General features: G+C 37.9%; 60 protein-coding genes, 1 tRNA gene and 1 riboswitch (1 of these 62 running past the window's edge). Of the genes, 53 read left to right on the top strand and 8 right to left on the bottom strand.

Translation table 11 applies throughout. The features are described 5' to 3' along the window. The 7 genes from JOD28_RS07910 to JOD28_RS07880 all read left to right on the top strand — a co-directional run. Window positions 1-265: the 3' portion of a metal ABC transporter permease gene (locus JOD28_RS07910; protein WP_204770289.1), read on the top strand. The gene continues 581 nt to the left of window position 1, outside the view; only the last 265 of its 846 coding nucleotides appear in the window; its start codon lies beyond the left edge, outside the window; the stop codon is at window positions 263-265. A gap of 41 nt (window positions 266-306) precedes the next feature. Beyond that, on the top strand, window positions 307-1,245 hold the full coding sequence (locus JOD28_RS07905) for a metal ABC transporter solute-binding protein, Zn/Mn family (protein WP_204770309.1): 939 nt from the start codon (window positions 307-309) through the stop codon (window positions 1,243-1,245). A 114-nt stretch (window positions 1,246-1,359) separates the two neighbouring features. After that, window positions 1,360-2,259, top strand: coding sequence for a cation diffusion facilitator family transporter (locus JOD28_RS07900; protein WP_204770288.1), 900 nt, complete (start codon window positions 1,360-1,362; stop codon window positions 2,257-2,259). 362 nt (window positions 2,260-2,621) lie between these two features. Next, window positions 2,622-4,010, top strand: a complete 1,389-nt coding sequence (locus JOD28_RS07895; RefSeq protein ID WP_204770287.1) for an Nramp family divalent metal transporter — start codon at window positions 2,622-2,624, stop codon at window positions 4,008-4,010. Between the two features lie 24 nt (window positions 4,011-4,034). Then, window positions 4,035-4,502 (top strand): universal stress protein, encoded by a 468-nt coding sequence (locus JOD28_RS07890; protein ID WP_204770286.1) that lies wholly within the window; start codon window positions 4,035-4,037, stop codon window positions 4,500-4,502. A 371-nt stretch (window positions 4,503-4,873) separates the two neighbouring features. Next, window positions 4,874-5,170, top strand: a complete 297-nt coding sequence (locus tag JOD28_RS07885) for an ArsR/SmtB family transcription factor (RefSeq protein WP_204770285.1) — start codon at window positions 4,874-4,876, stop codon at window positions 5,168-5,170. A gap of 71 nt (window positions 5,171-5,241) precedes the next feature. After that, window positions 5,242-5,325: transfer RNA gene (locus JOD28_RS07880), tRNA-Leu, on the top strand. A gap of 171 nt (window positions 5,326-5,496) precedes the next feature. Here the strand turns inward: JOD28_RS07880 and JOD28_RS07875 are convergent. Further along, complete coding sequence (locus JOD28_RS07875) at window positions 5,497-5,709, bottom strand: hypothetical protein (RefSeq protein WP_204770284.1); 213 nt, start codon at window positions 5,707-5,709, stop codon at window positions 5,497-5,499. A gap of 821 nt (window positions 5,710-6,530) precedes the next feature. Here JOD28_RS07875 and rsmG point away from each other — a divergent pair. The 21 genes from rsmG (at window position 6,531) to JOD28_RS07770 (ending at window position 23,953) form a co-directional block, all read left to right on the top strand. After that, window positions 6,531-7,250, top strand: a complete 720-nt coding sequence (rsmG, locus tag JOD28_RS07870; RefSeq protein ID WP_204770283.1) for a 16S rRNA (guanine(527)-N(7))-methyltransferase RsmG — start codon at window positions 6,531-6,533, stop codon at window positions 7,248-7,250. Window positions 7,251-7,330: 80 nt separating this feature from the next. After that, entirely contained in the window at window positions 7,331-8,092 is a 762-nt protein-coding gene (locus JOD28_RS07865; RefSeq protein WP_204770282.1) for a ParA family protein, read from the top strand. Then, window positions 8,082-8,981: a ParB/RepB/Spo0J family partition protein gene (locus JOD28_RS07860; protein ID WP_204770281.1), complete on the top strand. Its 900-nt coding sequence runs from the start codon at window positions 8,082-8,084 to the stop codon at window positions 8,979-8,981. The genes JOD28_RS07865 and JOD28_RS07860 overlap by 11 nt, the downstream gene beginning before the upstream one ends. 2 nt (window positions 8,982-8,983) lie before the next feature. Beyond that, a complete protein-coding gene (locus JOD28_RS07855; protein WP_204770280.1) occupies window positions 8,984-9,187 on the top strand; it encodes a DUF951 domain-containing protein in 204 nt (67 codons plus the stop codon). A gap of 123 nt (window positions 9,188-9,310) precedes the next feature. Further along, window positions 9,311-10,411, top strand: coding sequence for a redox-regulated ATPase YchF (gene ychF / locus JOD28_RS07850; RefSeq protein WP_204770279.1), 1,101 nt, complete (start codon window positions 9,311-9,313; stop codon window positions 10,409-10,411). A gap of 61 nt (window positions 10,412-10,472) precedes the next feature. Next, window positions 10,473-11,177, top strand: coding sequence for a DUF1129 domain-containing protein (locus JOD28_RS07845; protein WP_204770278.1), 705 nt, complete (start codon window positions 10,473-10,475; stop codon window positions 11,175-11,177). Between the two features lie 12 nt (window positions 11,178-11,189). Then, entirely contained in the window at window positions 11,190-11,879 is a 690-nt protein-coding gene (locus tag JOD28_RS07840; protein WP_204770277.1) for a response regulator transcription factor, read from the top strand. Beyond that, on the top strand, window positions 11,879-12,964 hold the full coding sequence (locus JOD28_RS07835) for a sensor histidine kinase (RefSeq protein WP_204770276.1): 1,086 nt from the start codon (window positions 11,879-11,881) through the stop codon (window positions 12,962-12,964). The genes JOD28_RS07840 and JOD28_RS07835 overlap by 1 nt, the downstream gene beginning before the upstream one ends. Window positions 12,965-12,978: 14 nt before the next feature. Then, the gene (locus JOD28_RS07830) at window positions 12,979-14,247 is read left to right on the top strand and encodes a D-alanyl-D-alanine carboxypeptidase family protein (RefSeq protein WP_204770275.1); all 1,269 of its coding nucleotides are present in this window, start codon (window positions 12,979-12,981) and stop codon (window positions 14,245-14,247) included. A gap of 112 nt (window positions 14,248-14,359) precedes the next feature. Continuing rightward, complete coding sequence (locus JOD28_RS07825) at window positions 14,360-15,061, top strand: glucosamine-6-phosphate deaminase (RefSeq protein WP_204770274.1); 702 nt, start codon at window positions 14,360-14,362, stop codon at window positions 15,059-15,061. Between the two features lie 87 nt (window positions 15,062-15,148). Further along, window positions 15,149-16,501, top strand: coding sequence for a glucose-6-phosphate isomerase (locus tag JOD28_RS07820; RefSeq protein ID WP_204770273.1), 1,353 nt, complete (start codon window positions 15,149-15,151; stop codon window positions 16,499-16,501). Window positions 16,502-16,610: 109 nt separating this feature from the next. After that, window positions 16,611-17,567: a competence type IV pilus ATPase ComGA gene (gene comGA / locus JOD28_RS07815; protein WP_204770272.1), complete on the top strand. Its 957-nt coding sequence runs from the start codon at window positions 16,611-16,613 to the stop codon at window positions 17,565-17,567. Beyond that, window positions 17,509-18,555 carry a type II secretion system F family protein gene (locus tag JOD28_RS07810; protein WP_204770271.1) on the top strand — a complete coding sequence of 349 codons (1,047 nt, stop codon included), beginning with the start codon at window positions 17,509-17,511 and terminating at the stop codon, window positions 18,553-18,555. The genes comGA and JOD28_RS07810 overlap by 59 nt, the downstream gene beginning before the upstream one ends. Next, window positions 18,552-18,863, top strand: a complete 312-nt coding sequence (comGC, locus tag JOD28_RS07805; protein WP_204770270.1) for a competence type IV pilus major pilin ComGC — start codon at window positions 18,552-18,554, stop codon at window positions 18,861-18,863. The genes JOD28_RS07810 and comGC overlap by 4 nt, the downstream gene beginning before the upstream one ends. Next, complete coding sequence (locus tag JOD28_RS07800) at window positions 18,847-19,239, top strand: type II secretion protein (protein WP_204770269.1); 393 nt, start codon at window positions 18,847-18,849, stop codon at window positions 19,237-19,239. The genes comGC and JOD28_RS07800 overlap by 17 nt, the downstream gene beginning before the upstream one ends. Further along, on the top strand, window positions 19,226-19,423 hold the full coding sequence (locus tag JOD28_RS07795; RefSeq protein ID WP_239531158.1) for a hypothetical protein: 198 nt from the start codon (window positions 19,226-19,228) through the stop codon (window positions 19,421-19,423). The genes JOD28_RS07800 and JOD28_RS07795 overlap by 14 nt, the downstream gene beginning before the upstream one ends. Beyond that, window positions 19,404-19,835, top strand: a complete 432-nt coding sequence (locus tag JOD28_RS07790; protein ID WP_204770267.1) for a competence type IV pilus minor pilin ComGF — start codon at window positions 19,404-19,406, stop codon at window positions 19,833-19,835. The genes JOD28_RS07795 and JOD28_RS07790 overlap by 20 nt, the downstream gene beginning before the upstream one ends. Further along, window positions 19,828-20,124 carry a hypothetical protein gene (locus JOD28_RS07785; RefSeq protein ID WP_204770266.1) on the top strand — a complete coding sequence of 99 codons (297 nt, stop codon included), beginning with the start codon at window positions 19,828-19,830 and terminating at the stop codon, window positions 20,122-20,124. The genes JOD28_RS07790 and JOD28_RS07785 overlap by 8 nt, the downstream gene beginning before the upstream one ends. A gap of 31 nt (window positions 20,125-20,155) precedes the next feature. Further along, on the top strand, window positions 20,156-21,166 hold the full coding sequence (locus JOD28_RS07780; RefSeq protein WP_204770265.1) for a class I SAM-dependent methyltransferase: 1,011 nt from the start codon (window positions 20,156-20,158) through the stop codon (window positions 21,164-21,166). A gap of 119 nt (window positions 21,167-21,285) precedes the next feature. Further along, on the top strand, window positions 21,286-22,545 hold the full coding sequence (locus JOD28_RS07775; protein ID WP_204770264.1) for an acetate/propionate family kinase: 1,260 nt from the start codon (window positions 21,286-21,288) through the stop codon (window positions 22,543-22,545). Between the two features lie 103 nt (window positions 22,546-22,648). Continuing rightward, complete coding sequence (locus JOD28_RS07770; protein WP_204770263.1) at window positions 22,649-23,953, top strand: endolytic transglycosylase MltG; 1,305 nt, start codon at window positions 22,649-22,651, stop codon at window positions 23,951-23,953. A gap of 172 nt (window positions 23,954-24,125) precedes the next feature. Here the strand turns inward: JOD28_RS07770 and JOD28_RS07765 are convergent, their stop codons facing one another. Next, on the bottom strand, window positions 24,126-24,611 hold the full coding sequence (locus JOD28_RS07765) for a MarR family winged helix-turn-helix transcriptional regulator (protein ID WP_204770262.1): 486 nt from the start codon (window positions 24,609-24,611) through the stop codon (window positions 24,126-24,128). Window positions 24,612-24,711: 100 nt separating this feature from the next. On the opposite strand from JOD28_RS07765, the gene JOD28_RS07760 reads away from it, so the two are divergent. Both JOD28_RS07760 and JOD28_RS07755 read left to right on the top strand, forming a co-directional pair. Beyond that, entirely contained in the window at window positions 24,712-25,659 is a 948-nt protein-coding gene (locus JOD28_RS07760; RefSeq protein WP_204770261.1) for a quinone oxidoreductase family protein, read from the top strand. Window positions 25,660-25,888: 229 nt separating this feature from the next. Next, complete coding sequence (locus JOD28_RS07755) at window positions 25,889-26,851, top strand: GRP family sugar transporter (protein WP_204770260.1); 963 nt, start codon at window positions 25,889-25,891, stop codon at window positions 26,849-26,851. Window positions 26,852-26,966: 115 nt separating this feature from the next. Here JOD28_RS07755 and greA read toward each other — a convergent pair whose 3' ends face one another. Together greA and JOD28_RS07745 are read right to left on the bottom strand one after the other, a co-directional pair. Beyond that, on the bottom strand, window positions 26,967-27,449 hold the full coding sequence (gene greA, locus JOD28_RS07750; protein WP_204770259.1) for a transcription elongation factor GreA: 483 nt from the start codon (window positions 27,447-27,449) through the stop codon (window positions 26,967-26,969). 59 nt (window positions 27,450-27,508) lie between these two features. Next, window positions 27,509-30,121, bottom strand: coding sequence for a YfhO family protein (locus tag JOD28_RS07745; RefSeq protein ID WP_204770258.1), 2,613 nt, complete (start codon window positions 30,119-30,121; stop codon window positions 27,509-27,511). Window positions 30,122-30,216: 95 nt separating this feature from the next. Here JOD28_RS07745 and JOD28_RS07740 point away from each other — a divergent pair, with 95 nt between their 5' ends. Both JOD28_RS07740 and JOD28_RS07735 read left to right on the top strand, forming a co-directional pair. Further along, window positions 30,217-32,271, top strand: a complete 2,055-nt coding sequence (locus tag JOD28_RS07740) for a penicillin-binding transpeptidase domain-containing protein (RefSeq protein ID WP_204770257.1) — start codon at window positions 30,217-30,219, stop codon at window positions 32,269-32,271. A gap of 203 nt (window positions 32,272-32,474) precedes the next feature. Beyond that, window positions 32,475-33,434, top strand: coding sequence for a Dyp-type peroxidase (locus JOD28_RS07735; protein WP_204770256.1), 960 nt, complete (start codon window positions 32,475-32,477; stop codon window positions 33,432-33,434). A gap of 49 nt (window positions 33,435-33,483) precedes the next feature. Here the strand turns inward: JOD28_RS07735 and JOD28_RS07730 are convergent, their stop codons facing one another. Continuing rightward, a complete protein-coding gene (locus JOD28_RS07730; RefSeq protein ID WP_204770255.1) occupies window positions 33,484-34,101 on the bottom strand; it encodes an NAD(P)H-binding protein in 618 nt (205 codons plus the stop codon). 65 nt (window positions 34,102-34,166) lie between these two features. Between JOD28_RS07730 and JOD28_RS07725 the strand changes: the two genes are divergently transcribed. The 13 genes from JOD28_RS07725 to JOD28_RS07665 all read left to right on the top strand — a co-directional run bounded on the left by JOD28_RS07725 (window position 34,167) and on the right by JOD28_RS07665 (window position 43,789). Beyond that, on the top strand, window positions 34,167-35,330 hold the full coding sequence (locus JOD28_RS07725) for an AAA family ATPase (RefSeq protein WP_204770254.1): 1,164 nt from the start codon (window positions 34,167-34,169) through the stop codon (window positions 35,328-35,330). Then, on the top strand, window positions 35,327-36,487 hold the full coding sequence (locus JOD28_RS07720) for a vWA domain-containing protein (protein ID WP_204770253.1): 1,161 nt from the start codon (window positions 35,327-35,329) through the stop codon (window positions 36,485-36,487). Before JOD28_RS07725 ends, JOD28_RS07720 begins: the two co-directional genes overlap by 4 nt. Before the next feature lie 38 nt (window positions 36,488-36,525). Further along, a complete protein-coding gene (locus JOD28_RS07715) occupies window positions 36,526-36,822 on the top strand; it encodes a hypothetical protein (protein ID WP_204770252.1) in 297 nt (98 codons plus the stop codon). Next, window positions 36,819-37,328: a hypothetical protein gene (locus JOD28_RS07710; protein ID WP_204770251.1), complete on the top strand. Its 510-nt coding sequence runs from the start codon at window positions 36,819-36,821 to the stop codon at window positions 37,326-37,328. Before JOD28_RS07715 ends, JOD28_RS07710 begins: the two co-directional genes overlap by 4 nt. Before the next feature lie 51 nt (window positions 37,329-37,379). Further along, window positions 37,380-37,467: riboswitch (TPP riboswitch) on the top strand. 122 nt (window positions 37,468-37,589) lie between these two features. After that, window positions 37,590-38,099 (top strand): energy coupling factor transporter S component ThiW, encoded by a 510-nt coding sequence (gene thiW, locus JOD28_RS07705; RefSeq protein WP_204770250.1) that lies wholly within the window; start codon window positions 37,590-37,592, stop codon window positions 38,097-38,099. Window positions 38,100-38,143: 44 nt separating this feature from the next. Then, window positions 38,144-38,920 carry a hydroxyethylthiazole kinase gene (gene thiM, locus JOD28_RS07700; protein ID WP_204770249.1) on the top strand — a complete coding sequence of 259 codons (777 nt, stop codon included), beginning with the start codon at window positions 38,144-38,146 and terminating at the stop codon, window positions 38,918-38,920. Further along, window positions 38,913-39,746: a bifunctional hydroxymethylpyrimidine kinase/phosphomethylpyrimidine kinase gene (gene thiD, locus JOD28_RS07695; protein ID WP_204770248.1), complete on the top strand. Its 834-nt coding sequence runs from the start codon at window positions 38,913-38,915 to the stop codon at window positions 39,744-39,746. Before thiM ends, thiD begins: the two co-directional genes overlap by 8 nt. Beyond that, window positions 39,736-40,374 carry a thiamine phosphate synthase gene (gene thiE / locus JOD28_RS07690; RefSeq protein WP_204770247.1) on the top strand — a complete coding sequence of 213 codons (639 nt, stop codon included), beginning with the start codon at window positions 39,736-39,738 and terminating at the stop codon, window positions 40,372-40,374. The genes thiD and thiE overlap by 11 nt, the downstream gene beginning before the upstream one ends. An 83-nt stretch (window positions 40,375-40,457) precedes the next feature. Beyond that, window positions 40,458-40,769 carry a PadR family transcriptional regulator gene (locus JOD28_RS07685; RefSeq protein WP_204770246.1) on the top strand — a complete coding sequence of 104 codons (312 nt, stop codon included), beginning with the start codon at window positions 40,458-40,460 and terminating at the stop codon, window positions 40,767-40,769. Further along, window positions 40,766-41,356, top strand: coding sequence for a DUF1700 domain-containing protein (locus JOD28_RS07680; RefSeq protein ID WP_204770245.1), 591 nt, complete (start codon window positions 40,766-40,768; stop codon window positions 41,354-41,356). Before JOD28_RS07685 ends, JOD28_RS07680 begins: the two co-directional genes overlap by 4 nt. Next, on the top strand, window positions 41,346-42,230 hold the full coding sequence (locus tag JOD28_RS07675; RefSeq protein ID WP_204770244.1) for a DUF4097 family beta strand repeat-containing protein: 885 nt from the start codon (window positions 41,346-41,348) through the stop codon (window positions 42,228-42,230). Before JOD28_RS07680 ends, JOD28_RS07675 begins: the two co-directional genes overlap by 11 nt. Before the next feature lie 17 nt (window positions 42,231-42,247). Further along, window positions 42,248-42,946, top strand: coding sequence for a TVP38/TMEM64 family protein (locus tag JOD28_RS07670; protein WP_259650391.1), 699 nt, complete (start codon window positions 42,248-42,250; stop codon window positions 42,944-42,946). Window positions 42,947-42,952: 6 nt separating this feature from the next. Next, window positions 42,953-43,789 carry a DUF368 domain-containing protein gene (locus JOD28_RS07665; protein WP_204770243.1) on the top strand — a complete coding sequence of 279 codons (837 nt, stop codon included), beginning with the start codon at window positions 42,953-42,955 and terminating at the stop codon, window positions 43,787-43,789. Window positions 43,790-43,849: 60 nt separating this feature from the next. On the opposite strand, the gene JOD28_RS07660 is transcribed toward JOD28_RS07665, so the two are convergent. Continuing rightward, window positions 43,850-45,649 carry a M3 family oligoendopeptidase gene (locus JOD28_RS07660; RefSeq protein WP_204770242.1) on the bottom strand — a complete coding sequence of 600 codons (1,800 nt, stop codon included), beginning with the start codon at window positions 45,647-45,649 and terminating at the stop codon, window positions 43,850-43,852. 171 nt (window positions 45,650-45,820) lie between these two features. Between JOD28_RS07660 and JOD28_RS07655 the strand changes: the two genes are divergently transcribed. The 4 genes from JOD28_RS07655 (at window position 45,821) to JOD28_RS07640 (ending at window position 49,692) form a co-directional block, all read left to right on the top strand. Next, window positions 45,821-46,750 (top strand): alpha/beta hydrolase, encoded by a 930-nt coding sequence (locus JOD28_RS07655; RefSeq protein WP_204770241.1) that lies wholly within the window; start codon window positions 45,821-45,823, stop codon window positions 46,748-46,750. Between the two features lie 124 nt (window positions 46,751-46,874). After that, window positions 46,875-47,690: a glutamate 5-kinase gene (gene proB / locus JOD28_RS07650; RefSeq protein WP_204770240.1), complete on the top strand. Its 816-nt coding sequence runs from the start codon at window positions 46,875-46,877 to the stop codon at window positions 47,688-47,690. 1 nt (window position 47,691) lies between these two features. Further along, a complete protein-coding gene (locus JOD28_RS07645) occupies window positions 47,692-48,939 on the top strand; it encodes a glutamate-5-semialdehyde dehydrogenase (protein WP_204770239.1) in 1,248 nt (415 codons plus the stop codon). A 96-nt stretch (window positions 48,940-49,035) separates the two neighbouring features. Next, a complete protein-coding gene (locus tag JOD28_RS07640; protein ID WP_204770238.1) occupies window positions 49,036-49,692 on the top strand; it encodes a histidine phosphatase family protein in 657 nt (218 codons plus the stop codon). Between the two features lie 64 nt (window positions 49,693-49,756). Here the strand turns inward: JOD28_RS07640 and JOD28_RS07635 are convergent, their stop codons facing one another. Then, the gene (locus tag JOD28_RS07635; RefSeq protein WP_204770237.1) at window positions 49,757-50,716 is read right to left on the bottom strand and encodes a nucleoside hydrolase; all 960 of its coding nucleotides are present in this window, start codon (window positions 50,714-50,716) and stop codon (window positions 49,757-49,759) included. Window positions 50,717-50,866: 150 nt separating this feature from the next. On the opposite strand from JOD28_RS07635, the gene JOD28_RS07630 reads away from it, so the two are divergent. From JOD28_RS07630 to JOD28_RS07615, 4 genes are all read left to right on the top strand, one after another. Beyond that, window positions 50,867-51,880, top strand: coding sequence for an NAD(P)/FAD-dependent oxidoreductase (locus JOD28_RS07630; RefSeq protein WP_204770236.1), 1,014 nt, complete (start codon window positions 50,867-50,869; stop codon window positions 51,878-51,880). 345 nt (window positions 51,881-52,225) lie between these two features. Then, window positions 52,226-53,845: a peptide ABC transporter substrate-binding protein gene (locus JOD28_RS07625; RefSeq protein ID WP_204770235.1), complete on the top strand. Its 1,620-nt coding sequence runs from the start codon at window positions 52,226-52,228 to the stop codon at window positions 53,843-53,845. A 28-nt stretch (window positions 53,846-53,873) separates the two neighbouring features. Next, complete coding sequence (locus JOD28_RS07620; RefSeq protein ID WP_204770234.1) at window positions 53,874-55,136, top strand: metal-dependent hydrolase family protein; 1,263 nt, start codon at window positions 53,874-53,876, stop codon at window positions 55,134-55,136. A 54-nt stretch (window positions 55,137-55,190) separates the two neighbouring features. Beyond that, window positions 55,191-56,573 carry a glutamate--cysteine ligase gene (locus JOD28_RS07615; RefSeq protein WP_204770233.1) on the top strand — a complete coding sequence of 461 codons (1,383 nt, stop codon included), beginning with the start codon at window positions 55,191-55,193 and terminating at the stop codon, window positions 56,571-56,573. Between the two features lie 30 nt (window positions 56,574-56,603). On the opposite strand, the gene JOD28_RS07610 is transcribed toward JOD28_RS07615, so the two are convergent. Then, entirely contained in the window at window positions 56,604-57,500 is an 897-nt protein-coding gene (locus tag JOD28_RS07610) for a hypothetical protein (protein ID WP_259650390.1), read from the bottom strand. Window positions 57,501-57,671 lie beyond the last annotated feature (171 nt).

Below are 57,671 nucleotides of genomic sequence, written 5' to 3'. Positions count from 1 at the left end.
ACTACAAACCGTTGGTATCATTTTGATTGTGGCGATGCTTATTACACCTGCCGCGACAGCTTATTTGCTAACAAATCGTCTGTCACACATGATGATTGTGGCGGCAATATTTTCAGTTGTTTCATCCGTTATTGGGTTATACATGAGTTACACATTCAATTGGGCTTCAGGCCCAGCGATTGTTTTGACAGCAGCAGTGTTCTTTAGTTTGGCATTTCTGTTCTCACCAAAACAAGGTATTATTTTTAAGAAAAAAATAAATTAATTCGAGTTTCAAAGTTAAGATAAGGCGGAGAAAAAATTATGATTAAGCGTTTAAGTATTATTATTGCGACAGTAGTTGTTGTTTTGGGTGGTGTATTATGGTTTGTGAATAGTACTCATGGTGGACAAACTAAAAAACATAATAAGCTACATGTGGTTGCGACCAACTCAATTATTGGTAACATGGTTGAGGAAGTTGCAGGAGATAAGGTAGATTTGTATACGATAGTGCCTCGTGGAACAGATCCACATGAATACGAACCACGTCCGCAAGATGTTTCAACAACCCAAGAGGCAGATGTTTTATTCCACAATGGCCTTAACTTAGAAACTGGTGGTTCAGGTTGGTTTAAAAAAATGTACCAAAATGCGGGGAAGAAAAACAATAAAGAAGTTTACTCTGTTTCAACAGGTGTTGTAGCTAAGCATTTGACGGATGCTGGTAAAGAAGATGAGTTAGATCCGCATGCCTGGTTAGATATCCAAAATGGCATCAAGTATGTTAAAAACATCGAAAAGGTATTGATTGATAAGGATCCTGATAATGGCGATACTTATAAGAAAAACGCACAAGCTTACATTGAAAAACTGACTGATTTAGATAAAAGTGCTAAAACAAAGTTCAATGATATACCAGAAAACAAAAAAGTATTAGTGACTTCAGAAGGTGCATTTAAATACTTCTCAGCAGCATATGGTGTTAAACCAGCATTTATCTGGGAAATCAACACGGAATCACAAGGTACACCAGAACAAATGAAACAAGTATTAGCTAAAATTCGTGCGAGCGAAGTGAAATCACTATTTTTAGAAAGCTCAGTATCACCCAAGGCAATGGAAAAGGTTTCAAAGGAAACGGGATTGTCGATATATTCTAAAATTTATACGGATTCACTTGCCAAAAAAGGAACCGATGGTGACACTTATTACAGCATGATGAAATGGAATTTGGATAAAATCGCTGAAGGTATGGCGAAATAAATGTCAAAAGTCATCAATTAATTAATTGATGACTTTTTATTATGTTTATATATGAAACAAAATTCATTTAAAAGTGGTATATTTAGTATATAAAAAACATTGTGAGGGAAAAACATGGCACAAATGAAACAAAAACCCTATATTATTGGGATTACGTTGAATTTAATATTTGTTCTAACGGAAATCGTATTTTCTCAATTAGCGCATTCAACTGCCTTATTTGCCGATGCATTTCATAATTTAAGTGATGTACTAGCACTTGTTATTGCTTGGCTGGCTGTTGTTGTCTTTGGTTTAAAAGCAACCAAACGGCATACGTACGGATGGCATAATTTATCAATATTAGCTAGCATCTTTAATACGTTATTATTGATATTTGCGGTTGTTATTATTTTCTATGAGGGTATCTCAGACATTATTAATCCACCATCAGTATCGACAAGTGGTGGCACAGTGATGATTGTTGCTGCAGTGGGTATTGGTATTAACTTCTTTACTGCGATGTTATTTAAAGCCAGTGGTGCCCCAGATGAGCACGGACATCATCATGAACAGGATTTAAATTCAAAAACTGCCTACATTCATTTATTAGCTGATGCTGGTGTTTCTGTTGGTGTGATTGTTGGTGGTTTGTTAATACAATTAACAGGTTGGAATATTATTGATGCAATCATATCAATGATAATAGGTATAATTATTATTGTTACGTCATGGCCAGTGATGGCTTCCACTTTTAATTTGGCAATTAACGGCGTGCCGGATAGCGTCGATGAGGAAGCAATTTTTAATTATTTAAACACGCATCAAAGTGTATCCAATTTACATGATTTACACATCTGGCCATTATCTACCACAGAAACGGCATTAACAGTCCATTTATCCGCTACGAAAAATGCAGATTCTCAAAAATTATTAGAAGATATTGCCGTGACATTACGTCGAGATTATCATGTAAATCATGTTACAATTCAAATTGAAAAAGCAAAAGTCACAGAACCATGTAATTTAATTTAATAAGTCATACAAATGTAACATTCTCATGAAAGGGGTTACAAAAACTGATAAGATTGATTTTTTTCACATTTAAATAGAATGAGTGTTGAAAATCAAAATAAAAATTAAATTTTGTCGATATTTTGTGTTGACGAATAAATAAAAAAGTGTAATATGTATTATGTATTAGGGCAGAAATAGTCGAGTTAGATACCTTTCATAAGCTTTCAACAACCCAGTTGAATGAAATCCTTTATGAAAATTATTTAGCACTACAATGCGTGTTTATCAACGCTAAGCGTTTGAAAAGTGAATACTAAATACGTATTTTAGTGAAAATTCGTTTATTTTTGTCTTGAGGAGAAATCTAAAGGAGAATTAGAATGGATAATTCTAAAAAAACAGATCATCACATCGTTCAAGATGCGACTGATAGTTTAAGTTTGAGCGATGTCAACGGCTCAATCGAAGCACCAAAAGATGGGTCTTTCTGGCGAAAACTGTTGGCCTTTTCAGGACCCGGCGCATTAGTTGCCGTTGGCTATATGGACCCAGGTAACTGGGTAACATCAGTTGGTGGTGGTGCACAGTATCACTATATCATGTTGTCAATTGTTTTAATATCAAGCTTAATTGCAATGATGTTACAATACATGGCGGGTAAACTAGGTATTGTGAAGCAAGAAGATTTAGCCCAGGCAACACGTGACCGGACAAATAAGCCGGGTGGGATTACATTGTGGATTATGACCGAGTTAGCCTTGATGGCAACAGATATAGCTGAAGTTATTGGTGGCGCTATTGCCTTGCATTTGCTGTTTGGTTGGTCAATGATAGCCTCAGTTTTGACAACCGCATTTGATGTTGTGTTGTTACTTCTTTTAATGAAGTTCGGTTTCCGTAAAATTGAAGCAATTGTTATGACATTAATCATTACAATTCTAGTGATTTTTGGTTATTTAGTCGTCCTATCAAACCCTAATTTAGTTGATCTTTTCGGTGGTTATCTACCTCAACTTCAGGCAGTGTCACCACATGGTCCCAAAGGCGTTGATTCACCATTGTTGATGTCATTAGGTATCATTGGTGCAACAGTTATGCCTCATAACTTATACTTACATTCGTCAATTTCACAAACGCGTAAAGTTGATCGTAATGATAAGAGTGCTATTAAAGAGGCAGTACGTTTTATGACATGGGATTCTAATATCCAATTGTCATTGGCTTTTGTTATTAATTCATTCTTGTTAATTTTGGGTGCATCTTTATTCTTCGGTCAAGCAGATTCTGTTGGTACTTTTGGAGATATGTATAATGCGCTGGGAGATAATAGTATTGCTGGGGCCATTGCTTCTCCAGTACTATCAACATTATTTGCTGTTGCATTGTTAGCTTCTGGTCAAAACTCAACGATAACTGGTACACTAACAGGTGAAATTATTATGGAGGGATTCCTTCATATGCGTATTCCAATGTGGCTACGTCGAGTTGTTACACGTGGTTTGGCTTTAATTCCAGTTATTGGATTTACGTTGTATTATGGTGGTCAAGAAGGTGAACTAGATAAGTTATTACTTAATTCACAAGTATTTCTATCTATCGCCTTGCCGTTTGCGATGGCACCGTTAATTATGTTTACATCTTCAAAAAAAATTATGGGCGAATTTGTTAATCCGAAGTGGATGGTTATTTTAGGATGGTTATCGTTTATTGTTTTGACAGGATTAAATATTAAATTGATTTTTGATATGGTAACAGGTTGGATTGGATAACTACTAAAGTTAAGGAGATCAATCATGAGTGAATTAAATTTAAACATTGAACCATTACAATTTAAGAATGTCGTTGTTGGTGTCGATGAGTCTGAGCAAGGATATTTTGCTTTGGTCAACGCGATCCATCAATCAAAGGAAGATGATGCAAATTTAATTATTGCTTCTGTGCTAGAGATGGGCGACTTATCAACAATTGATGCTTTGCATTTAGGTGCTATAAAGGAAAAACGGGCTGAAATTGAAGCGCATTTAGCTAAGTACAAGGCCTATGCTGAGTCACAAGGTGTTACGCATGTGACAACAATATTTGCTGATGGTGCCAAGGCAGGCGAAGCATTGTTGCAAGATGTTGTGCCAAAAGTTCATGCTGATTTGATCATTGTTGGTGCACATTCACGTGATGGTTTCTGGGAGTCACTAGGATCACAAGCTGCATACATTGCACGGCATGCTAAAATTTCATCAATGGTTGCTCGTAGAGCTAATTGATATAGTATCTTTAAAAATTGTTTTGAAATTATTTTTAATCTTAAAACACAAAATCCCGATGATCAGTTGGATCGTCGGGGTTTTTTATACGTTTATTTGGAAGGAGAGAAGTTAGGGTATATTAAACTGTTAGAACTAATCGGGATTTTGTGTGCTGATGTGACGCACCAACAATGCTACCGGCCATAACCAATGCCTACCTTTCTAAAACTTGTCGTTGTTTGAGATGACTTGTTTTGTTATTATGACTAATATAACGTTAACAGATTAAATCAGTATAAAAATAGACAACAAATGTTTGGCTTGAGTTATTGATTTAATGGTTGCAGTTTGAACAGTTCAACACTTGCCAAGCCTGTTATAATATAATTATGGAAAAAGAAATTATTGAATTGGAACAAATTTTTAAGATATTGGGTAATAAGCAACGCTTGACGATTCTTGAATTATTACGTGAAAGATCGTACTCTGTATCCGAAATTATCACACTGCTAAATATGGAACAATCAGCAGTGTCACACCAGCTAAAAATCCTTCGCGAAGCAGAGTTAGTGAAAACGCAACGTCACGGACGAGAAATAGTTTATTGTTTGAGCGATTCGCATATTCTAATTTTATTAGATAATGCCTTGAAACACGTTACCCATGTATTTAGTCCTAACAATTAGTCCGAAGGGTTGACGATAGTTTATATATTTGGTATTCTTATATAGTTGCGAAAGTGGCATACAGTATATTTGCCGTTGTGGCGGAATTGGCAGACGCGCTGGACTCAAAATCCAGTGGTGGCAACACCGTGTGGGTTCGACTCCCACCGACGGCATCAATAGAAAAGTGCTCCCAACTTATTAATATTAAAAGTTGGGAGCACTTTTTGCGTATAATTAAATCGGTAGGGTTAACATTTTAAAAGCATAAAGTGATTAACGTCTATCAAAAATGAGCATAAAAAATCAAATTAGCAATATAATTGATTTTTTGGAAATTATAAGGGTTATTTAGCTGACCAGCCATTTGACTGGAAATTAGTTAAAATTCGGTCGAACTCTAATATTTTCGTGTCATTTGGTAATTGTTGGGCTAAATAAAAATCATCCCATAGTTGTTGAACGCGTGTAGGTACATGTTCAAATGATGTATCACCAGTAGTTAGGGCATAAGGTTCTCTACCCCATTCTGTGATGATGTTGTATGCTAATCCATTCATTATGCTGTTTACCTTCAATGATAAAATTTTAGTTAGATATCTAATATAACACATAATCCAAGTTACGACTATATATTGATCTCATCACGATAATAATGTCTTTTCATAATGTAACTGTATTGTGAATATTCTTATTTTTGTTTAAATTCAGCTACGATGTCAACGATATATTATAAAAATAATTGTAATAAAATAACATACTTTTGTTATTAATAAATGAGAATAAAAAAATATTTAATCTAATTAAACAAGGAGAAGTGAGATGAAAACATGAAAAAAATTGCGATAGGAGTATTTTTATTGGATTTTTGAGTGCAGGGACATACATGCAGGGCGCGCTTTATTGGACCGTAAGTCGGCTGCACGAAGGCGAATAATCACTGTTATTAATAACAACGCTAACTGTACTTAGAATGTACAGTTCTTTAGTGATAACAAATAAAAAACCATCACGCGAGTCCACCTAGATGAGTCGCCATGATAGCCCTTCTGCAATCATTTCGACCGCTTTTCCGTTAAGCGGCCAAAACAATTGAGATATGTCGATTTGAATGACTCAAAAGTTATGACCCCCTTTCCTAGATTACCTAAATCATACAACGCAAACCATTAAAAATCAAGAAAATATTGGTAACAAATTTGATATAATGAAGATAGTTTAGTGTGGTGTTTTACTAAGAACGATTACCACGCGATACCTATGAATTGTGTCGGGGATAATTAACGTTAGAAAGCTTGAAAATTAGGGTTTTTTCAGGTATTCTAATATTAGTTGTAATTAGCGCTTTTTGTGCTGCACAAACTTGAAACGGAGCAAAAAATTGACAGTTGAAGCGTTCATTTTAGCATTAAAAGAAGCCGGTATTACTTTAACAGAACAACAAACGACACAGTTTGAACAATATTTTAATCTATTAGTGGCTAGAAATGAGCAAGTTAACTTGACTGCCATTACTGAACAAAATGATGTGTATCTCAAGCACTTTTATGATTCGTTAACTGTGTTGTTCTACGAAAAAGACTTAAACATACCTGGAAAAACATTAATTGATATAGGAACAGGTGCAGGTTTTCCATCACTACCCTTAAAAATTATTTTGCCTGAGTTAAAAATAACCATGGTTGACTCTTTACAGAAACGGGTCAATTTTTTGCAAGACGTTGTAACAGATTTAGGCTTATCTCATGTTGAAATCGTACACGGCCGAGCTGAGGATATTGGGCAAAATTCCAAATATCGTGAACAATTTGATTATGCCACGGCTCGTGCTGTAGCGCGAACAAGCGTATTAGCCGAATATACGCTACCATTTGTTAAAATTGGCGGACAATTTTTGGTAATGAAAGGGTCTGCTGCGCAACAAGAACTAGCAGATGGGCAAAAGGCACTAGCTACTTTAGGTGGTACTTTACGAGATGCCTTTGACTTCTCGTTACCAAACGGCGATACGCGCTCTATTCAAATTGTTGACAAGATAAAAAAAACACCAAAGCAATATCCAAGACAGGCTGGTACACCTAGTAGAAAACCGATTGGATAGTCAGCTAATTACTTAATTGTTAAAAAACATTTTGATAAAAGCATCGCCAGATATATTGACAGAAAGGACGTCAAAACGACATGGCACAAATCATTGCATTAGCCAACCAAAAAGGTGGCGTCGGAAAAACAACCACCAGTGTCAACTTAGGAGCAGCGCTTGCTCAAGCTGGCAAACGTGTTTTACTTGTAGATATTGATGCACAGGGCAACGCAACAAGCGGTTCTGGTGTGGATAAGTCTGAATTAGAACGTGATAGCTATGATGTTATAGTAGATCTTGTACCCATACGTGACGTGATTGTCCCAACGGATAACTATGACCTTGTACCTGCTACAATTCAGTTGTCCGGTGCAGAAATTGAATTAGCTGGCCAGGAAAAACGCGAGTATCGATTAAAAAAGGCATTAGCAGCAGTTGATGATAATTATGATTTTATTTTAATCGATAATCCACCTGCATTAGGATTGTTAACGGTAAATGCATTTACTGCAGCTAATGCTATCTTAATTCCTGTTCAAACTGAATTTTATGCCTTAGAAGGACTGGGCCAATTGTTGAATACAATTGAACTTGTGAGGAAGCAATTCAATCCCGAGTTAGATATTTCTGGTATTTTATTGACCATGTACGATGGCCGAACTAACTTAGCTAAACAAGTCTCAGAAGAAGTACGTAATTACTTCGGCAGCAAGGTTTATGCAACAGTTATTCCCCGTTCTGTGAGATTGAGTGAGGCACCTTCTTACGGGCAGGCAATTATTGACTTTGATCCACGCTCAGTAGGCGCGCAAGTTTATAACGAGCTAGCGCAGGAGGTATTGAAACAATATGGCAATTAAAAAAGGTGGCCTTGGTAAAGGTTTAGGCGGGTTATTTAACGCCAATAACGTGACTGAAGAGGCATTAGAACATACAAAGGCAGTTACCAAACAAGCGACTGCGACTGAACAAATTGTGCGTATTGATTTGGTTGACGTTGAAGCCAATCCTTTTCAACCACGCCATCGTTTTAATAGTGAAAGATTAGAAGAATTATCGCGCTCTATTAAAGAAAATGGTGTTTTAACCCCAATTATTGTACGTAAGCATGAGCACGGTTATCAAATTATTGCTGGGGAACGTCGTGTACGGGCGTCTAAATTAGCTAAAATACCTCATATTAGTGCGATTGTTCGCGATGTTGATGATGACACGATGGCAGCAATTGCTTTAATTGAAAATTTGCAACGTGATGATTTAGATGCAATTGAAGAAGCACAAGCTTATGATGCTTTAATGCAACAATTGCATTTAACACAAGCTCAAGTTGCCGAAAAGGTCGGTAAGGAACGCACAACTGTTGCTAACGCGTTGCGCCTACTCAAATTGCCACAATCAGTGCAAAAATTAGTAGAAACAGGTGACTTGTCTATGGGACATGCGCGTGCATTACTTGGTTTAAAATCAAAAACCAAGTTAGAAGAGGTGGCACAGTTAATTATGACACGTCATTTGAATGTGCGCCAAGTGGAGTCTTTGGTTAAACAAATTAATAGTGGTGCGGCTGAAAAAAATGAAAAAGTAGTGTCACCCTACATAACGTCATTGGCAACGCAACTTGAAGAAAAGTTCGGAACAAAGGTTAACGTTAATGTTGGCACCAAGGGCAATGGTAAAATTGAGATTAATTACTTATCCAATGATGATCTGAGTCGGATTTTGAATTTATTAGATATTGAGGTTGATTAAATATGGCCGAGACAGTTGATTATAAGTTACAGGATATCGTAGAAATGAAAAAACCACATGCGTGTGGCACCAACGCTTGGAGAATAACTCGCGTTGGCGCTGATATTAAGCTAACATGTACAAATTGTGGCCGTGGTATTATGATGTCTCGCTTTGATTTTAATAAGCGGTTAAAGAAAGTTTTAGTATCTGCTGAAACAAATTAGCAATTTTGATTAGGAAAGGAAACGTGCGCCAAGTAGCAAACAATTATTGTTCTCATTTTTTCAGATGAAAAGATTATTTTCAGGTGAGTGTACGCAATAGGTTACTTGTCACGTATTAAAATTATGGCACTTACAGCAGGCATTGTTGGTCTTCCAAACGTCGGTAAATCAACGTTATTTAATGCAATTACACAAGCAGGCGCAGAAATGGCTAATTATCCATTTGCGACAATTGAACCAAATGTGGGGATGGTTGAAGTTCCAGACGAGCGATTGGCTCGTATTCAAGAGATTGAACCTGCTGATAAAATCATCCCGACAACTTTTGAATTTACCGACATTGCCGGTATTGTAAAAGGTGCCTCACAGGGCGAAGGACTTGGAAACAAATTTTTAGAAAACATTAGGCAAGTTAATGCCATTATTCACGTTGTTCGTGCCTTTGATGGTGATGATATTATTCATGTGAATGGGGTTATTAATCCACTAGATGATATTGATACAATTAACACCGAACTTATTCTCGCTGATCTTGAGACAATCGATAAACGATATAATAAAGTTGCGCGCGCTGCCAAAGGTGCGGATAAGGCTGCAAAATCAGAATTTACCGTATTGGAAAAAATCAAACCGGCATTAGAGGCTGGGAAATCTGTTCGAACACTTGACTTTACGGATGAAGAACAAAAAATTGTTAAGGGCTTGTTTTTGTTAACAACAAAACCAGTGTTGTATGTTGCTAATTTAGCAGAAGATGACATGGCTGAGCCAGAATCGTCTAAATATTTTAATGATATTAAATCATTTGCTGCAAACGAGGGCGCGGATGTCATCGGTTTGTCTGCTAGTGCTGAAGAAGAGATTGCACAGTTGGCTGATGAAGATAAGGCTGAATTTTTAGAAATGGCTGGTGTTACGGAACCGGGATTGAATAAATTGATTCGTGCAGCATACCACTTATTGGATTTGCGTACGTTTTTCACTGCTGGTGGGAAAGAAACACGTGCTTGGACATTTAAGTCTGGTATGAAAGCACCACAGACTGCTGGTGTCATTCATTCAGATTTTGAGCGTGGCTTTATTCGCGCAGAAACGATAGCTTTTGATGACTTAGATCGTTTAGGATCGGTTAAAGCCGTTAAAGAAGCAGGTAAATTACGTTCAGAAGGTAAAGAATATATCGTTAATGATGGGGACATTATTGAATTTAGATTTAATGTCTAAATATAATTTGCAACCAGAGTGACTTTACCTAAATGTAATCAATATTCTTGGAGGAAGCAAAATGTCAGAAGAAAAACAGCATTTGACAAATAAAAACGAAGATTTTATCTTTCGTTTCAAAAGGTTACTTGCCAAAAATGGACAATTATCTGGTGAAAAAATAGACGAAATTATCACTGATGTTGAGCAACAATTATTAGATGCTCAAGGAACTGGACAGACTGCAGCACAATTATTTGGTACACCAACACAAGCAGTGCAACAGTACTTGGATCCACGTAAGACAGCTAAAAAACTACATGATTATAAGTTTTGGAATTTAGCGTTAGATACATCGCTTGCTATATTAATGCTGTTTTTGGCCGTTTTTGGTATTTCATTGTTTTTTTCAAAAAATGCCAATAATCAAGGCGCTGGCATTGTGTCGTTAATTTTGATTTCAGCACTTGGTGGCTCGATTTATACGGCAGTTGTTGTGAGATTAACCCCCAATCCAAAGGGAAAGCAACAAGCTAATGCCAAAAGCAATCGTTGGTTATACTTAATTGGCGCTGTCTTAGCTTGGCTAGTTGGTTTCTTAGTACTTGGTATGTTACCACAAGTGATTAATCCAACATTACCACCGCTAGCTTATATTATTTTATTGGGAGTAGCCTATCTCCTTTTCCGTTGGAATCGTCAACAGTCAGGGCTAAAAGGCGGTTTCTTAGCCATTAGTCAGCTATCACAGCAAGCACGTTTGGAAGCTTCACAAGCCAAAAAGTAAGAGGATCTGAAAATGAAAATTTTAGTTGTCGACGATGATATTGAAATTGCTGAATTACTTGAGATTTACCTTAAAAATGAAGGTTATGAACCTGTTATGGCAGTTGATGGCAAAGAAGCTTTGTCTAAACTCAATACAAATCCAGACATCGCATTAATGATTTTAGATGTTATGATGCCAAATATGAATGGGTTGGAGGTTGTCAAAGTCGTTCGTAAAGATAGTCGCATCCCAATCTTAATGTTGTCAGCAAAATCTGGTGATATGGATAAGATTCAAGGGTTGATCACTGGTGCAGATGATTATGTTACTAAACCATTTAATCCATTAGAAGTTATGGCACGTGTCCGTTCTTTGTTGCGCCGAGCAGAAAATTCAGTGCAAGATAAAACACCAGATGTATTGGATATTGGCTCATTATTTATCAACAAAGATAGCCATGAAGTGAAGACAGCAGATGGCGATTTAGTTAATTTGACAGCCTTGGAATTCGGAATTTTGTATTTGTTGGCATCACACCCTAATCGTGTCTTTTCAGCTGATGACATTTTCGAACGTGTGTGGCAACAAGAATCAGTTGTTTCTGCTAAAACAGTGATGGTGCATGTCTCGCATTTACGAGATAAAATAGAAGAGGCAACGAGTGGCGATCAGGTTATTCAAACTGTATGGGGCGTTGGCTATAAGATTGAAGTAAACTAATGAAAAATTTTGCGTTGCTTTTAAAGCACAATCGCACAAAAATTTATTATGCGGTGGTGACAATCTTGTTACTGCTGCTTTTTAGTTGGGCAATAGTAACTATTGTGCCCATATTAACCCAAAGTTGGCATGTCACTGATGTCATTAGTCAGTGGTTAATGGTGACATTACTTGCTATTGGTAACGCCAGTATTTTGATTTGGCAATATGTCAGATGGCGACAAGCAGAAAGTATTTTGAGATTAATTCGTGATTTGTATCGTATTGCAGATGAAGATTCTGATAGAATAATTGACTGGCGGGCGGACTACGCACCGAAAACTCAAGCGCTAATTAACGTTTCTAATCAAATTGCTAAAAGTACACGGCAAATTAGAGAAGAAGAACGGCAAAGTGAACGTTCGAAAGATGAAATGATCACTAATATTTCACATGATCTACGGACGCCACTAACTGCTATTATTGGTTATTTAGGCCTAGTTGAAATGAATGCTGACGTGTTGAGCGCAACAGAACGGGCGAAATACATTCATACAGCCTACGATAAATCTAATCAAATGAAGGTGTTAGTAGAAGACTTATTTGCTTTCTCGCAAACGCAAGCACACGATGCAGTTCTTAATATTTCAACATTAAGTCTTGGCGATTTATTCGCCCAGTTATTAGCTAGTTATGAAATTGAGGCACAAGAAAAGAAAATAGAATTAACTCAAATTACGAATCCAGAAATTATTATGCTAGAAGCTGACTCGGACAAATTAGCACGCGTTTTAATGAACCTAATAACCAATGCGATGAAGTATGGTGAAGGTGCAACATTTGTTAAATTAACTGCACAAGTGAAGGATAAAGCTGTTGAAATACGTGTCATCAATGATGGGGCTAAAATTCCAAGTAAGGATATCGTGGACATTTTTGGCCGGTTTTATCGGGTAGAGAGTTCACGTAACAGTAAAACAGGGGGAACTGGCTTAGGGTTGGCAATTGTCAAAGGGATTATTGAGCAACATCAGGGGTCAGTATTTGCTACATCGGATGATGAATTGACATCGTTTATTGTAACAATACCGTTAAAGCAACATTAGGGAGAAGAGAGATAATGCAACACACTAAAGTTATTGGGGCAATTTTTGCTATGTTTTTTTTGATGACAACTACGGTTTCGGCAAATGCCGTTGCCAAGCCATTAGAAATCAAGCAGGATGTGAGTTCAGCGATTGTTATTGATGCTAGCACTGGGCAAATATTAGGAGAAAAGAATTCCGACAAATTGGGACCGATTGCGTCACAGTCCAAGTTATTAACAGCTTATGCTGTTCTTAAGGCCATTGATTCAGGAAAAATAAAGTGGTCAGATAACGTTAGGATATCTAAAAAAGCTGATTTGTCGCAACAAGATAGTCATATGTTTTCTCATTTAGCGGTGAAGGCAGGAGATCGGTTAACCGTACGTGAATTGTACAATACCATGATCACATTGTCAGCCAACGATTCTGCATTTGCACTTGCTGAATATCTAACGCCGAAAAAAATGACTACCGCACAGGCTTTACAGTCTTGGGCTGAAGAACTACAGCTAACGAAGTCAAAATGGTATAATTCAGCTGGTCAAGTTAACCAAGATGCATTTGACAATAAAGTGACAAGCGCACCAGATGATGCCGTTAATTTAGCGAGTCCAAAACATGTTGCAATAATCGCACGAGAAATATTAAGATTAGATCCAGATATTCGTGAATTAGCAACAAGCACACATGTTTCATATCGTTTAACAAAAAATTACGTTGTTAACGAGCCAACAGAGATGACAAAAAATTGGCCATATTTAATTAATCCTAATCATCTCACTATTGAAGGATTGAAGACAGGTTCCACACCAGAATCAGGCGCGGCGTTTACCGGTATCATTAAAGATACAAGTGGACACGAATTTATAACTGTTGTTAATGGTGCTGCAGGCTATATGGATGAGGTACAACGTTACCAAAAAACATTAAATATTGTTAACGAGGTTTTAGCTGACCAACAAGCAACGACTTTTACCAAGGGAACCGTTTTGCCACAAGCTAAACAGGTAGAGTTACCTCGTATGAAACAGCCCCATATGCCAGTAACGGTTGCACAAACAAAGACGATTTGGGTCCATAAAGACTCAAAATTGTCGTCAAAAATGGTAGCGTTTAACATCAAAGGTAAATCGGTGCAAAAAGGTCAGAAAATTGCGACGCTCACATTTAATTTAAGTGGCGCAAAGTATTTACCAAATGGTCATGATTTTGATAATGCTGTCGCGTTGGTTGCAACACAAAAAACAGTGAAAGCTAATTTTATTGTACGTACGTGGCGAGCAATTGTACATTCATATTGATTTTGTAACGACTTGAAAAAGTTGTTTTTTTTTAACTTCTCAAATGGATTATAATGTGTTATTATATTGGTATAGACCAATGCGGTATAGACCAGTTAACAAGGAGAAAATAATGAAAATTATTAAAGTTAAAAATCCAATAGAGGGTGCTCAAAAAGCCTTTGATATTTATCAAGCAGCGCTAAGTAACGGTACAAAGGTGCTAGGGTTAGCAACAGGATCGACACCAATTGCTTTATATGACAAGTTAACGGAAAGTACTTTAGATTTTTCAAATGTCACGTCAATTAATTTAGATGAGTACTTAGGCTTAGCTGGCGACGATGAACAAAGTTATCGCTATTTTATGAACCAACATCTCTTTAATCAGAGGCCCTTTAAAAAATCATATGTACCAAATGGTATTAGTGACGACCATCAAGCTGCGGCTGCGCAATATGATAAAATCATTTCGGAAAATCCCATTGACCTACAGTTACTCGGTATTGGACGTAATGGACATATTGGTTTTAATGAACCAGGTACATCATTTGAGTCAACAACACATATTGTTGATTTAACACAATCAACAATTGACGCAAATGCACGATTTTTCGATAACCCATCTGACGTGCCAACTCAAGCAATCTCTATGGGAATTGCCTCGGTCATGTCTGCAAAAGAGATTTTATTAATGGCCTACGGGGTTGATAAAGCTGATGTCATTGCTGCAACTGTTAATGGGCCGGTAACAGAAAAGGTGCCAGCTTCGGTACTTCAAAAACATGATAACGTGACAATTATTATTGATGAAGCAGCGGCAACAAAATTGTGATAGAATAAGATTGTAAGCGCTTAACATATATTAAGGAGGAAAGCAGTCATCTGGGTATTTTAAACAGGTGAAATTGCGGGTAATACTATGGCACACATCACATTTGATACAAAGAACATCGAAAATTTCGTGGCTGATCATGAATTTTCTGAAATGCAACCGTTGATTACAATAGCTGATCAACAGTTACGGAATCGTACGGGAGCTGGTGCGGAATATTCTGATTGGGTAACATTGCCAACTGATTATGATCAAGAAGAGTTTGCACGTATACAAGCGGCAGCAAAAAAGATACAGTCTAATTCAAAAATTTTGGTTGTTATTGGTATTGGCGGCTCATATCTTGGGGCTAAAATGGCGGTAGATTTCCTTAACCCAGTCTTTAATAACGAGTTAGCAGATGAGCAGCGTCAAGGCGTTAAAATTTACTTTGCAGGTAATTCGACATCTGCTTCATATTTGAACGATTTAGTTCGTGTCATTGGTGATCAAGATTTCTCAGTCAATGTGATTTCAAAGTCAGGTACAACAACAGAACCGTCAATTGCTTTCCGTGTTTTCAAACAATTACTTGAAAAAAAGTATGGGGCAGATGTTGCTAAAAAGCGCATCTATGCTACAACAGATGCCAAGCGTGGGGCATTGCATGATGAGGCTCAAGACCAAGGTTACGAGACATTCACGATTCCTGATGGTGTTGGTGGTCGTTTCTCTGTATTGACTGCTGTTGGTTTGTTGCCAATTGCCGCTTCTGGTGCAGATATTCAAAAGTTAATGTCTGGTGCTAAGGATGCACAAGACGAGTATTCAGATTCTAATATTGAAAAGAATGAAGCCTATAAGTATGCCGCTGCTCGTCGTATTTTGTACGATAAGGGGTACACAACTGAGTTGCTAATTAACTGGGAACCATCTATGCAGTACTTGTCAGAATGGTGGAAACAGTTAATGGGTGAATCAGAAGGTAAAAATCAAAAGGGTATTTATCCATCATCTGCTAACTTCTCTACAGATTTACATTCACTTGGACAATATATTCAAGAAGGTCGTCGTGATTTGTTCGAGACAGTTGTTAAACTTGATAATCCTGTATCAAACTTGAATTTGCCACATGAAGATGGTAACAATGATGGTTTGCAGTATTTGGAAGGCATTACCATTGACGAAGTTAATACAAAAGCCTCACAAGGTGTGACCTTAGCTCATATTGATGGTGGTGTACCTAACTTGGCTGTTCATTTGCCAGCACAAGATGCCTATTCACTAGGTTACTTGATTTACTTCTTTGAAATGGCAGTGGGCGCATCAGGATATACATTTGGTATTAACCCATTTAACCAACCAGGCGTTGAGGCTTATAAAACAGCTATGTTTGCGCTACTGGGCAAACCTGGATACGAAGAAGCCACTAAGGCGTTTCGTGCGCGTTTAGGCGATTAATTTATTAGTGATCATATTGATTTTAAAACACTCAAAGTCTTTGGGTGTTTTTTTGTGAGCAAATAAAAAGTTAAACGTATTATGTCAATGATCCTGAAAGGCATAGGCTATGAACAAAATAATAGATGAAGCAATTAAGCAACAAGCAAACGATATTTACATACTACCGATTTCTGATAATTGTTATGTCATTAAATTTCACGTTGACGGCAACGCTTTTGAGTTTAAAAACGTCAGTGAAACAGAGGCGCAACTGATGATTTCAGCAATTAAATACCGTGCTAAAATGAATATTTCTGAACGACGTCGACCGCAACTAGGACGTTTTCAGCATGATAACATTTGGCTACGTGTATCCACTGTGGGTGATTTTTTAAATCGAGAAACAGTTGTACTTAGAATCATTTATCAACAACAAAACAACCAACAGTGGTTAGAACCTAAACAATTCGAAGAACTACAGCAATCTTTGCCCAGTTCTGGCTTGTTTTTGATTTCTGGACCCACTGGTTCAGGAAAAACAACAACGCTATATCGTTTGTTAGAACAAGCATCAAATGAAAAATTAGTTTTAACCATAGAGGACCCTGTAGAGATTCAACAACCAAAATTTGTACAGTTACAAGTTAATGAGGATGCAGGTATACATTATGATGATCTCATTAAAGTTGCGTTACGCCATCGTCCAGAAATCTTATTGGTTGGTGAAATTCGAGATGGAACGACAGCAAAAGCAGCCATACAGGCAGCTTTGAGTGGTCACCTTGTTTTGAGTACTGTTCACGCAATGTCTGCTCGAGACGTCATTCTACGTCTACAGGATTTGGGTGTCGATAAACAGCAATTAATGACAGCGTTGTCTGGTGTTGTCTACCAACGGTTAGTGCCAACAACTAATAACCAACAGGCAGCAATGATAGATATGCTAGCTGGAATGGTTATTAATCGTGTATTGCAAGGCGAACAAATCCCTAAATTTACAAAAAAATGGCAGGAGGTCTTAAAACATGCTGTATCAACTCAAAAAATATCATCAGAAACGGCTAACACGTTCCAAACGCTTTAAAATTCGAGATCAGATTTCATTTTTTCAAGAACTAGGCGAGTTATTGCAGTCAGGTTATAGCATATCACAAAGTCTGGATATTCTAGCGAGTGCACATAGTAAGTGGTATCAATGGCTAACAGAGGTGAGAAGCGATTTGAATCGGGGATTAGCGTTACATATTATTCTGAAAAAAGACGTTAGTAGTCAAATTTTACTCCAACTGAAGCTAGCTGATCAACATGGTAATTTATCGGAAACACTCGTCGCTATTGGAGAAAACTTGGCTAAGTTACAACAACAACAGAATAAAGTGATGCAAGTTATGCGCTACCCTTTGATTTTGCTAAGTATCCTTGGTGCAATGTTGGTAGGGTTGAAATATTTATTATATCCAATTTTAAATCAGTGGCAAGATAGATCAACAATATCTGCCACGTCAAATCATGCTTATAATTATTTTTTTGGTGGTATTGCTTGTCTTTTATTATTGGGATTAGGCATCGTATGGCAGCGTAAAACAGCACGCCAAAGATTAATCATTTTAGTCAAAATACCTGTTATTCGTACCATCGCTAAAACCATAGTGACTTATCAGGTCACGCAACAACTGGCAACTTTACTAGCAAGTGGGTTAACTGTACCAGAGATTTTGGAGGAAATGGTTCAGTCAAATCCCAAAAACTTAAAATCAACAGTATTTGCAATTGTGAATCATGCACATAACAGTTTAAAACAGGGGCAAACGATTGAAAACTATGTTTTAGCACAACCTTATTTTAATCGATCATTAGCAGGCTATTTTTCACGTGGTCACAAACCTAAAGAACTTGCAAAGTATTTGTCTTACTATGCAAAAACACAATTTCAGTTGCTTATGCAACAAACTGATCGTTTAATTAACACATTACAACCATTATTTTTTGGCATTATTGGTATAGCCATTGTTGGCTTGTACATGTCAATGTTATTACCAATGTATCAATCTATCGGAGGATTATATCAATGAAATTTTTTAAGAAAACGAAGAAAGCCTTTACATTAATCGAGGCAGCGATTGTGTTATTCATCATTAGCTTACTGATGTTGCTTATTTTGCCCAATTTAAACATGCAACGTCAAAAGGCTGTTGAAACGCACACGACCGCTATGGTATCCACAGTACAGACGCAAATCGACCTTTACGCCAATGAACATCCTGAAAACCAGTCAATAACGATGAATGATCTGGTATCTGGCGGTTACTTAACGGCTAAGCAATCACAAAAAGTGAAAGATTTGAATATTACAATTACACACAATGAAGCACACAAATAAAGCATTTACATTATTAGAATCGCTCATTGTATTAGGTGTTTTGTCAAGTATGTTATGGGTGGGTTGTACAAAGATACCACAAACAGAGCATATCAATCAATGGGAAGCAACTTTTAAATCACAGTGGCAGCACGCTCGATTAACTGCGCAACAGGAGCAAAAAACACAGGTGGTTCACTTTGAGGCACAGACCATATCTTTTGGCCGTGAGATTATTAAATACCCAAGCGGTTATCAAAATGCTTCACCTAAAAGTATACGCATTTTAAAAACAGGCTATGTTGCGCCGATCACAATAACATTAACCAGTAATCAAAAAACATTGAAACTTATTTTTAATTTAGGGGGTGGTGACTATCGTATTGAAAAAACGTAAAGCAGGATTTGTACTCGCCGAGGCCTTGGTCACATTAATATTAGTCAGTACAGCGCTTTGTTTTGAATATGAACAATTAAAAGATTTTAACCATCATGACATACGATTAAAAAAACAGTATCAAGAAGCAACACAAGAACGGATTAATGCTTTGGAAGCGTGGTATGATTATGCCAAAAAATAGGCATACTGCATTTACATTAATTGAATCCCTAATCGCATTGATTATCACCTCGCTCATTTTATTGACAATACAATTTAGCCTACCCTTACTAAAAACACAAGTTAGTCTACCTTTAGATGTATCATTTCAAACTGCTATAAGACAGGTTGAAACGCAGAAATACACGATGATAACAACTGATTCACATAGTGTCCGCTTAAATAATAGTGAAGGGAAAAAAATGAATTTGACAGTCTATAAAAACAAATTACAATTATCAGCAGACGGTGCAGGGCAAATTATTTTATTACGTGATATCAAAGCGTTGAACGTTGTGGATTTCCAGAGCTATTTAAAACTGGAAATTGTATCTGAAAATGATCAAAAGGTAGTGGGTATCATGCACCTCAAAAGAGAAAAGCCGCATGAATAAACCTCGCTCAGGCGCTATTTTCGTTTCAGCAATTATCATGTTGGGTATGCTTGGCGGACTTTTCGTGTTGCAAACTGCAGCGTTTAATGCGCAATTAGGTGCACGTGCTAAAATGATTACGTTAGCAAAGATAGAGACAATACAATTGAAAGCTAGTTTGACCTATCATGAAAATAAGCAAACTGATTTAAAAATAGAAAACGCTCAGATAATCATTGTTGAAAAAGATATTCTCATCAAGATGGGAAATAAAACATATGTTAGGGAACTACTTGTGAAAACGCCTTGAAAACCTTGTGAAAAAACGCTAAAATAAGGCTATGACACAAGAAAAAATAGCACAAGGTTTTGATGCCTTAACAACAAGTATGCAGGCATTAGCACAGGATATGGACGTGAGTATCACTGATGCCTTGATTGAAATAATAGAAGATGTCCAAGCTGGTAGTATACACCATGAACTTGGTAAACCTACAGCTGAAGTAACCCAAGAGATTAGCCAAGCAATAAATACAGTTGATTGGTCACATATTGCGCGAGGTGATTTACGCAAAATATTGCAGTTGGCTATTTTAAAAGCCAATCGTGACGATAAGTTACAAGCAAATCATCAATTAACACCCGATGGTTTGGGTTATTTGCTGGCTGATTTTTTGTTGCAAACAGCTGATTTATCAAATGGCGATACAATCCTAGACTTAACAGTGGGGTCTGGTAATCTACTCAACACGATTAATGATGTATTATTAATGCATGATATAACTGTCAATCGGGTAGGCATTGATAATGATGACACGCAATTAGCTTTAGCCACCGCTGTTGATCAGTTATTAAACCAAGGCACGACTGAATTCTATCAAGAAGATGTCATTGCAATAGATGAGACACCAAAAGCTAAAGCAGTTATTGCAGATTTACCGATAGGGTACTATCCATTAGTGCCATCAAGTAGTTATGAAACGCGTGCTACCGATGGTCGTTCACTAACGCATCATCTTTTAATTGAAAAGAGCTTGGATTTTGTAACTGAAGATGGCTGGGTATATTTGATTGTACCAGCAAACGTTTTGTCAGGCGCTCATGCAAAAAAAATATTACAATTTGTTACTCAAAAAGCGCAGTTAAAAGCATTTTTGCAATTACCTAATGATTTTTTTAAAGATCAACGGGCAGCAAAAGCAATTTTAGTTCTTCGTAAGAAGGGTGTCGGACCCAAGAGTGAAGTGCTTATGGGACAGTATCCTAATTTAAAAGACATCGATGCATTGAAAAGTTTTTTGCAAGAAATTGCAGCTTGGGTTAAACTTAATAAAGAACAAGACAGAGCGTAATGCTACCACATGGCATTGAGATGTAAGGCGCCTGGACAGAAATATCCTCAAAGTACCCTATATTTTTTAACATGTAGTTAATACAAACGCGTTTAAGAAAGACAGGTAAAAATAGAATCATGGCTAAGACAATGGCTGTTAATGCAGGTAGTTCATCATTAAAATTTCAATTATTAGAAATGCCAGCTGAACAAGTAATCGCACAAGGTGTCATCGAAAGAATAGGTATGGACGACGCTATTGTGACAATCAAGTACGGTGCAGACGTTCAAGGAGAAAGGCTGATTGGTCATCTAGAAGAAGATGATGAGCATGTCACCTTATCCAAGAATGGTAAAGGCAAAAAGTATGAAAATGTACTTGCAATTAAGGACCATCAACAAGCGATTAACTTCATGCTACAAAAATTGACAGATCTTGGCATTATACAAGACTTCAATGAAATCACCGGTGTGGGGCACCGAGTGGTTGCAGGTGGTGAATGGTTCAATCATTCAGTTGTTGTCACTGATTCAGTCTTAGAAAAAATAGATCGTTTAGCTGATTATGCACCATTACATAATCCAGCCAATGCAATGGGCATACGTGCTTTTCAAAAGCTATTACCTGACGCATTATCTGTTGCGGTATTTGACACGTCGTTCCACCAGTCTATGCCCGAAGAGAATTACCTGTATTCATTACCATATGAGTATTACACGCGCTATGGTGCGCGTAAATATGGTGCCCATGGTACTTCTCACCGATATGTTGCTGCTCGTGCAGCTGACATGATGGGTAAGGATTTATCAAGTTTGAAGTTAATCACCTTGCACTTAGGTGCTGGGGCCTCAATTACTGCTGTTAAAGATGGTAAGTCATTAGATACATCAATGGGATTTTCACCACTTGCTGGCGTGACAATGGCAACACGTTCTGGTGATGTTGATGCATCGTTAGTTTATTATATTCAAGAGCGCGAAGGATTAACTAACGACGAGATGCTGACTATTCTAAATAAGAAGTCTGGTTTACTCGGATTATCAACAATCTCTTCAGATATGCGCGACTTGTTAGATGTACAAGACACAAATGATCATGCTAAATTAGCTGTGAAAATATTTGTTAATCGTATTATCAAATATGTGGGGCAGTATATTGCGGAAATGGGTGGTGTTGATGCGCTTGTATTCACTGCCGGTATTGGTGAAAATTCGGCACCCATTCGACAAATGATTATTGACCGATTAAGTTACTTTGGTATTGAACTAGACACCGATGCGAACCAGACTCGTGGTCAAGAAATTGAAATTTCAACCAGCAGCTCACGTGTTAAGGCATTACTTATTCCAACAAATGAAGAACTAATGATTGCACGTGATGTTGAGGCGTTGAAGTAACATCTTTTAGTCTTTCGGATAAAAAATATGATAGAATATAAGGACGGCTAGTGTTTAATATACTAGTCGCTTTAATATATAATGACAATTTTAGAGGTCAATCATGGAATCCAGAAAAGCACGACATCAACACGAAATTAAAGCTGCAGAATCATTAGATGCAGCACAGCGTACATTAAATAATCAAAAGCCAGGCAATAAGCGTAAAAAAGGGCGTGGTAGAAGAAATCGACTAATTGCATTTATTTTATTAATTCTTGTGTTAATTGGTCTTATATTTGGTGCAAAAAATCTGTTAACGGATAAGAACGCAGCATTGGATCCTAAGGATACAACGTTTAAAACAGTTCAAATTACTGCAGGTGCAACACCATCGCAGATGGGACAGATACTTGAAGATAAGAAGATAATTAAAAGCAGTAAGTACTTTTATAAGTACGCTATGTCTCAAGGTGCAGAAAAGTTACAGGCAGGTACGTACCAACTATCGCCTTCTCAAACAATCCCATTAATTTTTGAGCAAATGGCGAGTGGACCAGCAGCGGCACCAAAACTGGCAAAGGGTTATGTTTTTGTGGCAGTTGGACAATCAGCGGATCAAGTAGCAAGAAACATAGCGACACAGGTTAAGGGTGTTTCTGAACAAGATATTACTTCTGCCTTCGACAATAAGGCGTTAATTGCTGAAATGTCTAAAAAATATCCTGATTTATTATTGGGTGTCCAAAAATCTAATACAAAATCAGGTAAATTACTTGATTATGTCTATCCGCAGGCATTTGACGTCCATAATGCTAAAACAGCCAAAGAAGTTGTTTCAATATTATTAGAAACATCTAACAATACAATGAAACCATATTATAACACGTTGAAATCTAACGGATTACCAACGCCAAATGTTATGGCATTACTCGCAACATCTGGTAAATCTGAATTTGAACGCCGATTAGCTTTTGTTAAAAAAATTGCCCCTTATGCACAAGAATTGTCAAAGAAATATGGTCTTTTAGCATCTGTTTCGATTGCACAGGCAGCGCATGAGTCTAACTGGGACAATTCAAAATTGTCCTCAAAGTACAATAACTTTTATGGTGTTAAAACACAAGATGAGACACCAGGAAAATCTGTTGTACTGGATACAACAGAGTATGTAGATGGTAAACCAGAGACGCAGAAGGCTCGTTTTGCGGTCTATGATAGTTGGAAAGACAGTATGCGTGAGCATGCTGAAACAATTGTTAATGGTAACACCTGGAACCCAGACCAATTTAAAGATGTTATAGCAGCTAAAAATTATAAACAAGCTGCAGAAGCACTTTATGATAACCATTATGCAACAGACGTAAATTATACAAAACTGCTAATTAATGTTATTGAAACTTGGAACATGCAACGTTATGATAAATAAGTCATTTTAAAAGTCACTCACATTTTAATTGTGTGAACTGAACAGAATAAAAATCTGTTCAGAAATGATGTGTACCCCGAAAGAGAAAGTAGCTTTCGGGGTTTTTTATGTCTAAATATTCAAATAAATTAAAAATAGAGGTCGTCAAGAAGCGGATATTGGGAACTTTGTGTTAAAAATCTTTATGTGCATTGAGTAGGGCTGTAACGATTTCGACCATATTATTAATATCAGCGTTACTGTAGTCAGCTAAAATGCGTGTTTCTTTTTCTTTGATTTTTTGGTGTAATTCGGTGTGCAATGTGCCAATTTCGTAACCTAACGATGTGGGTTTCAGAAAAATTTCTTTTTTATTATGTGCTGGGTGATATTTTTCAATTAAAAGTTGACGTGATAGGCGATTGATGTAGCGTGACAGCATGCCTTGAGATAAAGTTGAGTCAGTTTGTAATATTTTGAAAGGCGTCGCGTTATCGTAGTCACTCAAATGACTTAAAATTTGTAATTCTGAGTGTGTTAAATGTCTATGATTTTGAATGAATTGTCGTGTATCCTGGGAGTGTGCATGTGACATAAACCATTGTTGTTCGGAATCGCCAGAATCATGAGTCGCATGAATGATTTTTTTTAACTGTTCGAGTTGTTCATATTTTTCCATTTTTTTATTACCTGTAATAAATATTGATTTTGTGGTTTAGATGATATATACTTATTTTACATTACCGGTAAATAAAAAACAATTAAAAAGGAGATCAGTCATGAAAGCGGCAGTAGTTGAAAATTTTAATTTTGGGCCTCAATATAAAGAAAATTATGCTAATCCAATACTGGAAAAAAATCAAGTCGTAGTGAACGTTACAGCATCAGCTTTGTCTAATCGCGCACGTAGTGGTGCTGATGGATCGCATTATGCAGAAAAAAGTGTGCTACCAATGATACCTGGGGTTGATGGGGTAGGGCATTTGTCTAATGGGCAAAAGGTATTTTTTGTCGGTAACGGCACCTTTGCAGAACAAGTTGCGATTGCAAGAGGGCATTGGGTGACAGTGGATGATGCATTAGATGATGTAAAAATTGCTGGGATGATGAATCCAGCATTGTCGTCTTGGATGGCTCTAAAGTATCGTGCAGATTTTAAAAGAGGTCAAAAAGTGATGATCCTGTTCGCAACAGGGAATGCTGGCGCTTTAGCTGTCCAGATTGCTAAAAGGTTAGGTGCCTCTGAAATCATAGCTGTGGGGCGTAACGCCACTAAATTGGCTGCGTTAAAACAACTAGGTGCTACACAAACGATTTCAATAGCAGATGATGTTCATGCATATCAGGAAAAATTAGCCGTAGCTGGAAAAGATATTGATATCATTTTGGATTATTTGTGGGGGAATGTCGCGGCTAATGTGATGACTGCTATTATTCCGCATCGTATGCACGATGGGCAAGAATTGAAATGGGTTGAAATTGGTAGTTCTTCTGGACAAATATCTCCTATCCCAGGGGCTGCATTCCGTGCCGTACGATTACAATTAATAGGATCTGGTCAAGGTTCTGTGGGTGCTCGTGCAGTTATTCAGTCATTGGAAGAAATTCTAATATCAGAGCAAGCGCAGCCATTTGAATTCAAAGCGCAAGCAGTTTATTTATCACAAGTAGCGACATTATGGGATAACCCTGGAACTGAGCGTTTAGTGTTTGTACCGGGCAAATAAAAGGTAAAATTCTTGGGTATCTTAAATAAATAATCATTGATGAAAAGTGTGTGTTAACGCGCTTTTTATTTATATATTTGATTATTGTGATGAAACCCACAATGACAATGATGAAAACGTTTACAGAAATTTTAAAAAGGGGTTGTGTAAACGTTTTCATTATTGTACAATGAATAGTGTTAAAAACGGTGTTAGTAAGACACTGTACGAAGAAGGAGTTTTACCAATTATGAATTTAGCAATTTTACTAGCATTAGTACCAGCACTGGCGTGGGGATCAGTTGGCCTTGTTAATACAAAAATGGGGGGATCTGCTGCACAACAAACTTTGGGGATGACCTTTGGTGCGCTTATCTTTGGTTTGGGGACAATGTTCTTATATGTGATGCCAAATCATGCCTATATGGGACGTGAAATTTGGACCGTTGGTATTTTGTCGGGGCTAGTCTGGGCTGTCGGAACAGCAGGACAATTTTTGGCTATTAAAGATTTAGGTGTTTCACTAGCTATTCCATTATCTACTGCAGGACAGATTGTTGCTAACGCTTTAATGGCAGCCGTTGTTTTAGGTGATTGGAAAACGGGTAAAATGTGGGTGATAGGAATCATTTCTATTGCAGCCGTTGTGGTTGGTGCAACTTTAATCTCAGCGCGTGATAAAGCTCTGAATTCTGGCATTGCTGGCCAAGCGCAGGCCAAAAGCATGACAAAAGGCTTAATTTATTTGGCTATTTCAACGGTTGGCTTTATGATTTACTTCGTATTACCCAACTTTTTAAACAAAATTAATTATATTTCAGATGATATTAAAAGTAAGAATAGCGGCGTCGATTATATGACCGCAATCGTCGGACCACAGGCTATTGGACAAGTGATTGGCGCATTTTTGATTGTTATCTTCGTTTTGAAAGAGGCAGATAAAATGTTTGCCAAACCAACTTGGAAAAATATATTGACAGGATTAGTTTGGGCAGTTGGTAATATTTTCATGTTCATTTCAGCTGCTAACCCAGCAATCGGGCAAACAATTGCAACAACATTTTCACAGTTAGGTATTATCGTGGCAACATTTGGTGGTATTTACTTATTAGGTGAAAAGAAGTCAAGTTACCAAATGAGATTGATCATTACTGGTACAATACTAGTGGTTGTTGGCGCAATTATTATTGGTAATATCAATAATTTTGTCTAACTAATTATTATCTGGTTAGTGCCACGTAAAAAGGCTTGCAATTTGATGTGTACCCCGAGAGTTACATTAACTTTCGGGGTACACATCATTCTTAGCAAGCCTTTTTTGTGTGATATTATTTTTCAACTTTCAAAATTTCAACGGTAATATTTTCGCCACTAGGGAGTGGAACAGCAACTTTGTCACCGACTTTTTTACCGAGTAATGCCACAGCCATGGCTGATTCATTTGAAATTTTTCCTGATAATGGATCTGATTCTGTTGAACCAACGATAGCGTAAGTTTCAGCTTCTTCATCTGGTAACTCTTTAAATGTAACTGTTTTACCAAGTGACACTTCATCAGCAGCTGTTGCGTTAGGGTCAATAATTTCAGCGTTTTCAATCATCTTTTTTAAAGTTTGAATGCGACCTTCTACGAAAGCTTGTTCATCTTTTGCTGATTGATATTCGGAGTTTTCAGATAAATCGCCGTACGAACGGGCTATTTGGATTCTTGTTGTAATTTCGGGGCGTTGTCTAGTAATGAGGTCTTCCAATTCAGTTTGTAGTTTGTCACGGCCTTCGGCCGTCATTGGAAATACTTTTTCTTCTGACATAAAAACAGTTTCCTTTCAAAATTGCAGTTTTATTGCAAATAATAAGCAGAATGAGCATATCATGCAGAGCGCTTTCTTGCAAGCTTTTTATGACGAATAGCAGAAATAATCAGGAGCAAGCATGCGAAAAATGAGATCCAACTGCCAATTAAGAATAAGGGTGAGGTATATTTGAATTGGATTTTATGTTTGCCGGGGGTTGTCTTAACCGCTAGAAAATAATCTGCGACTTTTTGTGAGGTCACGGATTTACCGTCTAACGTCACATGCCAACCTGGTACATTAGGAATTGTTGTCATGATCAGGGGTTGCTTAGCTGTGGTAGTGATATTGCCAATAATTTTCCGTTCGTTACGACTAGTTATTTGAAGTGGATGTTGTTTTAAAGTTGCAATGTTATTTTTAAATTGATGACTATCTACTCGATAAAGTGTGAAGTTATTTAAAACAAGTACCTGGGTCTGTTTAAATCGGACAGTGACTGTTTGGGGTTTGTTTTTTGCATATGTTGCGAGATTAACAATAACTGTATGGCGGTATGAACTAAACTGGGTAATAACTTTGCCATTAATCAGAAGATCAAAATTTTTAATTGGCAGGGCTGCACCAAGCGTTAGATAATAACTGTCATTAGTGGTTGGTGTGAATTTCAAATCTAATTGTGCTGGTTTTGTCTTGTCATTTTTAATCAATGTTGCGCCTGTGATGGCTGTTGGTGCGTTGACGTTTTTACCAATAGATTGCTGGAAATTTTCGACGTTGACAGATGAACTTGTGTCCCCAGACAACCCTTGCCAAATATTACCTTGATTTTGAAGGGGATTATTCTGTAGCATCTTTGTTTTTAACACGTCTTGATGTGCGGCAAAAGCAATTGGTAACGCATTTTTGTTCTGCCAAACACGAACCTGATCCGAATCAGATTTTAACAAATAGTGTGCTATGTCTGGCCGATAACCAATTAAATGCGTGCTTGGTTCGCCCGGTTTATTAGAAGCCGTCGTATTTGGGGTAATCATATACTTCATTCCCAGCAATGCATCGGATAAGAGACTACCGTTGCTGTAAACCACATAATTATCGCCGTCTGGTTGACCGAAATTACCAAAAAAGTTTGGTGTCACTTTTGGTAAAGCTGAGCTAAAATGTGAGCCGCCATAATAATCAAGCATCATAGAATCGCCACGTGTTCGTTGAAATGTCTGTGCGACACGATACCATGACTTATCGTTTTTAATCGTGTGATCAGCAGTATTGAGGGCTTTTATCGTATTTTGATATTCGGTGTTTGTTAAATAAGAAAACCGGTTGAGAGACAAGGCTAGATTAGCCGTCAAAGAAAGAGTTGTGAGTAACATCAAAAATGGCAGCCACAACCGATCATGTTGTTTAAACATCAGTTGTGCTAGTGTCAGTAGAAAAATACCTATAAAAATGGCAATGTTTTGTTGATTAATATAAGCAACATTGTGGTCAACAATTAGCGCATAACTACCAAAACAAGCTAAAGCGATGAGCAAGGATAGTATCGTCTTTAAACCTGGTTGCCAAGTAGGCTGCCACGATAATGCTGCTAGATAAATGATGAAAAAGCTAATGATAAAACTAAATCGATAGGGATACCATACTGGATATTGAAAACCATGAAATAGCAACGTTAGAGGAGCCCATGTTGTCGCTAGAAATAAGAAAATAAGAATAATTGTACCACCAAGTTTAACGTGCCAACGCAAAATTTTTGTGGTAAAAAAAGTGATGAGTGTGATTAAGATAAAGGCAGAAACGTAATAATTAGCTTGCCCTGTCTGCATTTGATTAAAATCAAAGCTACCAGGAATGAGTTTGAGCAAAAGTTTGACAGGATTATTATCGAATTTTAGAGACCAGTCAGAATTATATTGTGATTTTCCTAACTTTAATTGGTAATAGGTTGGGAGTATGAGCCAAGCGCTCAACGCACCCCCTGTGAGGCTTCCTAAAACAAACTGTTTAAAGATATGCCACCGTGATCGTAATTGATTGGGCCACGTGATGCGCCAAATAAAGTAGATCATGATAAAAATGGCAATCATGTACCCAATGTAATAGTTACTGATAATTGTTAAAGCTAGAACAACAGCATATCGCCACCAAGTTGAGCGGTGAAAAAGATTTTCTAGTTGCAAAATGAGAAAAGGGAGTAAGATAGCAGCATCTAACCACAATAAATTAAGATCGTTTGCAATGAACCAACCAGAAAGCGCATAATTAATAGCAAATAACGTGATATAGTAACCACTTTGTAGCTTAAGTTTTTTTATAAGATAGGCCATTGAAAGGCCAGCCATACCAAATTTTAAAACAGTCACTAATAAAATGGCGGCAGGTAATTGTATAATAGGAATAAAGAGATAAATGAGATTAAATGGACTCATCAAATAATACGCCCATTCGCCAATCATATCACCACCTAAAGCATTGCTAAAAGAATAAAAAAAACTGCTTGGATGTGATAATAAGGTGTGCTTAAACATAGCAAATTGATCGATGTACTGTTGACCTAGGTCAACAGTTAGAATGGAATTGCTGCCAAAAGGGGTCATGCCACGGTAAACAAAATACCCTAACATGAGTAACAAAGGCAGCCAAAAACTAAAGGCTAATGGTGAGATGAAGAATTGTTTTTTACTCATGTTACTAATATACCAAATTTTTCCTGTAATTTTAGCGCAAAAACTGTATTTGTGGTAATCTAAATAGATAGTTTATTGATAAATTGGGGTCAAACATGCAACGTAATCCTTACCTAGAAGATCGTGATAAAAAAAATAACGCCAGTGCAAATTTGCCTGTTCGTTTGAATATATTACTCGGTATCTCACTGACATTGATGATTGCATTAATCGTTCAGTTAGCTTTTTTAACGATTAAACAAGGTGCTTATTACCAAAGTGAAGTTAACCGAAATGATGAAACAATTGAAAAAGGAAACACACCACGTGGTATGTTTTACGATTCAACAGGTCGTGTGATTGCTGGTAACAAAGCTCAGGCCGCCATTACTTTTACACGTGGGACGTCAGTTACTGGGCTCACTATGCGTCAAACAGCCATTAAATTAAGTAAATTGATGACGGTTGATACAAAACGCCTGAGTGAACGTTCAAAAGTTGATTTTTATTTGGCTAGCAAAGCTAATAACGAAAAAATATCTAAAAAAATTACAAAAGCGCATAAAGATGACAAAATTGCGCTAACGCCAGATCAAATCAATAATTATCAAGTCGCGTATGTTCAAAAACATCATTTGGCTGATCATGTAGATTCAAATGCGGCTATGATTTTTCAACGTATGAGTGGGGCGTATACGTTGTCTACGACTTTTATTAAAGAATCAGATGTGACTAATAATGAATTAGCAGAAATTGGGGAGCACTTGAGTGAGTTTCCTGGTATTAAACTTGGTACGAGTTGGTCGCGCCAATATCCAGAAGGAACAGAGTTTAAATCCTTAGTCGGTACAGTGACGAATGAAGCAACTGGCTTACCTGAAGACCGATTACATACGCTACTTGCACAAGGTTATTCACAAAACGAACCCGTGGGGAATTCGAGTTTGGAGAAGGGTTATGAATCTATTCTAAAGGGCTCTTCTTCGCAAACGCTTGTGACAACTGGTAGTGACGGACAAGTCAAGTCTTCTCAAATCAAGTATAATGGACAAGCGGGGGACAATGTTAAGTTAACCATTAACGCACAATATCAAAATGCTGTTCAGAAGATATTAGAGGATAACTTGCCTGCTGGTGATGTTGAAGGGGCATATGCAACAGTGATTAATCCTTATACTGGTGGTGTGTATGCAATGGGCGGCGTTAGTCGTGACTATGCAACAGGTAAAAAAACAGCTAATCCGCTTGGCAATATGAATGCAGCGATTGTTATGGGATCAGTTGTTAAGCCAGCTGTACTGGCGACTGCCTTTCAAAAGGGCGTTATTTCGCAAGATAACACGGTGCTCTCGGATCAAGGGATTAAAATTCAAGGCACACAAGAAATTACTTCTTATTGGAACAAAGCTGGTACGCCAATACCAGTTGATGCGCAAACAGCGTTAGAACGATCATCCAACACGTATTTTGTGCAATTGGGAATGAAAATTGGTGGGCAAACTTATAGTCCAGGCGCACCATTGGGGTTGCGAGCTGACGCTTTTCAAACGTTGCGTAATGGATTAGGCCAGTTTGGCTTAGGAACTAAGACGGGCATTGATATTGATGGTGAAACGGCCGGTTATCGCGGACCAACTACTGGTGAGGCACAGGGTAAATATTTGTATGAGTCTTTTGGACAGTATGATTCATATACGACTTTACAACTAGCACGCTATGTGTCAACAATTGCAAACGGTGGTTATCTTGTGGCACCACATGTTGTTGGCTCGGTGTTACAGAGTCAACCAAACAGTGATAAACAAAAAACGGTTTGGACAGCGTCACCATCAGTGCAAGGTCAAGTCAATTTAGATTCTGGTGAATGGGATACAATCAAATCTGGTATGAACCGTGTGGCTAATGGATCAGATGCCTGGAATACAGGCGGATCAGATTTGCATAAATTGACCCCACATGTATATGCAAAAACTGGTACAGCAGAAACGAAAACAAATGGCCATGACACTTTTACAGAGTCAATGGTTGCTTATGTACCAGGTCAACCAATGGCTATGGCGTTAGCAATACCTGGAATGAATAATTATTTGGATGGCACGAATGGTAAAATAGCAGCACAAATTATTGATGCTTACTGGAAATACGTCGAAGCTAAACCAGATACAAAATAGTCGTAACAAATAAATATGTTGGTTAACGCAGGGATTAATTATTTGTATTTTGAAAATAATTAATCCCTGCGTTTTTATGTTGATCATATAGTTATAGATAACGTATTTATAATAATATGTTTTTTAATTTAGAATTATTCTTGATTAAATGTCATTTACATCATAGAATAGACTTATATCACATTTAGATAACGGGGGAAAATATGTCAATCAATCCAGATAAGGCGCAAGATGTGTGGAAAGATGCTGGTGAACATGTTCAATTTACGGTTTTAAAATTAAATCGAGATAACCAAAAAGCAGCACAGGAAGCGATACAAGAGTTTGCGGACCGATCACAGGCAATTATTAGATCGCTACGTATTAGGGACTCACATTTAACAGCTGTGTCAGGGCTAAAGGTTGCTTTTGGATTTAGTAACCATGCTTGGGATTACTTATTTCCAAATCAACCTAAACCGCATGAGTTGGAGACTTACCAAACGTTGAGTGGGCCGGAGTACAGCATGCCTGCAACAGATGGCGATTTGTTTTTTCATATTAGAGCGAGTAATGAGGCTGTCGTATATGAGGCGCAAACGCAGTTTATGCGATTTTTAAAATCAATCACAACTGTTGTTGACGAAACCAAGGGCTTTCGTTATTTTGAAGGTCGTGCAATTATTGGTTTTATAGATGGTACCGAAGCACCAGGAGTTGAGGATTCAGCCGCTTATGCATTGATTGGTGACGAAGATCAACAATTTATCAATGGATCATATGCTTTTGGACAAAAATGGCAACATCATATGGATTTTTGGAACCACCTCAAAACGGAAGACCAAGAAAAGGCAGTTGGTCGCGAAAAGTTTACAGATATTGAGCTTGAAGATGAGGATAAGTTTAGTAATGCCCATAATGTTGCTTCCAAATTTGAAAAAGACGGCGAAGAGCAAAAAATCATTCGCATGAATGTGCCATTTTCAAATCCTGCTGCTGGACAAACTGGCACCTATTTCATAGGTTATGCAAGACATTGGTCAATTACTAAAGGCATGCTGCAAAATATGTTAGATCAATCTGACTTTTTATTGAAATTTTCAGAGATATTATCTGGGCAACTCTTTTTTATTCCTTCTCGAGAGACATTATCACAAATTGCTGATGGTCATTTTAATCAGTAGTTATTAAAAAGAAGTCAAATACCTCACAGGGTATTTGACTTCTTTTAGATTAATTGATTGTGTCTGATATGGCGACAGAATCACCAACATAGGTTTCAGGATTTAAAAGTATTTTTGTAATAAATTCAGCTACACTAGTACGGGTGATTGGGCCACCAACAACAAGCTCATCGCGTGCTATTTGAACATGAAGATTTTGCATGATATTATCATCAATCAGTTCATTAGGACGAATAATTGTGTAGTCCAGTGCAGAATGCTCAATACGCGAAACGGCTGCTGCCTGATCGCCCATATAAGTGTTTTCGTTATCCACTGTGCCTAATATATTAGCCCACAAATCTTTTTTGTCATCGGAAAGCTCATTATGTACGCCAATCGTTGCTACCCATATGAGTCGCTTCACACCAGCAGCATGCATCGCATTAACGACACTGTTAGCAGCGGCTTTTTGCCGGCCTTCCGCACCAATGTTCGCATAAACGATATCGATGTCTTTAAGGGCTACCATCATCGCATCTTCATTAACAGCGTCAAGCGCTTTAATGCCTTTAGTCGGGCGAGCATGAAGTGATGTTAATGTTATTTGTGTGTCGGTTTCTGCTAACATAGGCACAACAAGTTTTGCAATTTGGCCATTAGCGCCGAGAATTAATAGTTTTGTCATGCTTTTATTTTAGCATGAAACGCGTAGAAGCGGTAAAATTGATATAAGAAAAAGTGAGGTTATTAATGTCATTATCCTATCAACAACTATTAACTGCTGTACCTTTAATCCTACAAGGTGGTAACGTACCAACAATTGTTGGGGAAGCTGGGATTGGTAAATCTGCCTTAGTGTTTGATTTAGCTAAAAAATTAAACGCTAAATTATTTACAACAGTTGTATCATTGTCAGAGAAGGGCGATTTGGCGATTCCTATTCCCCCTCTAACGGCATCCGCCTTTCTAACGACAAAAAATTATGGTCAATTAGCTGATGTGAAATTTGGTTATACACATACAGTGATTCAAATTATTCAGCAAGCCGAACGTCACCCAAACCAACCAATTATTTGGTTTTTAGATGAATTTAACCGTGGCTCACAAGCGGTGCAAGGCGAATTAATGAATTTGGTATTACAGCGCCAAATTAATGATTTAATTTTACCATCAAATGTGAACCTTATTTTAGCCGAAAATCCAGATGATACGATGGCAGGGTTTGAAGAATCTGAATATGCTGTACAAACATCTGACGCAGCGATTAAAGACCGTACCACACGTCTTGTAATGTCGGTGTCTGTTACAGATTGGTTGGCTTGGGCAAAAAAGGGCAACCCACGTCAAAATATTCATGAGTTGGTACAACAATTTATTGCTGAAAATGCTGAATTGTTGTACCCTGATATGCGAAGTGACGATCTTAATCCGACACCCCGTGCATGGCAACGCCTGTCTGATAATTTATACGAATTGCATAAATTATCTCAAAAATTCCAAGATGAGCTATTATTTGATATTGTTGCCGGTGATTTAGGGCAGGCTGTTGCGATACAATTTGTTAACTTTGTACGGGATCATCGACCAAGTTTGACAGCAAACGATGTTTTCGAGTCATTACCAGCGGGTCCACAATTACCAATAAGCATTCGGGCAAAATTCCAAGAGATGTCGGAAATACAAAAAGCTACTGTGATGAAAACGTTATTATTGACTGCAGACATGACTGCAGACATGACTGCAAATGATCGTGCTGGTCGGTTTAGTGCGTTGTTAAGCATGATGGCCCCAGATGGTCAATATGCATTGGTAAAACAAATGACGAGTGCGCCTATTTTAGATGATTTATATGCTTCAAAGGCGCACTATGCCAACGTTTTGTATCAGCAGATTATGGACATCGCAACACGATGAATAGCAACCAAAAGAACAATCTGATTATTGACGGTATCAAAACATTACTAGATGAGTCACCTTTGTATGGTAATATTATTATGAATTTGTCCCGAGAAAATGATTTCACAGCACCAAATGCGTTGTCATTAAAGTGGCAAGACCATCACTGGTTTTTGGTAATCAACCCTGAAATACTGACGCGATTATTGACAAATCATAAACAAATTGCTTTAGCATTGGCACATGAAGCCCTGCATGTTGTTTGGCAACATCCACTACGTTACGCAAAAGAACGGCAACAAAACAAAGTAATCGATATTGGTACAGATATTGCTGTTAACCAGTATTTACCGCAAGCGCTGGGTGAATTACCGCACGCTATGACGTTACAAACCATTTTTGATATGTCTGGTAAACTATTACCCGTACATGAAGATTCAGCAACGTATATAGCGCTTATTGCCAAATTATTTGACAATGCATCCTCTTTGGGTCAAGATAATGTTGATGGGCACGATGGTTGGTCCAATATCGGAGAAGCCACTCAAGAAGCTGCTTCTGCCTTAGCGTTGGTGATTAAAAAAGCGGATGAAGACACTAAACTTTTGGGTCGTGGTCAAGTCGATAGTCGTGTTCAACAACAAATTGATGAAGTTGTTATACCGAAACGCCATTGGCGATCTGTGTTACGTACAGGACTAAGTCAAATTCCTAATAAACGTCAGGAATCTCGTTCACGGTTCAATCGCAGACAAGCCTATCGTTTAGATTTAGTAGGCGAGATTAGTACATATGATGCACAGGTTGCCGTTTTTATTGATAATTCTGCCTCGATTTCTAACCAGCAGGCAGGACAGATGTTGGCCACAGTTTTACAACTCACGCAACAACTTGATGCTGATGTGCGGGTATTTTCTTTTGATACGCAGGTTCACGATATTAAAAAAGTGACAAAGTGGGTGCGACATGCAGGTGGTGGCACAACATTTCAATGTATTTTTGATACGTTGGCGGAGCGCCATTTCAATCCGGTGCAGACCGTTGTCTTAATTTTAACCGATGGTGAAGGCGAAAAAAACATTTCAAAAACAAAATTTAGGCACGTATATTGGTTGCTACCGCCCCAAAAAACGCTAAGTATTCGTGAACCATTTGGTCAAATATTGCGTTTTTAAGCGCAAACATCATTAATTAAGGTACACAAGAGGTTAAAATGGCTGAAAAATTAAATCCAAAAGATTTACGTAGTTTTATTGACAAAGACATGCGGTTTAAGCGGGCTGAAGCTTTACTCAATAATCAATGGGAATCACTACTTTTGAACGATATCTGGGGTATGATGGTAATCACCTTAGCAGACATTACCTTTGCTAAAAAATTAAGCGCTGCAAATTTGGTCATAACAACTATTGATTTGACAACATTTGCCGGTGTACAAGCATTTATTTTATCAAATCAAACACGACTATCACCAAATGTTGTCAACGCACTGAAGGAGCCTTTTTTATGAAAATTAATTTAGTGTTAGCACCGGAACAAGAACCGGCCGAACTTTTAGCTTTACAATCAGCGCATCAAGCAACCTGTTTTTATTTGGCCAAAGAGTCGCAACTTGCAGGCACAAATATGTTAATTTTAGATGATTCGGATTTAGTCAACAAGTTTCAACGCCCCATTAGTTTTGATAGCGTGATTATCTCTGGCTTATTGCAAGGTCAAGTGATACATCAAATAGCCTTTCAAACTAAAGGTCACCAAGACGAACTGATTGCGCAATTGATACCTGATCATACTATCTTGGCACAAAATAGCCAAGGTAAGGCTGAGTTCATGTTGTGGAGCTTTTGGCCTGATCATGCCACCTTGGCTAATTATTTGTTGAGTGATCAATTCATTCAAATGAAAAAATTAATGAAAAATCCCTATACCACAAGTTATACGCATGTTACATCAGCGCAACAATTATCACTGACACATCAAATGCGGGATTTTGATGATAAAACATGGTGGGGATAATTTCCTCTTGCACAGGGCACCATTCTGGTCTACAATAAATGCATAAACTAATATTTTTATCTGGGGTGCCTTTGGCTGAGAAATACTCATTGAACCTGATCGCGGTAATGCGTGCGAAGGGAGATACGTTAACATATGTTAAATTGCAGCATTTTGATGCCTATTTTCATAACTGTTGACTGTTTTTCCTTTGTGAAAATCAGGCAACAGTTTTTTTTATGTCAAAAGGGACGAACCATTTTTAGACAAGAGGAGATTATTTTGGAAACAAAACAGGGTATAGGAACGAATAAGGTCTTGCGTAAACTCGCATTGGCCGGCGTTATCACGGCTTTATCATTTGCAACGTCAAGCGTTGTGGTGTTGCCTAATATGGCACCTTTTCAACACTTTTTTAATGTTATAACAGTCGTCATTCTCGGACCATGGTATGCGGTTGCTATCGCATTTTTAACAGGTGGGTTGCGTATGATTTTGGCTGGTCGCACGATTTTAGCCATTGTTGGGGCCATATTTGGTGCCGCTATGGGAGGTGTATTATATCGCATGACGGGAAAATATATTGCAGTAGTTATTGGCGAAATCATTGGGACAGGGGTCGTTTCAGCCATTGTTTCAGTACCAGTGATGAACTTTCTGTACCACGCTAAAGTACCAAGTATTTATTTTTATATTCCATTCTTTTTGCCGGCAGCCGTTGTTGGCGCGGTGTTGGGATATATCTTTTTAAAGTTTATGAAACAAACTAAAATATTAGACAAATTACAGTGAAACAGACGTAATCAGATAACGAAAAATTAAAGGATAATAAAATAATGAATTTATTAGAGTTAAAAGCGCAAACACCGTTAGTCTTTAATTATGCAAATTATGTGACACCACAATTTGTTGCTAATGTTGTTAACGTTGTGGGTGGTTCACCAATTATGGCACGTGAAATTGACGAGTTTAATGACTTGGTAGCTATCAGTAATGCTGTGGTCGTCAATACAGGGACTTGGAGACGGTCAGAGCTACCTGAAACAATTAAACTCATTCAAATAGCTAATCAAGCCAAAAAAGTTGTGGTTTTGGATCCTGTTGCTGTTGGCATCCCCTCAAGAAGTGTGCCAGTTAAAGCTGTGATGACTGAATCACAAGTTAATGTTATTCGTGGTAACGCTGCCGAAATCGCGTGGTTTGCAGGAATTGATTTTACGAGTCATGGCATTGATGCTACAGGTAGTGGTGATGTCCAAAAGATCGCCAGCCTGGCTGCACAAAAGACGGGTGCTATCATTGCACTTAGTGGTCAAACAGATGTGATTAGTGACGGGCATACAACTCAAATTATTGCTGTTGACGTACCGCTTTTAGCAACAAACGTTGGTACAGGTGATGCTTTATCTGCTTTAGTGGGGATGTTTAATAGTGATGCTGTCACCGTAGAGAACACTGCTCGTGCTATGGCAATGATGAAGTTGGCAGGTGTGAGAGCAAGTCAAAAAGTAAAGACACCTGGATATTTTGCTAATCAAGTGTTGGATGAATTATATTTAATTAAGCAGGATGAATTAGAAGCATTTATACAGTTGGAGGTTAAAAATGGCTAATGAAACCCCACAAGTGATGACCATTGCTGGTACAGATTCCAGTGGTGGCGCAGGTATGTCCGCTGATTTAAAAACATTTTTTGCACAGCATGTATACGGCGCGAACGTGGTTGTATCTGTTACCGCCCAAAATACCTTTGGTGTTCAGCAAGTTCAAATGCTGACGCCAAATATGGTGACACAACAACTAACATCTGTGGGCAGTGACTTGAAAATTAGTGCTTTTAAAACGGGTATGCTGGGTGATGCGATAACTGTTCACACGGTAGCAGCGGCCATTGAAAAGCATGATTTTGGAGACTATATTTTAGATCCAGTAATGATTGCTAAAGGTGGTGCTCGCTTATTAACTGAGCAGGCTATTGATGCAGTCATAAGTGATTTATTACCCTTAGCAACCCTGGTAACACCTAATTTACCTGAAGCTGAGGTATTAGCGCATAGTCAAATTAAGACACACGAAGATGTTGCTGATGTAGCGAAACGAATTCAAGAACTTGGTGCTAAAAATGTGTTACTCAAAGGTGGACACGGCAATGAAAAAAATGTATATGATTATGTGTTACTTGAGAATGGTGAGCATTTCTGGATGAAAAGTCAACGAGTTGATACAGTCAGAACGCACGGCACAGGAGATACGATTTCAGCAGCGATTACTGCTCAACTCGCCTTGGGGAAAACGCTTAAAAATGCCATTATTACCGCTAAAGCTTATGTAGATGCGACTATTCGGGATGGTATCTATGTGGGACATGGACACGGACCGTTAAATCATTCAGCGCCAGTGAGAAGCATCAATCAACCGGAGGTTTTAGATGATCTTTAAACAAGACATGTTGGCAAGATACTTTATCTTAGGTACACAAAATGTGGCTAGTGAGGCAGTTTTCTTTGAGGTTTTAACACAGGCATTGGCTAATGGTATTACTTTATTTCAATATCGTGAGAAAGGGCCTGGTTCATTAACGGGATCAGATAAACGACGTGTTGCGCAACGTGTACGTGAACTCACAACCCAGTATCAAGTACCCCTGGTTATCGATGATGATATTGACTTAGCACATGCTATCAAAGCAGATGGTGTGCACTTTGGTCAAGGAGATGGCGATATTGAAAAAAACATTCAAGCTAGTCAACCATTATTTGTTGGGGTCTCCGTGTCAACCCAATCTGAATATGACCGTATCACTGGTTTGAATGGTATTGATAATATTGGTATTGGACCGGTGTTTGCGACAACGAGTAAGGCAGATGCCAAACCAGCCATTGGCATTGCTGGTTTAAAAGAGATTGTTAGTCAAAGCCAGTGGCCTGCGATTGCTATTGGCGGTATCTCACAAGCTAATTTGCCCGATGTCTTAAAAACTGGTGTGGTGGGTGCGTCAGTTATTAGTATGATTAGTGAGAGTGAAAATATTTCTCAAACATTGGCCTATTGGAAACAACTAACATAACGAGTTGTTTTTTTTTTTGCAAAAACATCCTATTTGCCGTATAGTATATGTTATATAATAAATAGTATCAGAGGGGAAACAGTATGAGCATACAAACACCAACGGAATTGCTTGATGGTACAGTGTTAGCCATCTTAGAAAAGCAAGACTTATATGGTTATGCGCTCACAAAAGAAGTGCAACGTCACGTTAGTGTGTCAGAATCTACAATGTATCCAGTATTACGTCGACTTGAAAAGGGTGCAGAATTGACAACTTATAGTGAGCCTTTTGAAGGGCGAATTCGAAAATATTACCAATTAACAACTGGTGGGCGGGACCATCTAAGCATTATTAAGGCTGATTGGGAAAATTTTGCTACAGGAATTAATGCTATTTTAGGAGATCAAAAATGAGTTATTTAAATGAATTAGAGGCACACTTGCATGCCTTACCACGTGACGAACGTGAAGAAATGATGGCCTATTATGATGAATATTTTAGAGATGCTGAGCTATCTAATACTGATGCACGGCAACAATTTGGCACACCTAAACAGTTTGCGAGACGTTTAGTGGCTGATTATTATATGAATGCAGATGATGCGACAGCATTAAAGCCGAAGAATCAATTACATATGATTTGGGTTGTCATATTAGCGATACTTGCCTCACCGGTTGTCTTACCAATAGCTATAGTTGTGTTAGCGCTACTCATTTCTTTATTAGCTGTAGTTGTTTCAATTATTCTTACGATTGTTATGGTTATTGTATCCATACTTGTGGCCGCCGTGACAGCTATCATTGCAGGATTTTCTGTGATCTTTAGTTCATTTACTGGAGGTGTTTTCTCGATTGGTGTGGGCTTATCTGGAATTGGCGTGTTAATTCTTGTTGTACCATGGCTCATAAGGGGTATTCATTCATTGTTTAACGGCTTTTTACGTTTAATCAAACTGACTGGCCGTCGTTTTATCAAGAAAGGGGTAAATCATGAAGCGTAGAACCATGCTTGGTTGGTCACTATTAGCCATTGGCACTGTAATGGCAATATCATCGGCTGTAATTGAAAAGCCCGGCAGTATTAGTTGGCATGATAAATTTTCATACCAAAAAGCGGGCGCATTAAAAACGACTGATTTGTCTCAACAGTTACCCCCAAAAATTGAAGATATTAAAAAATTGACGATTGATAGTAGCGATAAAGCAGTTTATATTGAACGTGGCGATCATTTTGCAATCACTGAAACGCATATTGGCAATGATGATAAAACAAAAGTAACGTATTCAAATGGTACCTTAGCTGTTAAAAATATTGTCCGGTCGAATCATATAATATCATTTGATTGGCGTCGATTTTCTGAAGACCAAACACGGTTAACGATTACCGTGCCAGATAGTGTGCAATTGAAAGCAATTCATGTGACACAGAGTAATGGTGATACTACGTTATCTGATATCCGAGCTGACGATATTCAAGTGCAATCAGAAAATGATGATGTCACTTTGGCGCGTGTTGTAGCAAAAAATGCTAAGATTAATTTAGAAAATGGTGAGGCCAAATTACATCAATTGACAGTTGATAATTTGCAAGTTCAGTCAGAAAATGATGATGTCACTTTGGCTGCTAGTACCATTAAGACAATCAAAACGGAATTACAAAACGGGGATGCAGAAATTGCGAATAGTCAAATCTTAGATGGTGGGTATATCCGTAATGAAAATGGGGATATTTCAATAGAAACAACTAAGTTACCCACATTTTCAGCGCGAACGGAAATAGGCGATACTGAGGTAGCACCTGCTTTTGTTAGACAACAGGGGGGCAAGGGCGATTTGATCATTCAAAATCAAAATGGTGATATTGAAATTGAATAGCTTAAAAGGGGATTACAGTGAATCATATTATTCGTCGAGGCAATCATAAAATGCAACTTGGCAGACGAGTAAAGCTCAAGCGTCAGCCACTAGATATGTATAAAGTCACACTACGCACTAGAAGACGACAAATTGTTCGTCGGTTGATACAAATTATAGGTATTGTTGGCTTAATTGCTACACTTATTGTTGGGTTATATTTATGGCATGCTGGATTACTTACAGATCAGGCGCTATTACGTGGTATGATTAAACGTTTTGGTATATTAGGACCAATCGTTTTTATAGGCATTCAAATCATTCAAGTAGTTTTGCCCATTATTCCTGGAGGTATTACGCTGGCCGTGGGACCATTATTATTTGGTCCATGGTTGGGTTTCATTTACAATTATGTTGGGATTGTCATTGGCTCCTTATTATTATTTCAAATTGGTCGTACCTTTGGTATCCCCCTAGTCGAAGCACTTGTGCCACGCAAAATATATCGCAAGTATATTGACAAACTGAACGGTAAAAGATGGGTTAATTTATTTATAATTATGATGGTGTTGCCGATTGCACCAGACGATGCACTAATATTACTAACGAGTTTAACCAAAATGCCATTTAAACAATTCTGTTGGATTTTGGTTTTGAGCAAACCGATTGGTATTGCTTGTTATAGTTTTGTTTTGTTGTATGGCTTTGATTGGTTACTTAAAATATTTGGAATGTAGGTCATTATGAAAAAAGATCGTATTAAAAATTGGTTAACGCGTTTTATCAAAGGTGTTTTCATTGCTTTAGGGTTTATTTTACCAGGAGTTTCAGGTGGCGTTTTGGCTGCTATATTAGGCTTATATGAGCGTATGCTAAATTTCATGGCGCATGTGCGTCAAAATTTTAAACGTGATTTTTGGTATTTTGTGCCGGTGGCCTTAGGTGGTATTACTGGCATTATTTTATTGAGTAACCCATTAGCATATTTATTAACCACTTATAAGGCAATTGTATTATGGGGGTTTGCTGGAGCCATTGTTGGGACCTTGCCATCTTTATTTAGAGAAAGTGCTAAAGCGGGGCGTCATCGTTCTGATTGGTATGTTTTTGCGATAACAGCTATCGTTGGTGGCTTGTTTTTATATCATATGACAGCTATTTTTGGTCATATACCAGTTAATTTTTTCTCGTGGCTCTTAGCAGGTGGGCTCATTGCCCTAGGTGTGATTGTACCAGGGTTAAGTCCATCTAATTTATTGTTATACTTGGGATTGTTTGATCCAATGATTGAAGGATTTAAAAAGGCAGATTTGAGTGTATTTATACCTATGTGTATTGGTGGATTATTAACATTGCTTCTTTTTTCCAAAGTCATGCATTATTTATTACAAAATTTCCATGCTAAAGTTTACCACTTTATTTTGGGTATTGTTGTTGTATCAACACTTTTGATTGTCGTACCACCTGTGGCTGATTATTCTGGATTTACAGTTATGAGTATGGTTATCAGTACTATATTATTTGTGCTAGGTGTATGGTTAGGTTATTGGATGAGTCATCTTGAACAAAAATATAAATAGTACGTCAAAAAGGCAAAATCACTGTATCCATGATTCTGCCTTTTTATTATGATATTGGTATTAAATAAATTGTTCGGATAAGTCTAAGAATTCATTAATATCTGCTTGAATCAAATCAGCGCCTGCTTGCCAAAAATCAGGCTGCGTCAAGTCAACATTAAGATGTTTTTTTGCGAGATCTTCTGAAGACATGTTGGCCGTGTCACGTAACAAGGCGATGTACTTATCTTCAAACTCAGCCCCCTCCAGTTGTGCTTGAGCATAGATGCCAGCTGAGAAAAGGTAACCAAATGTGTATGGGAAATTATAAAATGGGACAGAATCAATAAAGAAATGTAATTTGGAAGACCAAAAATGAGGATGTCGAACATCTAGAATACCGTCAAACGCATCAATCTGTGCCTGATCCATTAGTTCATTTAAGCGTTGTGGCGTTACGACACCAGATTGTCGTTCAGTGTAAAAAGCATCTTCAAACAGAAAACGCGCATGAATATTTAAAAACATGGCAATTGGATTGGTCATTTTAGCATCAAGTAAGACGAGTTTTTCAGCATCTGACTTGGCGCCTTTAACATTAGCATCGTTGACAATTAATTCAGCAAATGTCGAAGCAGTTTCTGCAACATTCATCGCATAGGCATCACGCCATAATGGCAGATCAGTCAGCTGAGCTGAATGAAATGCATGGCCCAATTCATGCGCAATTGTCGCAGCATCATTAACAGAACCTGTATAGGTCAAAAAAATGCGTGATTCGTGCAAATCTGGGACAGATTCCATGTAACCACCAGGTTGTTTGCCAGGGCGGTTTTCGGATTCTATCCAGCGATTTTCAAATGCCATCTTTGCAAAATCAGCCATTTTTGGTGAAAATTTACCAAATTGTGTAATAATAAAAGCGGCTGCATCATCATACAAAACTTCTTTTGGCTGATAATCGCCAATATGTGTTAAAGGCGCAACCTGATCTTGCCAGCCTATTGTCTTTAAACCAAGGAGTTGCTTTTTACGATCAAAATAGGGTTTAAACATGGCTTTATTGTTATCAACCACACCCCACATGGTGTCTAGCGTGGCTTGTGACATGCGATTCATTTCAAGTGGCCGTTCTAAATGTGATTGGCGACCATGAGCTTGTTGGTTGGTTAAACGAAAGCCAGCCAAATGGTTCAGTGTATCGGCAGTTAAATTTTCTGATTGTTGCCACATTTTTTCGTAATTAGCCATGATATTAGCACGAGTGTCATTATCTGGTTCACCATCGAGCATATTTAAAGCTTGACCAGCAGAAATTTGTCTTGTCTTACCATCATTGGCATCGGTATAAGTCATTGATAATGAAGCAGAGATGGTATCGTAGTGCTGAGACCAAGCTTGTTGGCCATCAAGGTCAAATTTATTAATCAAAGTTTCTGTTTTGTCATCTAGTAAGCGCTTGGCATCTGTTCGTAATTCAGTTAAATAATAAGCAATTGGTGCAAGGCGTGGTGATTGGCATATTGTTACAAATGATGGTTTATCCAAGGATAATAGTTGTTTTTGAAACTGGTTTAATGGTGCTGAAAAATCCACAAAAAGCTTACCTAGTTTGTCAAAATGTGGCGCGTAAACACTATTACCGTAGTCCACTGATGCCAAACCATTGATGAAAATACTGATGGTACCCAGTCCAGAACCAATTGTTTGTGCTAAATCGGCTAAGTCAGCGATTTGGTCATCGGAAGAAGCTGCTACAGCAACTTGTTCACGAAAAGCTATAATTTGCTGGCCGACGAGTTCATATTTTTGTGCGAGTTGTGGTGAGTTAATGCCACCAGGATAGATACGATCTAAATCCCAATTTTGTGAATAAGCCATGTTTGTTGGACACCTCTTTTTATGTTTCTTATTAGTATAACATTTTATATGATTGTATTATGATAATTAAATCATACCATTCTCATCATAAGATCTGCTTAAATTATTGTTGTAGTTATTGTCACGTTATCGATCACAGTGTAAAATTATTGTTTTAAGGGGTAAACGAATATGCACAACTTAGTCAAATGGTTAATTGGCCTTGTTCTTGTTATTGCACTAGTCTTATTTATGGCGGGGATGTATTTCTTCCATGTTGCTCAAGTGCGAGATCCACAAGCTGATCAACCAGACGCCTTGCGCTCAAAAGAAAATCCACTCTATCATTATGAACATACTTTCTTAGCACGTCCAAAGCAAACGTGGCATGAAACATCTAAAGATGGGCTAAAATTAGTTGCGTGGTATGTTCCTGCTGACAAAAAAACAAATAAAACAGCAGTTTTGGCTCATGGCTGGCATAATAATAAGACATCAATGGCGATTTATGGTGAATTATTCCATGAGTTGGGCTATAATGTTTTGATTCCAGATAATCGTGCGCATGGCGATTCACAAGGTAAAATGATTGGTTATGGTTGGCTTGATCGACGCGATTATATCCAGTGGCTAAATCAAGTGATTACTAAAAATGGTCAAAATTCAGATATTGTCATGTATGGGATGAGTATGGGGGCAGCTACTGTCTTGTCGACATCTGGCGAGTCGGATTTGCCCAAGCAAGTTAAGGCTGTTATTTCTGATTCATCTTACACGAGTTTGTGGGACGAAACCAAACATGAAGCAGGTGACATGTATAATTTACCATGGTTCCCACTTGTTCCAGTTGTATCCGGTATCTCAAAAGTACGCGCTGGCTACTTTTATAGCGAGGCTAGTCCGCTAAAACAAGTCGCAAAAAGCACGCGACCAACGCTATTTATACAAGGTGGCGCTGATACGTTTGTGCCAACTCAAATGGTCTACCCGCTTTATCATGCCTTGCACGCACCGAAAGCATTATGGATCGGTAAAGGGTCAAAGCATGTTCAGAGTTTTAATGATCATCCTGTTGAATATAGAGAACGTATCCAAAAATTTTTGATGCAGTATGATCGTTGATGAGGATTGAGTCGCAACACTTTAAAATAGTGTCACGAAACTATTTTAAAGTGTTTTTTAGCGCAGTTTTATCGGGTTGGTATCTTTCATGATATAATAATGGATATTAAATGAGGAAAAATTTATGCAATCAGCATCAGAAAAGATACAGCAGGTTGATCACTGGCAGCGTTTAGTGATTAAGGTTGGGACGAGTACAATCGTTGAAGCATCAGGTGAAATCAACTATCCCATTATTAATCGTTTGTCGCAAACATTAACGCAGTTGAGAAAAGATGGGCATGAGGTGATTTTGGTAACATCTGGTGCCATTGGTGTTGCGCTTCAACAAATGAAAATTTCAAAAAGGCCAACTGCTATTCCAGAACAACAAGCTTTAGCGGCCATTGGTCAAAGTTACTTGATGGCGATTTATAATCAAAGTTTTGCATTTTATCAGCAACATGTTGGTCAAGTCTTATTAACTTACGATGTCTTTAGTAACAAACAGATGCTATTAAATACGATTAATGCGATTGAATCAATGTTGGCACAAAATGTCATTCCAATTATTAATGAAAACGATGTCATTGCAGTGGATGAATTAGAACATCAACATTCATTTGGCGATAATGATCGCTTAGCTGCCATTGTGACGCATGAAACAGACGCGGAGGGGTTGATTGTCTTAAGTGATATTAACGCTTTATATACTGCTAATCCGTATGTTGACCCCATGGCTAAGCCAATACCATTGGTTACGCGGATAACCGAAGATTTGTTGGCAGGTGCTGTTGGTTCATCTCAACTGGGAACAGGTGGTATGGCAACAAAACTTTACGCTGCTGATTATTTGATGTCAAAAAATCGCAAAATGGTGTTGATTAATGGCGATAATCCAGCAACTATTTTAGATGTTGTGAATGGACAACAAGTTGGTACGTTATTTAAAGGAGAATGATATGGTCTTAACTGTAGAGGAAATTGGAAAACGGGCTAAGAAAGCGACAAATCAAGTTGCGGCATTAACCATTGAAAAACGAAATGCGTTACTATTACAAATGGCGCAGGCACTTGTAGATCAACAAGATGCCATTATTGCCGCCAACAAAGAAGACTTGTCTGAATATGGTCAAACACTGAGCGGTCCAATGCAAAAACGACTCACCTTGGATACGGAGGCAGTTCAAGATATTGCGCAATCGTTAAAAGCTGTTGCTGCCTTACCTGACCCCTTAGCTGGTCCCTATGATCAGTGGCAAACACACGTTAAATTGAAAATTATCAAAAAAATTGTGCCACTTGGTGTCGTTGCCATGGTTTACGAAGCGCGCCCTAATGTCACCGTTGATGCGGCCGCACTAACTTTAAAATCTGGTAATGCCGTTATTTTACGTGGTGGAAAGGAAGCCATTCATAGTAACGCTTTTCTAGCAACCATTTTGCGACAAGTTTTGACTGATAATCAGTTAAATCCTGATATTATTCAATTGATTACCGACACATCACATAATTCAGTCAATGATTTACTACACATGAGGAAAATAATTGATGTTCTTATCCCTCGTGGCTCAGCAAAGTTTATTGATTTTGTTGTGGCCAATGCGACAGTGCCAGTGATCGAAACTGGTGCGGGGAACACGCATATCTATGTAGACAGCTCTGCCAACCAAGATGAGGCAATACGTATTATCCACAATGCAAAAACGCAAAAACCGTCGGTCTGCAATGCAGCCGAAAAATTATTGATCCATGAAAGTATTGCGGCAGAATTTTTGCCAAAAATTGCAACTAAGCTGGTGGCTTCTCACGTTGAATTGAGAGGGGATGATGCTAGTCGTCAAATTGAACCACAAATTTTACCAGCAACAGCGTTAGACTGGGACACAGAGTATAATGATCTCATCATGGGTATTAAAATTGTTGCAGATACGGATTCCGCTATTGATTGGATCAATGAACATACAACACATCACTCTGAGACAATCATTAGTGAGACGCCGGAGAATGTCGTTAAATTTATGAACGCTATTGATGCAGCGGTTGTTTATCAAAATGCATCTAGTCGTTTCACAGATGGGTTCGAGTTTGGATTCGGCGCCGAGATTGGTATTTCAACACAAAAGCTTCATGCGCGTGGCCCTATGGGATTACCTGCACTGACTACGATTAAGTATGAGGTTTTTGGCGATGGTCAGATCCGATCATGAGCTAAATGTCCATTGTGTACACGTCGGTGATTCAGCTTTTTTAAGGGGACCATTTAAAAGCGTGGGACAATTGATTGCGAGTAAAGGAGATTAACCATGAAAATTTATGCTGTTCGTCATGGACAAACGATATTTAATGTACTCGATAAGGTACAAGGTTGGGCAGATACACCATTAACCAAAAAAGGCGAAAAAGATGGCGTTTCTGCAGGACGGCGTTTAAAAAATGTTCATTTTGATGCCGCTGTATCATCAGACACATCACGAGCAATTCATACGGCTGAGTTTATCTTGGCTGAAAATGATCATAAAACACCGCAGTTAACATACACGCCGGATTGGCGTGAATTCTTTTTTGGCAGTTTTGAGGGTGGTGACAATCAGGCAATGTGGGGGAAAACCGCACAGGCTTTGAACATTGAAACACATACACCAGATGAACTGGCACGTCATGTTGATATGACGAAGATTATGAATACGATTCATGAAGTAGATCCAAAACATCTTGGTGAAAATGCAGCTGCTTTTTGGCAAAGAATGGACCAGTCATTGGCTAAATTACAGCAAACGTATCATGATGATGATACAGTTTTACTCGTGACACATGGCCAATTAATTTGGAATTTAGCACAAAACTATGGGCATTTAGAAACAGCTGATCGACCAAAAAATGGTGCAGTAGCAGTATTTAACCTTGATAAAAATGGCAACTTTGGTGTTGACAATTTTAACGATGTGACAACTATTTTCTAAAGTAACCACGATGTCCGCTGTAATATAAAAGGAAGCTAAATATCACATTTAGCTTCCTTTTATATTAATTGCTCAAAACAGAGAGCATCAATGTTTGAAAATCAGTAACAAAACGGTCAGTATCAACCAGCACTGCTGCTTTTGAAGTTGTTGGTTCGAGCAGTTTATCTTTATCACCAATTGTTCGGCCATAATCGCCACTGTTTTGATCGTATGTCACACGCATAGATAAGGGTAATGTTGTGACATATGTTGGATCAATGCCAACAGCTACGGCTAATGGGTCGTGTAAAGCAGCACCTTTTTTATCAATACCTAGATTAGCGTAGGCATCAATATAAAAATCCATTAATTCAGCAAATTTGTGAGCAGCTTTTGTACCTAAATCACGCCAAGCAGCCGTTTCTTGTTTAGTGAGTAGTGTTCGCAAAGTTACATCTAAGCCAACCATTGTAAGGTTATTTTGATGTGTGAAAACATAATCAGCATCTTCAGGATCTTGATGAATGTTAGCTTCAGTAAATGGTGTCACATTGCCGGGTACTGTCAATGCACCACCCATTAAAGTTGTATTTCCAATGAGTGTTGCGACTGCGGGATCCTTTTTAATAGCAGTTGCTAGGTTAGTGAGCGGACCAGTAGGAATAAAAATTAAATCATCTGAAAATTGATGTGCAGATGCAATTAAAAAATCAACGCCGGTTTGTGTTTCAACATGACGTGGGGATGTTTCCAAAACGACGTCGCCAATACCATTTTTACCATGGATTAACTGTGAAATGGGCATTACATCAAAATGATCAGTTGTTGACGAGTGACCTTCACCAATAAATACTGGGACATCATCGGCACCAAGTAAATGCAATAGATTTAATGAATTCTGTGCGGCTGTCTCAATTAAGGTATTACCGTAACTTGAAATAATACCAATAAGATCAACATTTGGATCTGCCACAGCATAAGCCAATGCTAGGGCATCATCAATACCGGTGTCGAGATCAAGGATCATTTTTTTCTGAGCCATAGTTTTTTTGTGTTTAGGTAACTACCTGTTAACACTTTTCCTCCGTTTAATTAATAATTCTATTATACCGACTATAGAAAAAAATTGTATCAAAAGCGCGTGATATAATGATAAGGTAAATAGTGTAGTTGAAAGGATATGTATCCTCTTATGGAACAAGAAATATATGATATTGCCGTGATTGGTGGTGGGCCAGTAGGTATGTTCACGGCATTTTACGCCAGTTTACGTCACGTTAAAACGGTATTAGTTGAAAGCTTGGCAACGTTAGGTGGCCAAGTAACCGCTCTTTATCCTGAAAAAACGATTTTAGATGTTGCTGGTTTTTCTGGTATTAAAGGGTCAGCCTTTATTGCAGAACTAGATAAACAATTACACTTATTTCCCGTAGATATTAAGACAGAAACCACTGTGGTTAATGTTGAACAAACTGGCGAGTTATTCACAGTAACAACGCATATCGGTGAATCCTTTCAAGCTAAAAAAGTCATTATAACAACTGGCAAGGGAGCGTTTGAACCACGTAAAATGCAAGTTGATGGTGTCGATGAACTTGTGGGTCAAGGGGTGCATTATTTTGTGACGCATAAACAGGATTTTGCTAATCATCATGTTGCAATTGCTGGTGGTGGTGACTCTGCTGTGGATATGGCAACGATGTTGAACGATATTACCAGATCGACTACAATTATTCATCGTCGTGATAACTTTCGCGCGATGGAACAGAGTGTGCTGGCGTTAGAACAATCAACTGTTATAAGAGAAACTCCGAAAAAAATAAATCATATTGAAAAGCAAAATAATGGGCAATTAAAAATCACCTTAGCGCAAGTAAAAGATGATAATAATGTTAATGACATAATAGTTGATGATCTAATTATTAATTATGGTTTTATTTCAGAAAACAAAACGGTTCAAGGTTGGCATATCCAACCAGAGCAATCTGGGCAAGCGTTCAAAGTTAATCAGGAGATGCAAACTAGTGTACCCGGGATTTTTGCTGTCGGGGATGCGAGCCATTATAGTGGTAAGTCTGATTTAATTGCCATTGGATTTGGTGAAGCACCACATGCGGTGAACGCGGCGATACGCCAATTTGACCCATTGCGTGGTGGCCCTGGTCACTCGAGTTCTATGGTGTTAAAAGATGGCAAATTAAAATAAGTTGCTGTTATTAGTGTATGCCTTTAAAAAAAGAAATAGAGACTTTTTATAATTTTAAAATTAGTTTTATGAAAATATTGCTTTTTAAAATGAAAGGTGTATTATAATATAAAATAGACAAAAGGGAGAACAAAATGATGACAAATACGATTCAGTTGCAAAACCAAAAGGCATTTCAAGTTCTCCTCCTCAACCTCAACACTTTTAAGTGAGCGCGGTTGATTATTTTCAGTCGCTATTATAAGCGACTGGAAATGCGACCCCTGTGAACAATTATCACTAAGAGACTATCCAGTATGAGACACTGGATGGTCTTTTTCTATTTTCAAGGGAGTATAGCACATTATGAAAACAAGAACAAAAATCATTGCCACAAGTGTTATTGTGATTGCCATTGCGGGGATAGGAGTAACAGTAAAAAATAAAAATGATGCGTCTAAAAATAAAATTTTACAAGTGATGATGAAGTCAGAACCAGTGACAATGAATCCAATCATGACGACAGACATATACTCTGAGCAAGTTCAGGATCAGGTTTATGAAGGACTTTATCGGTATGAAAAGAATAAAATTGTGCCAGCTATGGCTGGAAATGTAGTTAAACCGACAAAAAATGGCACAGTATATACCTTCAAAATTAGAGATAACGCAAGATGGTCAAATGGCGATCGTGTCACTGCCAATGATTTTATGACTGCAATTCAGAAAACAGCAGACCCCAAAACAAAATCACAAGCTTCAGCTGATGCCATTAGTGTCATTAAAAACTATGATTTAGTACATTCAGGAAAATTATCACCAGATAAAATTGGCGTAACAGCACCTGATAAACAAACAGTCGTGGTGACATTATCACAACCAACGCCTTGGTTTGATCAATTAGCAACAACGATTATACCTGTTAATACAAAAAAATATCAAGAATGGGGACAAAAATACGGCACAGCATCGAAATATACGGTGACAAATGGTGCTTACACAATGTCGAATTGGACAGGGACAAATACGAGTTTTTCGTTAATCAAAAATAGTCAGTACTGGCATGAAAAGCATGCTAAAATTAACGAAATTCATACAAGAGTGATTAAAACACCTATGACAGCTGCTGGTGAATTTAAAAATAAGCATCTAGACATTGCACAATTATCAGATGAATATATTGCCTCTTACAAAAGAAATAAAGATTATCGAGCGGTACCGCAAGCAGTTGTTCGAGGAATTTATTTTAATGAAACGAGTAGCAAAACTAATAATGAACATTTGCGTCAAGCTTTTGGTTATATGATTAATCGTGATGAAATTGCAAACCATGTCATGAAAGATGGATCGATAGCACAATCTAACGCAGTACCTTCGGGTGTAATGGTAAATCCGAATACTGGTTCTGACTTTAATCACGATGCAGGTACGCAATTTAAGGTGAATAAAAAGAAAGCACAAGCTGAGTGGGCAACATACCAAAAAGAAATAGGGCACAAATCAGTGACATTAAATATGACGTTTGATGATGACACAACAAGTAAGGCGGTTGGCGCTTACATTCAATATGCCGCTGAGCAATTATTTAATGGTTTAACTATTAATATGGCATACGAACCACATGGCCAAGTTGTTTCAGAGGTCTTAAAACAGAACTTTGATATGGTGAATATGGGTCTTAGTGTTGATGTTGCCGACGCTGCTTTCCCATTAGCCATTGGTCAGACAGGTTATGGCTTGAATTTTTCAAAAGTATCAGATTCAACTTATGATGGCTTGCTGAAAGCTGCTAACGATCAAGTAACTGATGCGAGTCAGCGTTATAAAACTTTACAGGCAGCGAACAAATATTTTACACAGACAAAAGCCTATATGATTCCAATTTATCAACCGATGAATGCAAGTGTCGTGTCAGATAAAATTGGTGGATTTAAAGCTAACGCCTTTCATTCAGCCGCGTATCAGGACATGTATTGGAAAAATTGATGCATCAATTAAAAAGTAGGAGAATATTATGACAACAACTAAATTTAATCATTTTTATAGCTTCAACGCACAAACAGGTGATTTTGATGATAATCGTTATGCTGTGATTGATAATATCACGGGACGATATATATCGGTTGGTCAAGGTGAAGGACCACAGGCAGATCATACAATTAATGGTCAAGGTCAATACATGATGCCAGGCATGATTAATGCTCACGTTCATATTGATTCTGATGTTAACAATCAGTTTGGCAAACCAGAGTTTGGCGTGCATTCTGAAGAAGAACATGTGCGTGGTGTTATCACAGCTGTCAGTAACATGCAAAATATGCTTAAAAGTGGCGTGACAGTTGTTCGAAATGTAGGCACCTCACATATGACAGATATTGAAATAGCTAGAATGCAGGCAGCAGGTCAAATAAAAGGACCAATGATGATTGCTTCTGGCCGAACTTTTTCAATGACAGGTGGGCATGGTAGTGATAATGGGTACGAAGTTGACGGTGTCGATGAAGTTCGTAAAACAGTGCGTCAGGCAATTAAAAATGGCGCACAAATCATTAAATTCATGGTGACAGGTGGCGTTAGTGCCGGTGATTTTGAAACACCAGATCAAGTACAACTAAACGAAGATGAAATTCATGCTGGTGTTGTCGAAGCACATAAAAAAGGTATTAAAGTTGCCGCACATGCCCAAGGATCAGAAGGTATAAAAATTGCGATTCGTGCAGGCGTTGATTCAATTGAACATGCTTTTCACATTGATGATGAAGCCATTGATATGTTGAAACAACAGGGCACATCAGTTGTACCGACAATGATTGCAATGAAGCGTATTATTGATCGACCAGAAGATGTCCCTTACTGGATGATTCAACGTGCCATGACACATTGGGAAGCACATCAAAAAAGCATTGCACATGCAGCTGCAGCAGGCGTTAATATCGTTATGGGTACTGATTCTGGTACACCATTTAATGGTTTTGGTGAAGAGAGTGCTGTTGAAATGGCAATGATGGTCGAACATGGTCACATGACACCTCAGCAAGTGATGCAATCAGCAACGATTAATGCTGCCAAAATGATGGGCATTGATGATGATTATGGTGACATTAGTGTTGGTAAGTATGCTGATATCATTGTCACAAAAGTCAATCCAATCGTTGATATGACTGCGATGCAACAAGTTGATAAATGGGTATTTCAACACGGGCAAGCAGTAGCAAATGTGCCTCATAATGTTGCTAATACGGCGGGCCATTTTGAAATAAAAACTGCAGCAATATAAATAAATAGCTATATTTTGAATAGCTTAGAGTAGAGATTAGTCAGGAGTAAAGATATGGATCTTAGTGATCTTGGTAAACTTATTTTAGAGCAAGATTTAGAAACCACACTCATGGATGTCAATATGGGTATCGAGGTCGAAATGCATCGTGTATTCAAAAACGGAAAATTTACCACGAGAGATTTTCCTGAAGAATTAGGCGATCAACAGCAGAACAGTCATATTAAAAATGATTTTTTTAATGCACAAAGTGAAGTGATTACACCGACTGCCGGTAACGCAGCAGAGTCTATTCGCTATCTCACGGCTTTGAATCATACCTTACGGGCCTCGTTAAATGCTGATGAATTGCTATGGCCGCTATCGTTGCCACCTAAGTTACCAACTGATTTGAGCACGATTAAAATGGCGCAAGTAACAGCTGAAAAAGCGCAGTATTATCAGGGATGGCTGCAACGACATGATATTCGTCGTGCTTTACCCACAGGCGTCCATGTTAATATTAGTTTTAATCATGCCCTTATTGATTCATTGCATGCTTATACATTAACCAAATATCCAACAAAAGCGGCATTACAGAACGTGCTATTTGAAAAAATCATTCATGGATTTGTGACATATCGTTGGTTGCTAACTTACTTGTTTGGTGCAGCGCCCGTTGCAGAAGAAAATTATTATACAAATAGTACACCAAGTTATCCGGTTAGATCACTGCGATCATCACGTCAATATGGTTTGTTTAGTGACTATCGTGGCAATTATACAAGTGTCTCAGACTATGAACAAAGCATTTTAGCAGCAATTAAAAACCATGAAATTCAAAACGAATCTGAATTTCATGGGCCTATCCGACTCAAATCAACACAAGGTTTGCAGGGCATGAGTCAAAATGGGTTAGATTACATTGAGTTACGCATGTTAGACTTGGATCCGAGTTCGTCAATTGGCATTCGGTCTTCGACAGTGCGCTTTATTCGATTATTGATTATGTATTTCGTTATGATGCCAGATGATTGGGTTGAATCAGACCAACAATTAGCCGAAGAAATGAACGAATCAGTAGCTTTAGAACCAGCAAAATCAATGACACAGTACCAGGATTTGGCATTAACTTTTATGGAAAATTTGGCACAGTTTGTTTCAGATGTTGGACTGTCAACGAAAGTTAAAAATACTGTTCGTGAATTGTATCAACGTGTTGTGAATCCAAATACGACATTGTCTGCACAGCTATATGATTTAATTGATAATGGTTCGCTTGTTAATTACGCAATAACCCGAGCACAAATGTACCAAGATGTGGCGATCGAACAAGCCGCTCATTTACGCGTATACAAAAAGTCAGTCGATGGGCAAACCATGCGTGCAGAGGTATTAAAAACTACCCTATTTGATCAACCATGGCGACATGTAGAATATCCTTCAGAAATTGAATAAAAGAATACGACTTATTACAGGTCGTAAACTTTAAAGATTTTTTTGCTTATTAACGTAATGTTGATAAGCTTTTTTCATTTCTGGCGATATTGTTGTTTCAAACAAATCTTTCTTTAACAAGTCGTAATTTAAAGTTTCAAGTTTTGAACGATGGCTATCTGGGTAAAGTATCAAAACTGCTTGACGAAACTCAGCATACATGGTCTGATATGCCGGAGAATCGAGCAAATACTGTTCACCAATTGTAATCATTTTTTGTGAAGCAAAATGATATAAAGACAATGGTGTGTAATGCGCGCGTAAGTTTAATTGTATCACTTGAGATAATAGTGGTACGTATTGATGAGCTTTTTCAGTAGACTTGATGCTCGATAAAGCACCAAAAGCAAATCTGAGCCCAAGTGATTGGTTAAAATAGATGACACTTTGTTGCGCAGCGGACAAATCGCCCAAAGAATTGCTGTCATCAATACTCGTCGTTAAAGTAGCCAATAAGTTGTGCAAAACATTGATAAACTCTGACTCTTTGAAAATGACATTATTAAATTCTAGTTTAAGTAAAATTAATAAATTAACTTCTTCTAAGCCATATTCACCTTCGAGTAGTACTGATTTTAAAGCATAACGCAAATCACTCGGTATATCATAGTTAAAAGCATTTTTTGAAGTCATACGGTAAAGCCTAACGGCTGATTTTAAACGCTCGATATTATGGGTTAAATAAAATTCGTTGAGGGGGATGTTATAAGTTATTGATGAGGGTAAATTGGTTGTTGATTCGTATAATTGTAAATTTTTATCTACCGTTGTTTTCATATGGGCAACTTCTGAAAACGTTGTTCGTAAATAACGTACCGCATCAAGAAACTGTAATGTCGTAATATCGGTTTCACCTTTGACATAACGGTACCAAGCAGAGTTTGACACATGAATGAAATCTAAAAGACTTGATAATTTAATGCCTTTGTTCTTGCGTATTTCATTTAAAAGGCGTCCAATGGTTTGGTTTGGTTTGGTTTGGTTTGGTTTGGTTTGGTTTGGTTTGGTTTGGTTTGGTTTGGTTTGGTTTGGTTTGGTTTGGTTTGGTTTGGTTTGGTT

Source organism: Leuconostoc rapi (assembly GCF_016908715.1).
Taxonomy (GTDB): Bacteria; Bacillota; Bacilli; order Lactobacillales; family Lactobacillaceae; genus Leuconostoc; species Leuconostoc rapi.
This window is presented reverse-complemented; position numbering and strand designations above follow the sequence as displayed.

Coding starts and splice junctions, on each gene's coding strand:
- JOD28_RS07630 (WP_204770236.1), top strand. CDS start 50,867: ATGGAACAAGAAATATATGATATTGCCGTGATTGGTGGTGGGCCAGTA.
- JOD28_RS07625 (WP_204770235.1), top strand. CDS start 52,226: ATGAAAACAAGAACAAAAATCATTGCCACAAGTGTTATTGTGATTGCC.
- JOD28_RS07745 (WP_204770258.1), bottom strand. CDS start 30,121: ATGAGTAAAAAACAATTCTTCATCTCACCATTAGCCTTTAGTTTTTGG.
- JOD28_RS07855 (WP_204770280.1), top strand. CDS start 8,984: ATGGCCGAGACAGTTGATTATAAGTTACAGGATATCGTAGAAATGAAA.
- JOD28_RS07725 (WP_204770254.1), top strand. CDS start 34,167: ATGTCATTATCCTATCAACAACTATTAACTGCTGTACCTTTAATCCTA.
- JOD28_RS07900 (WP_204770288.1), top strand. CDS start 1,360: ATGGCACAAATGAAACAAAAACCCTATATTATTGGGATTACGTTGAAT.
- greA (WP_204770259.1), bottom strand. CDS start 27,449: ATGTCAGAAGAAAAAGTATTTCCAATGACGGCCGAAGGCCGTGACAAA.
- comGC (WP_204770270.1), top strand. CDS start 18,552: ATGAAATTTTTTAAGAAAACGAAGAAAGCCTTTACATTAATCGAGGCA.
- JOD28_RS07660 (WP_204770242.1), bottom strand. CDS start 45,649: ATGGCTTATTCACAAAATTGGGATTTAGATCGTATCTATCCTGGTGGC.
- JOD28_RS07840 (WP_204770277.1), top strand. CDS start 11,190: ATGAAAATTTTAGTTGTCGACGATGATATTGAAATTGCTGAATTACTT.
- thiE (WP_204770247.1), top strand. CDS start 39,736: ATGATCTTTAAACAAGACATGTTGGCAAGATACTTTATCTTAGGTACA.
- JOD28_RS07810 (WP_204770271.1), top strand. CDS start 17,509: ATGCTGTATCAACTCAAAAAATATCATCAGAAACGGCTAACACGTTCC.
- JOD28_RS07890 (WP_204770286.1), top strand. CDS start 4,035: ATGAGTGAATTAAATTTAAACATTGAACCATTACAATTTAAGAATGTC.
- JOD28_RS07785 (WP_204770266.1), top strand. CDS start 19,828: ATGAATAAACCTCGCTCAGGCGCTATTTTCGTTTCAGCAATTATCATG.
- JOD28_RS07655 (WP_204770241.1), top strand. CDS start 45,821: ATGCACAACTTAGTCAAATGGTTAATTGGCCTTGTTCTTGTTATTGCA.
- JOD28_RS07845 (WP_204770278.1), top strand. CDS start 10,473: ATGTCAGAAGAAAAACAGCATTTGACAAATAAAAACGAAGATTTTATC.
- JOD28_RS07635 (WP_204770237.1), bottom strand. CDS start 50,716: ATGGCTCAGAAAAAAATGATCCTTGATCTCGACACCGGTATTGATGAT.
- comGA (WP_204770272.1), top strand. CDS start 16,611: ATGAACAAAATAATAGATGAAGCAATTAAGCAACAAGCAAACGATATT.
- JOD28_RS07645 (WP_204770239.1), top strand. CDS start 47,692: ATGGTCTTAACTGTAGAGGAAATTGGAAAACGGGCTAAGAAAGCGACA.
- JOD28_RS07790 (WP_204770267.1), top strand. CDS start 19,404: ATGATTATGCCAAAAAATAGGCATACTGCATTTACATTAATTGAATCC.
- JOD28_RS07775 (WP_204770264.1), top strand. CDS start 21,286: ATGGCTAAGACAATGGCTGTTAATGCAGGTAGTTCATCATTAAAATTT.
- thiD (WP_204770248.1), top strand. CDS start 38,913: ATGGCTAATGAAACCCCACAAGTGATGACCATTGCTGGTACAGATTCC.
- proB (WP_204770240.1), top strand. CDS start 46,875: ATGCAATCAGCATCAGAAAAGATACAGCAGGTTGATCACTGGCAGCGT.
- JOD28_RS07755 (WP_204770260.1), top strand. CDS start 25,889: ATGAATTTAGCAATTTTACTAGCATTAGTACCAGCACTGGCGTGGGGA.
- JOD28_RS07760 (WP_204770261.1), top strand. CDS start 24,712: ATGAAAGCGGCAGTAGTTGAAAATTTTAATTTTGGGCCTCAATATAAA.
- ychF (WP_204770279.1), top strand. CDS start 9,311: ATGGCACTTACAGCAGGCATTGTTGGTCTTCCAAACGTCGGTAAATCA.
- JOD28_RS07895 (WP_204770287.1), top strand. CDS start 2,622: ATGGATAATTCTAAAAAAACAGATCATCACATCGTTCAAGATGCGACT.
- JOD28_RS07875 (WP_204770284.1), bottom strand. CDS start 5,709: ATGAATGGATTAGCATACAACATCATCACAGAATGGGGTAGAGAACCT.
- JOD28_RS07735 (WP_204770256.1), top strand. CDS start 32,475: ATGTCAATCAATCCAGATAAGGCGCAAGATGTGTGGAAAGATGCTGGT.
- JOD28_RS07680 (WP_204770245.1), top strand. CDS start 40,766: ATGAGTTATTTAAATGAATTAGAGGCACACTTGCATGCCTTACCACGT.
- JOD28_RS07765 (WP_204770262.1), bottom strand. CDS start 24,611: ATGGAAAAATATGAACAACTCGAACAGTTAAAAAAAATCATTCATGCG.
- JOD28_RS07675 (WP_204770244.1), top strand. CDS start 41,346: ATGAAGCGTAGAACCATGCTTGGTTGGTCACTATTAGCCATTGGCACT.
- JOD28_RS07830 (WP_204770275.1), top strand. CDS start 12,979: ATGCAACACACTAAAGTTATTGGGGCAATTTTTGCTATGTTTTTTTTG.
- JOD28_RS07665 (WP_204770243.1), top strand. CDS start 42,953: ATGAAAAAAGATCGTATTAAAAATTGGTTAACGCGTTTTATCAAAGGT.
- JOD28_RS07885 (WP_204770285.1), top strand. CDS start 4,874: ATGGAAAAAGAAATTATTGAATTGGAACAAATTTTTAAGATATTGGGT.
- JOD28_RS07640 (WP_204770238.1), top strand. CDS start 49,036: ATGAAAATTTATGCTGTTCGTCATGGACAAACGATATTTAATGTACTC.
- JOD28_RS07835 (WP_204770276.1), top strand. CDS start 11,879: ATGAAAAATTTTGCGTTGCTTTTAAAGCACAATCGCACAAAAATTTAT.
- JOD28_RS07685 (WP_204770246.1), top strand. CDS start 40,458: ATGAGCATACAAACACCAACGGAATTGCTTGATGGTACAGTGTTAGCC.
- JOD28_RS07800 (WP_204770269.1), top strand. CDS start 18,847: ATGAAGCACACAAATAAAGCATTTACATTATTAGAATCGCTCATTGTA.
- JOD28_RS07865 (WP_204770282.1), top strand. CDS start 7,331: ATGGCACAAATCATTGCATTAGCCAACCAAAAAGGTGGCGTCGGAAAA.
- JOD28_RS07620 (WP_204770234.1), top strand. CDS start 53,874: ATGACAACAACTAAATTTAATCATTTTTATAGCTTCAACGCACAAACA.
- JOD28_RS07715 (WP_204770252.1), top strand. CDS start 36,526: ATGGCTGAAAAATTAAATCCAAAAGATTTACGTAGTTTTATTGACAAA.
- JOD28_RS07820 (WP_204770273.1), top strand. CDS start 15,149: ATGGCACACATCACATTTGATACAAAGAACATCGAAAATTTCGTGGCT.
- JOD28_RS07615 (WP_204770233.1), top strand. CDS start 55,191: ATGGATCTTAGTGATCTTGGTAAACTTATTTTAGAGCAAGATTTAGAA.
- JOD28_RS07770 (WP_204770263.1), top strand. CDS start 22,649: ATGGAATCCAGAAAAGCACGACATCAACACGAAATTAAAGCTGCAGAA.
- JOD28_RS07825 (WP_204770274.1), top strand. CDS start 14,360: ATGAAAATTATTAAAGTTAAAAATCCAATAGAGGGTGCTCAAAAAGCC.
- thiM (WP_204770249.1), top strand. CDS start 38,144: ATGAATTTATTAGAGTTAAAAGCGCAAACACCGTTAGTCTTTAATTAT.
- JOD28_RS07860 (WP_204770281.1), top strand. CDS start 8,082: ATGGCAATTAAAAAAGGTGGCCTTGGTAAAGGTTTAGGCGGGTTATTT.
- JOD28_RS07740 (WP_204770257.1), top strand. CDS start 30,217: ATGCAACGTAATCCTTACCTAGAAGATCGTGATAAAAAAAATAACGCC.
- JOD28_RS07710 (WP_204770251.1), top strand. CDS start 36,819: ATGAAAATTAATTTAGTGTTAGCACCGGAACAAGAACCGGCCGAACTT.
- JOD28_RS07780 (WP_204770265.1), top strand. CDS start 20,156: ATGACACAAGAAAAAATAGCACAAGGTTTTGATGCCTTAACAACAAGT.
- JOD28_RS07730 (WP_204770255.1), bottom strand. CDS start 34,101: ATGACAAAACTATTAATTCTCGGCGCTAATGGCCAAATTGCAAAACTT.
- JOD28_RS07720 (WP_204770253.1), top strand. CDS start 35,327: ATGAATAGCAACCAAAAGAACAATCTGATTATTGACGGTATCAAAACA.